Below are 57241 nucleotides of genomic sequence, written 5' to 3' on the forward strand. Positions count from 1 at the left end.
GCCATGGCGCTCAAGCTGCCCTCCATGGAGCTGGTGGACCCCTTCGGCGGTGTCCGGGACCTGCACGCCTCCGTGCTGGCCACGCCGGGAGCGCCGGAAGCATCCTTCTCCGACGACCCCTTGCGGATGATGCGCGCCGCACGGTTCGCCGCCCAACTGGGGGTCTCGGTCTCCGACGACGTCCGCGATGCCATGACGGGAATGGCGGACCGGATCAAGATCATTTCCGCGGAGCGCGTGCGGGACGAACTGGTCAAACTGGTGTGCGGGGCCCGGCCGCGGACGGGCATCGATCTCCTGGTGGAGACAGGATTGGCCGAGCATGTGCTGCCCGAGGTATCCGCCCTCCGCCTCGAATCCGACGAACACCACCGGCACAAGGACGTCTACCAGCACTCCCTGCAGGTCCTGGAACAGGCGGCCGAGCTTGAAACGGACGCGCAGGGCCCCGTACCCGGGCCGGACTTCGTGCTCCGCTTCGCTGCGTTGATGCACGACGTCGGAAAGCCGGCTACGCGCCGCTTCGAGCCGGGCGGCGCGGTGAGCTTCCGCCACCACGACATGGTGGGTGCCAAGCTCACCAGCAAGCGCATGAAGGCGTTGCGGTTCGATAATGACACCACCAAGGCCGTAGCTCGGCTGGTGGAGCTCCATATGCGCTTCTATGGGTACGGCGACGCCGGCTGGAGCGACTCCGCCGTCCGCCGCTACGTCACGGACGCCGGGCCGCTGCTGGAGCGGCTGCACCGGCTTACCCGTTCCGACGTCACCACCAGGAACCAGCGGAAGGCCGAACGCCTGGCCTTCGCCTACGACGACCTCGAGTCACGGATCGCAGCCCTGCGTGAACAGGAGTCCCTGGACGCGGTGCGTCCGGACCTGGACGGTGCCCGGATCATGGAGCTGCTGGGCCTCAAGCCGGGCCCCGTGGTGGGGCGGGCCTACAAGTTCCTTCTGAATGAACGGATGGAGCACGGTCCGCTGCCCACCGAGGAAGCGGAGGCGCGCCTGCTCCGCTGGTGGGCCGAACAGCCTGAATCAGCACCTGCAGGACCCGGGGCCGAAGCCTCTCCCGCCGTCGTCGAACCTTCACCCGTTGAGGAGTCCAAGTGACCAGTCCCGCCCTAGCCCCGCGCCCCCAGCTCTGGATCCTCCGCCACGGTGAGACTGAATGGTCCAAGAGCGGACAGTACACCGGCCTCACCGACCTCCCGCTGACCGTGGAAGGTGAGCAGCAGGCCGTGGAGGCCCGCAAGGTGCTGGACGGCGTCGATTTCGACCTGGTGCTCACTTCCCCGCTGCGGCGCGCACGGCGAACCGCCGAGTTGGCTGGATTCCCCGATGCCCGGCACGAGCCGCTGGCCGTGGAATGGAACTACGGCGACTACGAAGGCATCAGCTCCGACCTGATCCGCAAGGACAACCCCGATTACCTGATCTGGACGCACGGCGTGCCCAACGGCGAGACCCTGGACGAGGTGGCCGCGAGGGCGGACAAGATCATCGGCCGGATCCTGGAATCCGGGATGGATAACGTGCTGATCGTGGCGCATGGGCATTTCTCCCGGATACTGACTGCCCGCTGGCTGGAATTGCCTCCCACGGAGGGACGGCACTTTGTCCTGGGGACTGCCAAGGTCTGCACCCTGGGATGGGATAAGAAGACACCCGCTATTGTCCGCTGGGGCCTCTAAAACTTATTTTTCGGGAAGTTTTACTCTTTTCCGGTAAATTGCTGGCAATTCACGGAAGCCTGCGGTACCTTTATTCCTGACCCCACGGTGATCCGCCTGGGCTCCAGACCGCATCGCAATCCACGCAGCGGACAGCAGAAAAGGAGGTTGGGATAATGATGACTTTGACTGGCGAATGGAATGCCACCATCAATGCGTTCCCGGCCTTTGCTGATTCCGCGCGCGTTGCCCCGGTCAATGCCGGCATGGGTGGGCCTGTCGCCCTCCCGGGCCTGCTGCGGCGCCGATAACCGGCACCAGCCTTCTCCGCCGGGACTGCCGCTGCGGTATCCGCCGAGTTACTGCCGGCAACGGACTGCTGCGGCTCTCCGCTGATTCCCTGAAGCAGTTCCTGGCGTAGCCACGTGCCCTGCCTTCGAACGGTCCTTGCCCGGAGAACCTGGCATTCGGCTTTTGCAGTTCCGCATTAGCCTCTTTCGCCGCGGCCTGTCTGATTGTGCTGATGTGTGCAATTTTCCCTGATTCCTTTTGTGGAATTCCCGCACCCTTTTGCATGCTCTTTTATGCCCTAAAACGGTGCTTATTTGTGGTGCCCTTTTTCATTCCTGATTATCAAAGAAAGGAGGTGGCTCCCTTGATACGACGAATCCTGGGACTCCTGTCCCGGCCTCTGCAGCGCCGCAGTTCCCTGAACAGTGCCCTGCTGGAGCAGCACCGGAACGACGTGTTCGTGCTGATGCACCAGCAGTTGGGCGGACTGCGCTGACAGCCGGCCCCGAACCTGGGGGAAGGGGCCGGCTGTAAGCTCGATTCCATGCACGAGACCCAGCCGCGGGAGGATGCACGACGGCCCCGCATCGTGGTGCCCAGCCGCAGTGATTCCCTGCTGAGGAATTTCACCGAGGTGATCGGCGGCCCGCTGGGGACCAGGGCTGATCCCGGCGTGGTCACACCGGGTATTTTCACTGTGGAGCGGGTGCTCATTGGCCTCACGGTGCTGGCGGCCCTGCTGGGGATCCTGTTGAAGGGTTACTGCAGGGTCAACGGGTGGTCGACGCCCACACAGTTCTATGCCACCTGCTATTCGGACTTCCCGGAGCTGTTCAGGAACCGCGGCATGGCGGCGGGGCTCTTTCCCATCCTGGGCAGTGGGAGCCAGTTTGAATACCCGGTGCTCATCGGTTTGATCGCGGGGCTGACGGCATGGCTGGTGCCAGGTGGGGATATCAACGCCCAGGCTCTGGCCTACTTCGACATCAACGCAGTCCTGCTGGCGGCGGTTGCCATCCTCACCGTGCTGGTGACGGCCCGCATGCCCGGCCGGCGTCCCTGGGACGCCGCCATGGTGGCGGTGGCGCCGGGAATCGTGCTGGCCGGAACCATCAACTGGGACCTTTGGGCTGCGTGCCTGCTTGCGTTGGGGATGTACTTCTTTGCCCGGCAGCGCCTCGTTTCCGCCGGAGTGATGATTGGCCTGGCAACAGCCACCAAGGTGTATCCGCTCCTGGTGCTGGGGGCCATCCTGCTGCTTGCGGTCCGTACCGGAAGGTGGCGCCCGCTGCTGGTAACCGCCGGCAGTGCTGCTGCCACGTGGCTGGTGGTCAATCTGCCCTTCGCTGTCGCAAACCCCTCCGGCTGGGCCTATTTCTTCCAGTACAGCGCCGACCGGGGTGCCGGTTACAGCTCAGCCTGGTTCGCCTACAACCTTGTGGCTGACCGGCTGGGCTGGTCCGGGCTTGGTGCTGAAGGCGTCAGCGTTCTGTCCACGGGACTCTTTGTGCTGGCCTGCGCCGGGATTGCCGCTGTTGCCCTGACGGCACGCCGCCGCCCACGGCTTGCGCAACTCGCGTTCCTGGTTGTGGCTGCCTTCATCCTGACCAGCAAGGTCTATTCGCCGCAGTACGTCGTGTGGCTCATTCCGCTGCTGGCCCTGGCCCGGCCACGGTGGCGCGACTTCCTAATGTGGCAGGGCATCGAAGCCCTGCACTGGGCGGCGATCTGGATGTACCTTGGTCAGGTGACCAGCGCAGGTTCCTCCCAGCACAACCTGGACATGCCCTACTACGTCCTCGCCGTAGCTGCGCACATGGCCGCGGTGGGCTACCTCATGGCACGGGTCGTCTGGGATATCTACGACCCCGCGTACGACCCCATCCGCCGGCACCACCTTGATGATCCGCACGGCGGCCCTTTCGCGAATGCGCCGGACCGGTTCCGGTTGAAGCCATTCCGGCCCGGCGCCCCGCTCCTTCCTCCGAAAGCAAGGTCCCATGCCTGATGTCGCGGTAGTAGGCTCCGGTCCCAACGGACTTTCGGCAGCAGCGGTCATGGCGCGGGCCGGGCTCTCAGTGGAGGTCTTCGAGGCTGCAGCCAAAATCGGTGGTGGAACCCGGACCACGGAGCTGATGCAGCCGGAGCACTTCCATGACGTTTGCTCCGCGGTGCATCCAATGGCCATTGCGTCCCCTTTCTTCCGTGCCTTCGAGCTGCCCCGGCGGGTGGACCTCATCACTCCGGACATTTCCTTCGGTTCGCCGCTGGACGGCGGCCGCGCAGCGCTGGCCTACAAATCGCTGGACAGGACAGCGGTGGAACTGGGGCAGGACGGCCCCGCCTACCGGCGGCTCATGGAACCCCTGGTCCGGCATATCGACGATGTCATGGACTTCACCCAGAACCAGCTCCTCCGGATCCCCCGGAACCCCCTGGTCGCGGGGATCTATGGACTGCGGACCCTGGAACAGGGGACCGGGTTGTGGAACGCCAGATTCCGGGACGACCTTGCCCCGGCCCTCCTCAGCGGTGTGGCCGCGCACGCCATCTCCCATTTGCCCTCCCTCGCAGCCTCCGGAGCCGGACTCATGCTCGGCGCCCTGGGGCACGCCGGCGGATGGCCCATCCCCCGCGGCGGCTCGGCGTCAATCGCGGCAGCACTTGCCGATGACATCCGGGCCCACGGCGGTGTCATCCACACCGAAACCCCGATCGACCGGCTGGAACAGCTTCCCGCCACCCGCGCCACCCTCCTGGACGTGGCCCCCGCGGGGCTGCTCGGCATGGCAGGCAGCGCCCTTCCCGCCCACTACCGGCGGGCCCTGGAGCGCTTCCGCTACGGCAACGGCTCCTGCAAGGTGGACTTCATCCTGTCCGGGCCGGTGCCGTGGCAGGCCGCCGGGCTTTCCGACGCCGGCACGGTGCACGTGGGCGGCACGCGTGCAGAACTGGCCCGCTCGGAGAACGAGGTCAGTTCCGGACGCCATCCCGAACGGCCCTACGTGCTGGTGGCCCAGCCTTCCCGCTTCGACTCCAGCCGCGCCCCGGCGGGCCGGCACACGCTGTGGACCTACTGCCACGTGCCCTCCGGCTCAACACAGGACATGACCAGCCAGGTGGTGGCCCAACTCGAACGGTTCGCGCCCGGCTTCCGTGACCTGGTGGTGGAATCGCACGTCATCACCGCGGCGGAGTTGGCTGAGTACAACCGCAACTACATCGGGGGCGATTTCAGCGCCGGTGTGATGGACGTCCGCGGGCTTGTCCAGAAGCCGGTGGTGTCCCCCGTCCCGTGGCGGACCCCGCTGCTGGCTGTCTACCTCTGCTCGTCGTCCACACCTCCCGGCCCCGGGGTCACGGGAATGCCCGGGATGCACGCGGCAAAGTACGCCCTCAAGGACATCTTCAAACTGCCGGTCCCGGATCTGGGGCTTTCCTAGAGGTACCGGTGACGGCCGGTGCAGGCGCCGGGAATGGCATTTCCAGTGCCCGGGCCGGGGGATAATGGCGCGATGGGGAAATCAACAAAACTTTCGCTTGCCATAGCTGGACTCATCCTTGGTACCTCGCTGGTGGCCTGCGACGACGGAAAATCCGGGGCGGAAGCCGCGGCACAACAGCTTGCCGGCGCGGTTTCGGCGCTGGACGTAGGGTCTGTGGCTTTCGAAGGCAAGGATGCCGCCGCGGCCAACGACCAGCTGCACCAGGTCTTTGCCGGCCTGGACCCGCAAAAGCCCGAGGTCCAGCCCGGTGCCCTGACGCTGGAGGGAGACAAGGCGTCCGCGCCCTTGAACTACACCTGGAAATTCGGCGATGCCGAGTGGAAGTACACCATCGCGGCCAACTTCAAGAAGTCCGGTGACAAATGGCTCACCGTCTGGGACCCGGCCATCCTGGCGCCGGGCCTCGCGGACAGCGAGATTGTGACCAAGGGATCCCAGTCCCCCCAGCGCGCCGACATCCTTGGCGCCGGCGACGTCCCGCTGGTGACCTACCGTCCCGTGGTGAATGTGGGCATCGACAAGCCCCAGCTGGGCGCCGCAGATCCTGCCGATTCCGCCGGAAAGCTGGCAGCACTGGTAGGGGTGGACCCGGCCGCGTACGTGCAGCAGGTAAAGGCGGCCGGGGCGCAGGCCTTCGTTCCCGCGATCACGCTGCGTGAAGAAGGCCGGACCATTTCCGATGAGCAGATCCAGGCCATTCCCGGCGCCCGCGGCATTCCGGCATCAATCCCCCTGGCCCCGAGCAGGACGTTTGCCCGCGCAGTCCTTGGCTCGGTCGGCGAAGCCACCGCAGAACAGATCGACGCGTCGAAAGGTGCCCTGACCGCCGGCGACGTGACGGGCATCGGCGGGCTCCAGCAGCAGTATGATGAACAGCTTCGCGGATCAGACGCCGTCGTGATCCGCGCGCAGCGGGCAGACCTGACCCGGGAACAAATCCAGTCTGCGGGGACGGATCCCCGGCGGGTCCTTTTCCAGGTGGCGCCCAAGCCCGGGACGCCGTTGAAGACCACGCTCGATCCCCGTCTGCAGTCGCTGGCTGAAACCACCCTGGAAAAGGTGGGGCCGGCCTCGGCGATAGTGGCCCTCCGCCCCTCCACGGGCGCCGTTCTGGCAGCGGCCTCGGGGCCTGGCAGCAACGGTTACAACACCGCGATGCTGGGGCAGTACGCCCCGGGCTCCATTTTCAAGATGGTGGATTCCCTCGCCATGTTCCGCAACGGAATGACGCCGGATTCCACCGTACAGTGCACCCCAACGCTCGCTGTCGACGGACGGACCTTCAAGAACTCCGAAGGCTATCCCGAGACCTCCCTGGGCGCCGTCACGCTGCGGGACGCCTTTGCGCACTCCTGCAACACCGCCTTCATCTCGCAGCGCGACGCGGTTTCACAGGGCCAGCTTGAAGCGGCCGCCACGTCCATGGGTGTGGCCGTTGAGGCGCCCAAACTTGGTGCGGAGGCGTTCCTGGGGTCCGTTCCCGGCGAGGCCCAAGGCACGGAGCACGCAGCCTCCATGATCGGCCAGGGCAAGGTGCTGCTCTCTCCTTTGGCAGCAGCGATCATGGCCGGATCTGTCGCCAAGGGTGCTCCGGTCTCTGCCCAGCTTGTCCTGAATCCCGACGCCGGCGCTCCCGCCGCCGGGACAACGGCGGGATCCACTGCTCCAGCAGCCGAAGCGACGGCGACGGCCACGGCCGAGGCGCCCTCCACGGCGTCGGACAAGCCCATCACCGCAGCGGAGGCGGCCTTGCTGGCCGACATGATGCGCGCCGTGGTCACCTCCGGGCACGCAGGCTTCCTTTCCAGCGTCCCCGGTGCTCCGGTGGGAGCCAAGACCGGAACGGCCGAGTTCGGCACGGAGAACCCGCCCAAGACCCACGCCTGGATCGTGGCCGTCCACGGCGACCTCTCCGTGGCCGTCTTCGTCGAGGACGGCGGCCTGGGCGCCACCACCTCCGGCCCGCTCCTGAAGCAGTTCCTCACCGCCGCCGGCTAGGTACGGCATGGGAAGATTGACGGCGTGGCCCATATTGACGTTTCCGGCATTGACTACTTCCTCTCCGACGGCACCCAGCTCCTGAACGGGGTGACCTTCAAGGTTCCGGACGGGACCAAGACCGCCCTGATCGGTCCCAACGGGACAGGCAAGACAACCTTGTTCCGGATCATCGCGGGGGACCTGGTTCCGGACGAAGGGGTCATTGGCCGCTCCGGCAACATGGGCATCATGCGGCAGTTCGTGGGCCAGGTGCGGGACGGCTCCACCGTCCGGGACCTCCTGGTCTCTGCCGCTCCCCCGGCCCTGGCGGCCGCTGCCCGCGAGGTGGACGAGGCCGAACTGGCCATGCTGGAGCACGACGACGAACCCACCCAGATGCGGTACGCCCAGGCGATCGTGGACTGGGGCGATGCCGGCGGCTACGACGTCGAAACCGTCTGGGACGAGGTGTGCATGGCCGCGCTGGGGCTACCGTTTGACCGCGCGCAGCACCGCCCTGCGTCGACCCTTTCCGGCGGTGAGCAAAAGCGCCTGGTGCTGGAGGCACTTTTCGCCGGCCCGGATGACCTCCTGCTCCTGGACGAGCCGGACAACTACCTGGATGTCCCGGGCAAGCGCTGGCTCGAGGAAAAGCTGAATGAGTCGAAGAAGACGGTCTTCTTCATCAGCCACGACCGGGAACTGCTGAACAACGCTGCCGGCCGCATTGTCACCCTGGAGCCCGGAATCAACGGCGCTGCGGCCTGGATCCACGGTGGCGGCTTCGGCTCCTACGTGGAGGCCCGCGCGGACCGGAACGCGCGTTTCGAGGAGCTCCGCAAGCGCTGGGACGAGGAGCACATCAAGCTCAAGGAACTCGTCAACATGTACAAGAACAAGGCTGCCTTCCGCTCTGACATGGCCAATCGGTACCATGCGGCGCAGACCCGGCTGGCCAAGTTCCTGGAGGTGGGGCCGCCCGAGGCGCTCCCCATCGAGCAGAACGTCCAGATGCGGCTCAAGGGCGGCCGGACCGCCAAGCGGGCCATCGTGGCGGAAAGGCTGGAGCTGACCGGGCTGATGAAACCGTTCTCCACCGAAGTGTGGTTTGGTGACCGCGTGGGTGTGCTGGGCTCCAACGGCTCCGGCAAGTCGCACTTCCTGCGGCTGCTGGCCACCGGCGGCACCGACCCCGAACGCGAGCACCTGCCAGTCTCCGACGTGGAGATCGCCGAGGTGCCGCATGAGGGAACCGTGAAGCTTGGTGCCCGGATCCGGCCCGGATTCTTCGCCCAGACCCATGTCCGTCCGGACCTGTTGGGCAAGACGCTGCTGGAAATCCTGCACCGCGGGGATGAACACCGGTCCGGGCTGGGCCGTGAGGCGGCCGCCGGCGCGCTGGACGGCTACGGCCTGGCGGGGCAGTCGGAACAGAAGTATGAGTCCCTCTCCGGCGGCCAGCAGGCGCGGTTCCAAATTCTGCTCCTCCAGCTCAGCGGGGCCACACTGCTCCTGCTGGACGAGCCCACGGACAACCTGGACCTGCATTCGGCCGAGGCGCTGGAACGGGCCATCGACCATTTCGAAGGCACCGTCCTGGCGGTCACTCACGACCGCTGGTTTGCGCGGACATTCGACCGGTTCCTGGTGTTTGGCTCGGACGGGAAAGTTTACGAGTCTCCGGAACCGGTGTGGGACGAGCAGCGGGTAGAGCGCGCCCGCTAAACCCTCCATCTCCATGATCAATTGATCAAAAATTGATAGCATTTGATCATGAAGACGGATGAGCGGCACCGTGCCATAGCCGAGGTCCTCCGGCGGCAGTCAGAGGCAAGCGTGGAAGAGCTGATGCAAACGTGCGGCGCTTCCGGCGCGACCATCCGCCGCGACCTCGAAGTACTCGCCGGCCACGGCGTGCTGAGAAGGGTCCACGGCGGCGCCAGGAGCCTCATCGGGCAGGGGCAAAACCCTGGCTACGGCCAGCGCGAGCTGGAGGAGCAGGACGGCAAGAGCCGTGTCGCGGCTGCCGTCGCCGGCCTCCTGGCTGACGGCGAACACGTCTGGCTGGACAGCGGAAGCACAGCCACCGCGGTGGCCCGGGCCGTGGCCGGCAGGGAACTGACGCTGATGCCCATGTCCCTGCAGGCCCTTAACGCGGCGGCCGGGAGCGGTGGCGCCGATGGTTTACGCCCGGCACTGCTGTTGCCCGGGGGCAGCGTGGTGCCCGGTGAACTCTGCTTCCGCGGACCCCTGGCCGAGTCCAATATCAGGTCGCTTCGCTTTGACACCGCCGTGCTCACGCCCTGTTCCGTGGACGTCAAGGACGGACTCCTGGCCCACGACCTTGACGATGCTGCGGTCAAGACAGCCGGCCTGGAATCAGCAGCACGGGTGGTGGTGGCCGCCACGGCTGCAAAGTGGCAGGCGCATGCCAGGGTGCTCGTGGCCGCCCTGGACCGCGTGGACGTCATCGTGACAGACCGGACACTCAGCGCGCAGGACAAAGCCGAACTCGAAAAATACTCAGTGGAAGTAGTGAGCGTATGAGCACCAGCACCGGTACGGAACAGCAGGCAGGCCTGAAGGCTGCCGCTGTGGCAACGTTCGTGGTTTTCGGCATCAACGGGCTTGTTTTTGCCAGCTGGGCCGCCAGGATCCCTGCCGTCACCCAGACGCTGCAGATCACCTCCGGCCAAATGGGCACACTGCTGCTGTGCACAGCCGTGGGCTCCCTGCTCGCGCTGCCCACCGCCGGCCTGGTGGTGGGCAGGATAGGAACGGCCAACACGGTCCGCTTTGCCGGACTCCTGGCGGCGGCCGCGGGCGTGGGCATCGCCATGTCACTCCTGGCAACATCCATTCCCGGAACGGCCGTGTCACTGTTCTCCTTCGGCATTGGAATTGGCCTCTGGGATGTGGCGCAAAACATCGAAGGTGCTGACGTGGAGCACAAGCTCAGGCGCACCGTCATGCCCCAGTTCCACGCAGCCTTCAGTGGCGGCGCCTTCGTAGGCGCCCTGGTGGGAGCGGGGCTGTCAACCCTCGGCGTGGACCTGCCATTGCACCTCATGGTGATCGCATCCGTGGTGGTGCTGGTGGCGCTGACCGTGCCGCGCTACTTCCTCCCCCACATATCAACGGCCCCTGTGGACGGGGAGCCAAAACAAGCCAAGGGACCGTCCGCCTGGCGGGACAGCAGGACCCTGCTTATTGGTGTGGTGGTCCTCGGCGCCACGCTTACCGAAGGGGCCGGCAACGACTGGATCGCCAAGGCCTCGGTGGACGGGCTCGCAACCTCCGAATCCACCGGCGCCCTCATGTTCGCTTTGTTCGTCCTGGCCATGACAGCCATGCGGTTCCTCGGCGGCCGGGTCATCGACAAATATGGACGGGTAGCGGTACTGCGCGCCAGCATGGCCGCGGCGGCCGCAGGGTTGGGTCTCTTCGTGCTGGCAACCAACATCTGGCTGGCCGGGGTCGGTGCCGCACTGTGGGGAGTAGGTGCCGCCCTGGCCTTCCCCATGGGCATGTCCGCCGCGTCCGACGACCCGAAGCACTCAGCAGCGCGTGTCTCCGTAGTATCCACTTTGGGGTATATATCGTTCCTCGCGGGACCGCCCCTGCTCGGCTACCTCGGCGACCTGATCGGCATCCATACTTCGTTGCTGGCAATCATGGCACCCATCCTGTTGGCACTGCTCCTTGCGGGAGCTGCCAGGCCCCTGCCAGTTGAACCGGAGTCGGCTGAAGGGGAGTAGCCGTTGGGGTTAGGGTGATCACATGCAGAGCACCAGGCGCAGGGGCCGGACGTGGATCAGCCGCCTCGATAGATACCTTCTAGGGCATGTTTCCCGCTTGCCCGGAGGAAACCACGACGTCTTCTTCCGCCGCCTTTCCGCTTCAGCAAACCAGGGCAAGCTTTGGATAGGAACGGCAGCGGTCCTGGCGCTCTTCCCCGGCAAGACGCGGAGGGCGGCGGTGCATGGCCTGATCGCCCAGGGCGTGGCCTCCGCCGTCACCAACGTGGTCTTCAAGACACTGCTCCCCCGGACGCGTCCACTGCCCGAGCACCTGCCCGTCTTCCGCTTTGTGCACCCGCAACCCACGAGTTCCTCCATGCCGTCCGGACATTCGGCGTCAGCTGTGGCGTTCGCGGTGGGAGCCGGACTGGTGCGTCCGGCGCTGGGGGCCGCACTCGCGCCGGCAGCCCTAGGGGTGGCGTACTCGAGGGTCCACACCGGGGCGCACTGGCCTTCGGATGTCCTTTTCGGTTCGGCTCTGGGTGCTGGTGCTGCCCTGGTAACGCGCCACTGGTGGCCGGTCCGGCCACCCATTCCGCAGACCAGGCGTATGTGGACCACTGCCCCCGCCCTCCCGAACGGCGAGGGGCTCAGCATCGTGGTGAACACCCTCGGCGGCTCCTTTAAGGAGGAGACTGCATCAGCCCTCCAGGAAGTATTTCCAAAGGCGCATATAAATACTGTTCAGCCTGACGAGGACCTGGTGGAGCGCATCGCTGCCACTGCCGACTTTCCCGGGACCCGGGCCCTGGGTGTGTGGGGCGGGGACGGGACTGTGGGCGCGGCGGCTGCCGCCGCCGTCGAACGCAACATTCCCCTGCTGGTCCTGCCCGGCGGAACGCTCAACCACTTTGCGCGCGACGCGGGAACAGGAAGCCTGAAGGATGCGGTCGAGGCTGCGGGCAAGGGCGAGGCTGCCCTGGCGGACGTCGGCGTGGTCACTGTGGAACGCGGGCTGGCCGGAAACCCTGAGGTGTCGGAGCTGATCATGCTCAACACCTCCAGCGTGGGCCTCTACCCGAATTTTGTGCGCCGGCGGGAGCACCTGCAGCCGGCACTGGGGAAGCCGCTGGCCGGCGTCGTGGCCATGTTCCGGACGTTCGCGGCCGGCACCCCCATCACACTGACTGTGGACGGCGTCCGGCACAAAGTGTGGATCGCCTACCTGGGCCGGGGCCGCTTCTATCCGCGTGACCACGCTCCGTTGATCAGGCCCGTGATGGATGACGGGGTTCTGGACGTCCGCCTGATCACCGCTGATGAACGCTTTGCCCGGCTCCGCCTGCTCTGGTCCGTGCTGACGGGCACGGTGGCAAGCTCCGGGATCACGCACCTCCGGGAGGCAACGGAAGTGCGGATCGACGCCGGCGGCGCCCCCATGGCACTGGCTGTGGACGGAGAAGCGCTGGCGGGAGTCCGCAAAGTGGCCTATGGAGTACGTCCCCGGGCGCTGACCTACTACTCGCCCCGTCCGTAGCGGGGCCGGGGTGGAGAACTACCCTGATTCGCCCCTGAATCATCCCTGAGAAGCGGCGAAAAGCGGTGGCGGCCTCGGTACCGTGGGGAAGGTACCCGCACCCCACAACGTCTGCAGCCGTCCGCTGCCGTTCAAAGGATGATCCATGATCGAGGTAAACGGGCTGACCAAGGTCTACGGCGCCAAAACCGCCGTGGCCGGTGTCAGTTTCACCGTCCGGGCCGGGCAAGTCACCGGCTTCCTTGGCCCTAACGGGGCAGGAAAGTCCACCACCATGCGCATGATCATGGGGCTGGACCGGCCGACGTCGGGGTCTGCCACGGTGAACGGCCTGCCCTACGTCCAGCACAAGGCTCCCCTGCGGGAGGTGGGCGCCCTGCTTGATGCCAAGGCGGTACACACCAGCCGCAGCGCCTACAACCACCTGCTGGCCATGGCAGCCACCCACAGCATCCCCAAAGCCCGGGTGCACGAGGTAATCGAGATGACCGGACTGGAAGCGGTGGCGCGCAAGAAGGCCGGCGGGTTCTCGCTGGGCATGGGCCAGCGCCTTGGAATCGCGGCTGCCCTGCTGGGTGACCCGCAGACACTCATCCTCGACGAACCCGTTAACGGGCTGGACCCTGAGGGAGTGGTGTGGGTCCGCAACCTGGTTCGGTATCTAGCCGGGCAGGGGCGCACAGTGTTCCTCTCCAGCCACCTGATGAGCGAAATGGCTCAAACAGCCGACCACCTGATCGTCATTGGCCGCGGCCGGGTCATTGCTGACGCCCCGATCCAGGACATCATCACCGGTAAGGGCCAGTCCCGCGTCCGCGTCCGCACCGACCAGCCAGAGCGCCTCCACCAGCTGCTCACCGGACGGGGTGCTTCCATTGCCGTTCCGGAACGTGAACTGCTCGAGGTAACGGGCCTTGACCCGAAAACCATTGCGGCCGCGGCCCTGGAAAACCAGGTGATGGTGTATGAACTCACGCCGCTTGTTGCAAGCCTGGAGGAGGCGTATATGGAACTGACCAAGGAAGACGTCGAATACCACTCCCTGCCCGCTGCGGAGGTAAGCCACCCATGAGCTCCACGACCACTGAATCAATGCCCCCGCGCGAGCCGGCGCCCTCCGCTGCCGGGCACGCCGCCCGCAACGCCGGACGGTCCCTTCCCGGCCCCACCTTTGTCCGGGTCCTCAACTCTGAAGTTATTAAGTTCCGCAGCCTGCTCTCCACGCTGATCCTGCTCGCTTCCACCGCTGTGGTCATGGTTGGCTTCGGCGCCCTCTCAGCATGGGGGACGGGCCAGTTCGCCGATGCGGCCACCCGGGATCCGCAGGCCGCGGCCAGGATGGCGGCCCAGGGTGGAGACCTTGCCGTCAGCGTTCCCACGTCGGGCATCGCCTTTGCCCAGCTGATCCTGGGGTCCCTTGGCGTGCTCCTGATGAGCTCCGAGTTCACCACCGGCATGGCACGGTCCACCTTTGCTGCGGTGCCCCGACGCCTTCCCGCCTTCGCCGCCAAGCTGGTGGTGGTAATGGTGACGTCGTTCGCAGTCACTGCCGTCTCCACGTGGGTGGCGGGCCTGGCGGCGGTGCCGATCCTGGACAACTATGGGCTCAAGCTGGACGTGGGCAGTTCGCAGTCGGTGAAGCTCCTCCTGGTCAACAGCGTCTATGTGGCTGCCGTGGCTGCCATCGGTATGGCACTGGGCACGCTGATCAGGAATTCGGCCGGCGGCATCATGAGCCTGGTGGGCATTTTCTTCGTGGCACCCATTGCGTTCCAGCTGATTCCCGGGGACTTCTTCAAGGAGGCCCGCAAGTACCTGCCCGGCAATACCGTGGAGCCGCTGACAGCGGCCCAGCACGTTCCGGCTACCCTGGAGGCTTGGCAGGCAGGGCTGGTCCTGGGCGCCTGGGTGGTCATCCCGGTCCTGCTCGCAGCCGTCCTGCTGAAACGCCGGGACGTGTAGCCTCCCATCCTTCGCCACGCGCCCGCGCCGGGCGCGTGGTTTCGGGCACATTACAAATATGCCTGCAAGGCAACTTTTATTGCTCCTTGGTGTTTCCGCTTGGAGTGCTGTCCTGTTGGCGGGAATCAGATCTGTCGGACTGCACAAAGCAAGGCGCATAATGGCGGATCTAGGGTGAAACGACGATGTGGTGCATCACACGGTCCGCCGGGGTCCACCAAGGTACGTCGCTCAACCCATGATATTTCCCAACAGGACGGCGCTTCCATGCATGCTGACCAGCAACTTTCAAAGTCCCTGAAACCCAGGCACCTGTCCATGATCGCCATCGCCGGCGTCATTGGTGCAGGCCTTTTCGTCGGCTCGGGGGCGGCCATCCAGCAGGCCGGCCCGGGCATCCTCGTGGCGTACGCGGCCGCCGGCCTGGTGGTCATCCTGGTGATGCGCATGCTGGGTGAGATGGCCGCAGCCAACCCTGAGACAGGCTCCTTCTCCACCTACGCGGACAAGGCGCTGGGCCGCTGGGCAGGGTTCAGCATCGGCTGGCTCTACGCCTGGTTCTGGATCATCGTCCTGGGCATCGAGGCCACCGCAGGCGCTGCGATCATGCACCGTTGGGTGCCGGGCATCGACCAGTGGGTGTGGGCCCTTGTCCTCATGGTGCTGCTGACGCTCACCAACCTCGGTTCCGTGAAGTCCTACGGGGAGTTCGAGTTCTGGTTCGCGTCCATCAAGGTCGCGGCCATCGTCCTCTTCCTCATTTTTGGCGTCGCCGCCATCCTCGGCCTCATCCCCGGCGTCCCCGCACCCGGCCTGAGTAACCTGGTCAACAACGGTGGGTTCATGCCCAATGGCCCGGGAGCCGTCCTGGCCGGCATCCTCGTGGTGGTCTTCTCCTTCTTCGGCGCAGAGATCGCCACCATCGCGGCCGGTGAGTCCGAAAACCCCGTGGACGCCGTGAAGAAGGCCGTGAAATCCACCGTCTGGCGCATCCTGGTCTTCTACATCGGCTCCATCGCCATCGTGGTCACGCTGCTTCCGTGGAACTCCGCCTCCGTGGCCAAGAGCCCCTACGTTGCCGTCATCGAACTGTTCGGTATCCCCGGCGCCGGAACCATCATGGACGTCGTGGTCCTCACCTCCGTGCTGTCATGCCTGAACTCCGGCCTCTACACGGCCAGCCGCATGCTGTTCTCACTCTCCACCCGCGGTGACGCGCCCCGCGCCTGGACCCGCATCTCCCGCCGCGGTGTCCCCGCCGCCGCCGTGCTGGCCTCCACCGTGGTGGGCTTCGTGACGGTGGGCCTGAACTACATTGCCCCGGACACCGTTTTCCTCTTCCTGGTCAACACCTCCGGCGCCATTGCCCTGTTCGTGTGGCTGGTCATCTCGGCCTCGCAGCTGGTCCTCCGCCGTCGGATGGGTGCCGCAGCCAAGGACCTGCAGCTGAAGATGTGGCTGTTCCCCTACCTCACCTGGGCGGCGATCATCAGCATTGTGGCTCTGCTCATCGGCATGGTGATCGTGGAATCCACCCGTGAATCCCTGCTGCTTTCGCTGGCATTGGCCGCCGTAGTGGTGGCAGTGGGCGTGCTCCGCTACCGGCGGAAGGGCGCAGCAGCCGCCGGACAGCCCGCAGTAGCAGCCGAGGCAGCCCCGGCTCCCGCGGAGTAGGCGCGGCGCTAGACTCGGGACCATGCCTTTGCCTTCCTCTGCCGCAGACCACATCCAGGACCTTGGCGCGTATGTGAGCGCATCGCCGTCGAGCTTCCACGCTGCGCATGAGGGGAGCCGGCGGCTGGAGGAAGCCGGATTCGTCCGCCTGGATGAACGGCAGCCGTGGGAGGGTGGCGCCGGATCATTCTTCGTGATCCGCGATGGTGCCCTGATCGCGTGGGTGGTCCCGGACGGTGCGGGACCGGCCACGGGGTTCAACATCCTCGGCGCGCACACCGATTCGCCGTCGTTCAAACTCAAGCCCAAACCCACCACCGGCGCCCACGGCTGGCTGCAGGCCGGAGTGGAGATTTACGGTGGACCGCTGCTGAATTCCTGGCTGGACCGCGAGCTCCGGCTCGCGGGCCGGCTGGTGATGCTCGATGGCACGGAGCACCTCGCCGCCACCGGACCGCTGCTGCGCTTCCCGCAGCTGGCCATCCACCTGGACCGGGCGGTGAACGAGGGTCTCACCCTGGATAAGCAGCGGCACATGAACCCCGTCTGGGGCCTGGGGAACCCCACGGATTCGGACCTGCTGGGTGTGCTGGCAGCTTCGGTTGCCGGCACATCCGTCGATCCGGGGCAGATCGGCGGGTACGACGTCGTCATTGCGGACACGCAGGCACCGGCAGTTTTCGGGGGCAAGGGGGAGTTCTTCGCGTCCGGGCGGCTGGACAACCTTTCGGCCACGCACGCCGGCCTGGCGGCACTGATTGCCCATGCCGGCTCCGCCGGCACCGGCGGCCCCATTGCGGTGCTCGCTGCCTTCGACCACGAGGAAATCGGGTCCAACTCCCGCTCCGGTGCCTGCGGGCCCATCCTGGAAGACATCCTGGTGCGCATCTCCGCCGGCCTGGGTGCAACGGTGAGCCAGCGGCGGCAGGCCCTGGCGGCGTCGTTCTGCCTCTCTGCCGACGCCGGCCACGCAGTGCATCCCAATTACCCCGAGCGGCATGATCCCGCCAACCACCCCGTGCTGAACGGCGGCCCGCTGCTGAAGATCAATGCCAATCAGCGCTACGCCACGGATGCCTTCGGTGCGGCCTTCTGGGCGCGGCTCTGCGGCGAAACCGGGGTGCCGTACCAGGAGTTCGTCTCCAACAACGTGATGCCCTGCGGCTCCACGATCGGCCCGCTCACGGCCACCCGGCTCGGGATCCGCACCGTGGACGTGGGCGTGCCGCTGCTGTCCATGCACTCAGCCCGCGAGCTGTGCGGCGTGGAGGATCCCCTTCGCCTCGCAGCCGTCACGGAGCTGTTCTTCCGGACCGTGGCGTAGTTCTAACGAACCCTGCCAAAGTTAAATGACCCGTGGTCTATCTCATGGGCAGGAACGCCGACCCAGGTTTCTCCGTCAGGGACGTTGCTGAGGACCGCAGCGCCCATTCCGATCGTCGCATAGTCTCCCACTGATGTCCGGTCCCGAACGCTGGAATTCAACCCCAGGTAGGCGCCCTTGCCAACCCTGACTCCGCCGCCCAGCGAAACTCCAGCGGCGAACGTAGCAAAGTCGGATATGTCGTCGTCGTACGAAAACGTAACTGACGGCATGGCCACTACGTGGGAACCCAAGGTAACGGCGGCAGTGAGGGTAACGTTCCGCAGCAGGATGCTGCCCCGCCCCACCCGGCACCCTTCGGGGTACTGGACAGAGGGATCCACGGCCGTGGCGTACCGGGACTCGCTGATTCCCAGTGATGCCAGCCGTGCAACCACAGCTTCACGTTCCTTGCTGGCCATTATGCACACCAGCATGAAGGCGTGTGTGTAGTTGGAAGCTTCACCAATGCTGCCCAGGACAGGGGCGCCGTCCACCGTGACACCGGCCATCTCCCTGTCGTCGTCGAGCAAGCCGACGACGTCATACTGCCCGCTGCTGCGAACCATTGCGAGGACTTCGCGGGCGAGGCCTGTTGCTGCGACCAGTATCAGCTCGCTCACATGCCCACCGGAGATGCTGTGTTCCGGATGGCATTAATGACGCGATTGATGCTGGTGGCATCCAATTCGTGAAATACCGGCAGGACCAAGGTCCGGTCACTGAGCCGCTCAGTGTAGTGAAGGCGTGTGTTGCCAGTATCCCGCCACCTGTAGGCAGGCTGGCGATGGGCAGCGTAGGCTCCCCGCCGCGCAGTTACTCCGGCCTCTGCCAGTCTTTCCAGCAATAATTCACGCGTAGCCGGGAATGCTGGGAGGACCTCCATCCAAAGGGACTGGAAGTTCGTGGTGCCATAGGGAGGATCCGACACAAACCGCAAGCCGTCCAACCCTGACAGTGCGTCTGTATAGATGCCCGCGATCCTCCGCCGGCGTTCCACCATGGCTGGAAGTCGCCGCAACTGACAGAGCCCGATCGCTGCCTGCAGGTCTGTCATCTGGTAATCGAAACCTATTTCCAGGCACACCTCCCGGGGAGGGACGGGCCGATCCTTGTTCTCAAGCGCCAGGTTGCTGGCGTGCCCCCGCAAAGCCCGGGCACGGGCAGCCCAATCGGCCCGGCGGGTGGTGAGCATCCCGCCCTCGCCGGTGGTGAGTATGTGATCCGGATGGAATGACCACACAGTAACGTCGGATCCAATCCCCACGGGTTTTCCCCGGTAGAGCGACCCGGCCGCACAAGCAGCATCTTCAATCAGTGTGATTTCATGTCGGCTGCAAAGGTCCCGGATGGGGTCAAGATCTACAGGGACACCGGCTTGGTCCACTACGATCACCGCGCGGGTGTCCAGAGTAAGCGCAGCATGGACGGTTTCTGCTGTGACGTTTCCGGTGGCAGGGTCAACGTCGCAAAATACAGGCCGCGCCCCTACGTAGGTGACTGCGTTCGCCGTGCCCACGACCGAAAGTGACGGGACCACCACATCGTCACCCGGGCCTATGCCGGCCACCACCAGGGCGAGATGGAGGGCCGTCGTGCAACTTGAAGTTGCAACGGCAAAGCGGGCCCCTTGGGCGGCCGCGAAAGCTCCCTCGAACTCCCTGACTTTCCTACCTTGGGTAAGGCAACCGGAATGAACCACGTCAGTCAGGGCATCGGCTTCCTCTTGCCCAAGCCACGGCTTCACGACTTCTATCCTGGCAACTACTGACTCAGTAGCCACAAGACACCAACTTTCTTTGGAGGAGCAGGACGAAGATAATCGATGCCTTTACGTAGACCACAAGATGCTCTGGGACCAGTTCCCGGCGAGATCGCCGGGACGTTCCTGAAGCGGTGCCACAACTCCGGCTATCTGTCCATCAAGGCTCCTGCTCCGCGCAACGGCTTCCAGCAATGCCAGGACCCTCAGACCTGGAAGGTGAGGGGCATAGCCGTCCCTTTGGCGTTGGATACGGCTTGAAAACTCAGCCGCCAGGCGCTCCATGGTTTGTTGCTCAACGGTCAACAGGGTTCCGTCTTCGCCCAGCAATTGGAGAAGGTCTGGTTCCGGGAAAAACGGGGCGGTCAGTTTCTGCTGCGCAGGCGAGTTGGGATCATAGACGCGCAGTCGTTCCTTGTGCTGCTTGGCGTCCCATACCAGCGTGAGCCGGGTACCGGCTATCACGAGTTGGTGGCTTTTCGCCCGGCCGAGCCTATTGACATGAAGGTGGACGGGGGCGTCGTTGGGAAGCCTGAAGCAGATATGGCCCACACAGTCCCGTCCGGTCCCGAGGGGATCGCCGCCGAAGGCCGAGACGTCCAGGGGGGCCAGGCCTTCCGGCAGTATCTGGTCCAGGATGGAGAAGTCACTGGGCGCGAGATCCCAGAAGACATCCCGCTCCGTCTTCATCACGTTGGTTTCGGAGATGAGGGCTTCGACAAACAGGATTTCGCCCAGTGAACCACTATCCATTAACTTTTTGATTTTTTGAGTGGCAGGCTCAAAGGAATGGGGATGATCGGCCATCAGGACAAGGCCGCCCATTTTCGCTTCTGAGACCATCTCCTGGCCGTGTGCCAGGCTGTCTGCGAGGGGCTCCTCCACCAGGACATGCTTGCCAGCACGCAATGCGGTCATGGCGGTTCCATGGCGGGCGCCCAGCGGGGTGGCAATGGCGGCAGCATCCACGTCAACGCTGTCCAGCAGCTCATCTATCGTCTCGAAACAGGCGACGTCCCCAAGTTTCGCGGCAAGTCTGCCGGCGCGGTCACCGTCCGCATCGCATATGGCTGCCACTTCCCACCCGGGACAGGTGTGGAAGGCCCTCGCCAGAGCGGCACCCCGGGATCCGGCGCCTACTACGGCCATTCCCAACCGGCTTGCGGGCTGGTTGTCCAAGCCGAAATTGTGTGCCAGAGCATTCATCTCGTCCTCTTCCTGCTTGAGTTCTTAGTACGCGCCGGAAGGCTGAACAACGGCGCGGAACGTCCGCCACAGGATCAGCAGGTCCCCCGCGATTGACCAGTTTTCGACGTAGTACAGATCCAGCCGTACGGCTTCATCCCACGAAAGGTCCGAGCGGCCGTTGATTTGCCAGAGCCCCGTCAGGCCCGGCTTGATAAGGAGGCGCCGGTGAGTGTGCCGCTCATACGCACTGACCTCGCTGGCGAGGGGAGGGCGTGGCCCTACCAGGCTCATGTCGCCGACCAGCACGTTCCAAAGTTGCGGCAATTCATCCAGCGAAAACTTACGCATCCAACGTCCGCATTTGGTGACCCGCGGATCGTTGTGCATCTTGAAGAGCACGCCTGCGCCCTCATTGTTCTTGGTCAGGGTTGCCAGACGTTCCTCGGCATCGACCACCATGGACCGGAATTTGTACATTCCGAACGTCTTTCCGTCCTTTCCGATGCGCTCTTGGCGGAACAGGACCGGGCCGGCGCTGTCGTTCCTGACGATGAAGGCCAGGAGTAACAGAAGCGGTGACAAGACGAGGAGTGCGCTACCGGCAAGTGCCACGTCCACCACCCGCTTGAGGATGTGCCTTCCGCCTGAATACTGAGGGATATCAACGTGCATGAGCGGCAGCCCCTCGACAGGGCGCCAATGGATACGGGGCCCCGCCACGTTCGTCAGGGTGGCTGCCAGTACCATCTCCGCTGAACACTCCTCCAGCCTCCATCCCAGTTCCCGGATGAATCTGTTGCCGCCTGGGAGAGGTCCGGCGATAATCACAGCATCTGCCGTAGCAAGCCTTGCTGTCCGCGGAATATCATCAGTGGACGAAAGGACAGGGACTAGTTGGTTGTCCACCCTGAGCCTTGCACCCCGCCTGGAACCAGGAAGGCAAACTCCGAGGATTTCGTAGACAGGGCCCGACTTCTTCTCGATTTGATGGACCACATAGCGGACATCCTCGGGTTCGCCGACGACGATGGCCCGCGACAGGTGCCGTCCCTTTGCCTTTTCGGTCGCCAGTCGGCGTCGAAACACCCAACGGTTGGCTGTAAGTGCAACGATCCCTACTGGCATGGAAACCGTGGCCAGGGCGGCGCCACCTTGGATGGAGAAAATGACGGCGGCCAAAGCAAGAAAACCAAAGACGCGGAAAGTAGCCCCGGCTACGCGTTTGTATTCGTCAGCCCCGACTCCCAGAACCTTGGGATCCCTTGTCCGCTGAATTTCCAATGCGGCAATCCAAATCAATGCCACTGCTGCAGTGGCAACGGCTCCAGCTCTGGACCCGTCCCGGAACAACCCGCGGTTGGCCAGGTCAGAGCCCAGCATCACGGCGCCTGTCACCAATATGGAGTCAGTGATCCTCAAAAGATTGATGTGGGTTGCTATCCAGTCGGCAGACGCTTTCCGTCCCTTGGCTGGTACGGCCAGCAGGCCGGCAGGCTGTGCTGATCCTGCGGAAATACCGTCGGGAGAATAATCGCTTTGAAGGTTCCCGGCATAAAGGGGACGCCCAGCCCTCTTATAGGGCATCGGGTTCCGTTCCCGGGTAATAGGTACTTCAGCCATCGTGGCCCCTAACGGTATGTTCACCGGTGATGTGACTTTGACGCAAAACTAGCTGGGGAGAGCAGCATGCGCCGGGTTTTGGCAGGTTCCCTGTGGATCCTGCGACGGTATGTTGTGGGAAATGCGGGGACCTGCAGGGCGGCGCCCGGACCTACAGGACAGGCAGGACGTATGGCTCGGGCAGCGACTTGGCTTTCCCGGACGCAAGTGCAGTCAGTTGGGCCCGTGACTCGACGCCGAGTTTGCGATAGATGGCGGTAAGACGCACTTCCACAGTCCTTACTGAAACGAACAATGTGGCTGCAATTTCCTTGTTCCGCATACCCCTTGCAACCATGTTTGCCAGCACCCTTTCATGGTCGGCGAGCAGGAGTAGGGCAGGGTTGCCTTGTGGTCCTGGTGCCTCCACCCGTTCGTCGAGCAGGAGGGCATCAACCTGCTGCAGCCATGCATTGGCCCCGATTTCATCGAATATGACCTTCGCCCGCATCATTTCGTCCCGGGCATCCCGCAATCTGCCCAGGGCCTTGAGCCGTTCGGCGTAGCACAACATTGTCCTGGCGCGCTCCAGCAAAGACTCATGCCGGTTCCGGTTCTCGAGCGCCTGCGCAAATAGCTGGAGCGACTGTTCACCGTCCGCCAACATAGCGCGGCAGCGGGCAACTGCTGCCATTAACCAAGGGGAGCGGAGCCCCACGGAGCGGCTTTCCAGGCTTGCAAGAGCTTGGGTAGCTTCCCGGTGGCGTCCCAGCCGAACCAGGACCTCCACGAGATCCGCATCGCAGCGGAGCAGGGTGGGATTGTTGAACCGCACGCCAATCTCGGCAGCGCGGGAAAGCTGGGCAAGTGATTCTGCAAGGTCGCCCCGAAGCAATGCGAAGTGCCCCTGCCACGAGGCAAGCTGGGCAGTGACGGCGGCATGGCTCTCAACGCCGGCGTGGCGCTGCGCTTCTTTCGCGCAGGTCCGGGCCATTGGCTCATCACCCAGCGCGTGGGCCCGCCATGCCCGGAGGACATGGAGCATCCCCCGGTGGTAACTGGATCCCGGCTCGCGCAGTGCAAGTTCGTCGACCAGCTTGACGGCAGTCCGAACGTTTCCTGCCCTGATTTCGTTGTCTGCCGCGAGGAAGAGGGCTGTCTCGCGCCAATTGCAGTGCGCGTCTGTTGCGGATGACCGCACCCTCGCGAAGATTTCCTGCGCCTCACTGTGCCTTTCGGCGTAGCTGAGGGCGCGGCCACGAACCAGCAGGCCCGCGATGGTGTTGTCACCGTCAGGGTTGTTTCTGTGCCTAGCAGGCTCCGGCTCTCCGCCAATACTTTCGGCGAGCATCCTCGCACGCTGGGTGATCTCCAGGCATTCAGCGGAAGCAGAATCCTCGAACTCCCGTGCCTGGCACAGGATTTCCCTCGTGTCCGCGAGTTCCCACCGCTCCGCATAATAGACGGCGGCGGCGGCCAGCAGATTGGCTGCAAAGGAAGGATCATACTGGCCGAATTCCTTCACCAGACGCAAAACCATGGCAGACCGGATGGCTGAACCTTGGATGAAACCGATTTCGAAAGAAAGCCCAGTCAAACGCAGGATGAGGGCCGGATTTCGGGTTATCCGTTGTGCCCACTCCAGGTAGCGCTTGGCGTAGACAAACTCGCCACGGTTGAACAACAGCTCAGCCACAGTGGAAAGACGGGCAGCGGTTTCCGCCTCCCAGGGATTGATGCTTAATGCTCGCTCAACGTATTCGACAGCAAAGGGAACTTCTCCCGCCCTTATGAGGTCGACCGCATGGCGCAGCAAGCCGAAGGGTGTTTGCCGTTCCAGGGCCGTGAAACTGAGATGCCACCGTCGTGCGTAGGGATCTGTGGCTTCCGAGGCTTCCGCGAGTGCCCTGTGACTGGAGGTGCGAACCGCAGGTGTCATCGATCCGAAGATGTAGCCGCGAAGCAGTTGATCGCGTATACCTACACAGGACCCCGTCCGCTGCACCAGTCCGCGGCCCAACAGCTCTTCCACTGCGGCCCAGACGTTGGGGTTGACCCTCTCGATGGCGGATATATCGCTTCGAAACGACAGGGACAGGAGATCCAGGACGCTGCGGGCAGCTGCTGTAAGTCCTCCTACGGCGAAGGCGAATTCAGCTTCGAAGCTGCCTTTGCAGGGCAGGGGAACAGGGAGGGCAAACTTGCCCTCCGCCTGGCGCTCCAGCAACTGGTTGTAAAGTTCGACGGCGGCGAGCGGGTTTCCGCGGCTGGCACCGGCGACTGCGTGGGCAGCGGCGTTGGCACCCTGGCTGACCGGAAGGGCCTCGAGCATTTTCACGGTGTCGCTGTAGCTCAGGGGTTGAAGGGTAAGGACGGGCAGTCCCGAAAATGGGCTGTCGGGAATGTCCTCCCTCAGGCAGACAATAAGTGCAATATCCGTCCCTGCAAGGCGGCGGGCGAGGAAACCAATCACTGCCTGGCTGCTTGGGTCCAGTTGGTCTGCGTCGTCGATGACAACCACGGTCCTGGAAGAAGAGCGCTGGTGCAGGCCCCTGAGCAGCAGGGCGGATATCGCCGGCGCATCCAGGGTCCCGGGCGTATCGCGGAGGATTTGGTCTGCGATCCCGTTAAGGACAGGATCATCCATGGCATTCAGGAGCGCGGTCAGCCCCGACATTGGCCATGCGGACTCGAATGCGCTGGCTCCGAGAAAGACGGTCCGGTAGTCGGAAAGATGCGGGATTTCGGAAACCAGTGCAGTCTTGCCGATCCCGTGGAAGCCAATCACGGCAAGGGCAGCATCCTTCGGCCCCCTGATCACGGAGAGGAGCCTGTCCAACTCCCTGTTGCGTCCTGCCAGTGACATGGGTCCCCAATTCTCGAAGAAGGAGACCAGCATTCTTTCGGTTTTAGTAGTTACAGATCCTTATGCGCCGGCCCGCGATTATGCTAATAATCTTGAGGTCGGCATGCAGGGGGCTTATCGCCTCCAGCACGGTACCCAGCCGTAAATGAGAATATAGCGGGAAATCAGAAGGTGGCGCCATACAAAGTTCGCTTGGATTTCATCAAGATCGCCCCTTATTTTCATCAAGACGGGCGGCTTGCCCCCTAGCTACCTAATGGCCAGGACGAGCTCCCTCCCCTACCTAACGGCTGCCATCGCTGCACTGCCCCCATACTTACGTAGTCCGAGGCCCTTGAGTCCGTAAAAGCGAGTACTCACTACTCGTGATGCCCACTCTGGGGCGGCGTATGCTCTCCAAACGGCCACAAGCCACGGTTGTGTTGCCGGCATTGGCGGCCAAAGTGGGAGTATGCACTCCCTTGCCAGCACATACGGCTCGGTGTGAAACGGACGTTTTTAAAGGGGTAAGTGAATTGTCGATATCTCCCGGCCTTCCGGATTCGGACGCCCACTCCGATGGGTCCGGCAAATTCATGCCTACAGCGGCTGGACCCGCTCAGGTGGCCATCAATTCTGTTTTGACCTCCGTTTTTAACGTTTTGGAAAATACGGGCCATTCCTGGGTCTTGTTGCGTGGTGAGGATGACCTGGTGCGTCCGGCAGGGGATGTCGATATACTCGTTTCCCATAATTTGCTGCCCCAACTGGATCGGATTCTTGGGAATGCGGGATTCAAGCGGGTAATAGCGTATGGACATGGAACCCACCGCTTCTATTTTTGCTACATTCCAAATGAAGATCTTTGGATAAAGCTGGACATCGTTTCAGATATTGCTTTCGGGCAGTTCCAGGAGTTGCGGACAGGCCTTGCCGCCGGCTGCCTGCGGCGTCGGGTGGCCCACGGATCACTGTGGCTGCCGGAACTCCGCGACAAGGCATGGCTTCAGCTCCTGCACTTGGTGTTGGACAAGGGACATATTGCACCGGAGAGGGTGCCGACGGCGCGCGCGGCAGCTGCCGTAGCCACGGCTTCTGACCCATTGGCTGCTTTTCTGGACCGGAAATTCGGGAAAGGGAAAGCACAAAGCCTTCTGGATTTGGTGGGTTCCGGGAATCTTCAGGAGGTCCCCGCTGCGGCGGTGTCAATGTCAAGGAACTGGACGGCGAACGCACCGCGGCCCAGAACGGTTTCATTAATCAACAGAGCGCTTCGACGGGTCGGACCGCACCTCAAGGGGCGGGGACCTGTGGTCGGAGTGCTTGCGCCGGACGGAGCGGGCAAAACCACTTTGCTCGTCGAATTGCGGTCGCACTGTCCCCTGCCCTCGAGTTACGTCTACATGGGCCTTTGGGCGGGCAGCCGCCACGATCAGTGGATTCAGCGGATTCCAGGCGCTGTACTGACCAGGAAAGTATTCCGGATACTTCGCGGTGGCCTTACCGCCAGGTACGTCTCACTCCGCGGCCGGGTAGTTCTCATGGACAGGCTCGCTGAAGATACCCTACTGGCCAGCCCGCAGACTAAGAGCCGGCTGGGTGCCCTGACAGATGCACTTGCCCTCCGCCTTCAACCAACGCCCGACATTGTGCTGGTCCTTGATGCGCCTGGTGAACTGATGTTCAAACGAAAGGGAGAACATAGTCCGCAGGTTTTGGAGGGGTGGAGGGCCGCCTACCTGAAGTTGGCAGAGACCCTTCCATCGGCACGCGTACTCGATGCCAGCCAGCCAGCTGTTCAGGTCAGGCAGGAGGCATCACGGCTTCTGTGGCGCACAGTGGTGGGGGAGACAGCGGAACCTGTTGGGTCGACACCGCTTCCACTGCATTTGTGGACCTTGCTCGATTGGCGGTTCCTGCTTCCGGTGGCACCACCCGGAAGGGTGGGCTACGGAGGACACATTCGGCCAGAGGCCGCCGCGGCCATCAACCTGTTGGACCCAACCGCCGGCCGCATTGCCCTGGATGGAAGCCCTGGAGCAGGTGACTTCAACCTGGTTCTGCTCTCGGAGCCAAACCTCATGCTGCTTGAAAAAGGTATCCAGTCCCTCAGTGCCGATGGCTGGATCTGCCTGCAGGTAAGGCGGAACTTCACCTTGGGTCCAGGCCCTCATACCCTTGCCGGTTGGAAACGTGTCTTGGACCGGTCAGGCTTCCGCGATGTGGACGTCTATTGGCTCGTCCCAACACTCGAACATCCGGAGCGCGTTGTACCCACCGCTTCTGAAGCCGCCGTCAGGGACACTGTCGACCACTACTCAAGTGCACGCTTGGGAAAAGCCAAGGCACCCGTTGCGAGGTTGGCGCTGAGACTGGGCCTGTTCAATATCGCAGCCCCGGCAGGCATGGTAATCGGTCGACGGGTGGAAGACACCGGCCGTCAGGAGTCCGCGTGAGATATATCGACCAGATCCTCAACGACCACCGCCGCGAATTGGCTCTTGAGTCCTTTGGCGTTAAGGGCAGGTGGACTACCTTGCTGCTTACACCGCAGTTTGTCACGTCCCGCCATGTGGTGGCGCTGATCTTTGCCGACGGCGCGCAGAGCCCAAGCCTGGTGGTGAAGATCCCGCGCCAGCCCGGAGACAACGCAAGCGTGCGCAAGGAAGCAGACGTGTTGCTCCAGCTTAAATCGCTTGGTGTTGGGTCCGAACAGGGGGCACCAGAGGTCGTTGGCGTTCTGGATGTCAGCGGACAGACAGTGCTTATCGAGACGGCTGTGACGGGCGCCTTGTTGGAGCCCCACCTTGTCGTGGAGAATTTTGCCCGTGCACTTCGAGCGGGCGAGGACTTCGTGGCTGCCTTGCCCTGCACGAAGCAGGTTGCGGAAAATCCTGACTGGTACGAGCGGACGATTCGCCGTCCTTTGGACGATCTCGCTTCGCTGGTCCCTGGCGATAACGAACTGGTCGAGCTCGTAGACCGCACCCATCAGGTGCTCGCACCGTTGCGTGAGGAAAATCTTCCGGGCGTTGTTGAACACGGTGACCTTAGCTACCAGAATCTTTTCCTGCAGCGGAATGGGCGGTTGCAGGTGGTTGACTGGGAGCGCTCGCGGATTGACGGCTTACCGGCCCACGACCTGGTTTTCTACCTCCAATACATCGGTCAATCCCAGGAAAAAGCACTTTCGTCCCGCCAGCTTCAGCTCCGCGCCTTCGACAACGCCTTCAGCGCGGGCGGCTGGGCAATCGCCCCCGTGACGCAGCACCTCCGCCGGCGGGGCCTCAGCCCGGAACTGCTCCCGTATGTGGTCGTTGCGACCTGGGCGAGATCCACGGCCACTATGGCGTACAGGCTGAGCGACCAGGGTACAAGCTCCGCGGAAACTGGGCGGCTTCACACGGCGGTCACCTCCGACAGGGACTTTTGGCTATGGCGGCATTCCGTCACTGACTGGGCTTCGCAGGCCCTGTAGGCAGCCACGGGAAGGTTTTCCAGACATGACTAATGCTGCTGGTGGATTGGCGAGGGTCGGCTTCAGGGGGGCGATCTGGCAAGGTGTTGCGCTCGTCTCCGGCAAGGGGATCGTGCTCATCACAACAATCGTGCTTGCGCGTCTCCTGTCGCCCGAACAATACGGCCTGGTGGCCGCAGCCCTGGTCCTCATGGCCTACATTGAGACGGTTGCAGATGCCGGAGTGGCACAAGCTTTGGTGTATCTGCCTGCTTCGCCAGTAACAGCGCGGTCGGCGCTCCTGGTCTCGGTGGTGCTTGGTGCCGTGCTCGCCGGCTTGGCCATACTCGCAGCGCCCTGGATCGGAGAACTGTTCCAGCTGCCCGAGGTTGCACCCTTGGTGAGGGTGCTTGCCGTTTCACTGCTTGCCACAGCACTTGCGGCCGTCCCCGAGGCGCTGCTGAGGCGTGACCTGCAGTTCAAGAAGCTGGCAGCCGCACCGGTCCTCCGCGCGTTCACTGCGGGCGCGGTCAGCCTCATTCTTGCCTTCGCAGGTTACGGAGCCTTTTCCCTTGCTGCAGGAACAGCGTCAGGATCGGTCGCATATGCAATCGCCTGCTGGTTCCTGGTTCGTCACTCTGCTCCCTGGCAGATTTGGCGGGTGGCCAAGGATGCGATCAGGGCAACCATTAAGTTTGGATTTCCCGTAGCCGGCAGTAACTTGCTTGCACGACTCATCTTTGATGTGGACTACCTGATCATTGCGGCGGTACTCGGAGCCCAGGCACTCGGTTTCTACACGCTGGCCTTCAGGCTTCCCGAGGCGCTCATCATCAATGTCTTCTTCGTCCTTTCCACCGTCCTGTTTCCCCTGTACACACAGGTTCAAGGCCAGCCGGGACGGTTGCGGGATGGCTATCTACGCGGCGTTCGGATACAGGCCCTCTATGGAATGACGGCCGGTGTCGGGTTGGCGGTGCTGGCACCCGTGGTCGTACCGTTGGTTTTCGGATCCAAGTGGAGCGATTCGGTTATTCCGCTTGTCTTCCTCTCGCTCTATGCCGCGGCGCGCTCGCTTGGAGCCGGAGCTAACGACGTATACAAGGCGATAGGCCGGCCCGGGATTTCAATCACTTTTTCAAGTATTCGGCTGGCAGTGCTGGTGCCAGTCCTGCTGTTCGCCGCGCAATGGGGAATCATCGCCGTTGCGGTAGCCCAAATGGCGACGGCTGTCCTCTTCGCCTTCGGCATGCAGACCGTGGCAGCGAAAGTGCTGGGCATAGCGCCGAAAGCGCTGCTGCAGGCGATCTACCCTGCGCTGGCCTGCAGCATGATCGTGGCAATTGCCGGGCTGGGCATCTTCCTTCTCCCCTACCTCGGTGGCTTGCTGACTGCAGGACTGGTAGTGGCAGCCGCTGTCGGCGCGGTGTATCTCGCCCTGCGGTTTTGCTTCACCCCGCTGCACGACGAGCTGTTGGTCCTTTTTCGCCGGAAGAGCCATCAACCTGCGTGACCCAGGACTCAAGGTAACGGCACCGTCAAAGCCATCGAACCTGAAGCATGGAGTGACATGAGTGAATCAATAGAATCAGCTGCGGGAGATCCCGGGTTAATTCCGGCCTCTCTAATACTTGTGGCGCCGCGCGTGAATTCGGGAGGTGTCGGAGACTACGCGGAAGAGCTTATTGCTGCGGCAATCCCGTCCTTCGCTTCCTTCCGTGAGATCAGGACCGGCGGGCCCGGAGATGTCGGAATCATTGACTTGATCCGTTACCGGAGACAGCTGGCTGCGGAGATCAAGAGGGCGGTATTGGACGGACCGGTTGTTGTCCACTTCGAACTATCTGCAGCATCGCTCGCACCCTTCTGGCTGTTGGCAGGTTGCCCTCGACACGTGGTCATTACAGCCACGGTGCACGACCCTCCCTGGGCGGTTTGGTGGCCCTTCCGGTTCAAGTCCGTGGCAGCGCGAAAGTGGCTCCACCACGGCATCCACCTCCCGCTTCGACCGGTAAGTAAGCGGTTTGAGCGGAAAGCGTTGAGAAATACTGCTTTGTTTGCGCTTAGCGACGTCGGGGCGGGGGCCTTGCGGGAGGCTTTCCCTGCCTGCCCGGCAAAGACTGCGCGCCACTTCATACCTTCCAGGGCCACCCTTAAGCCAGCCTCTGACCGGCCGCTGGCTGTGGGGCTGTATGGCCATGCGGCCAAAGGCAAAGGGTTCGAGCGACTCATGGAACTGCGGGCGGCACTTCCGGCGGAAGTGGATGTAGTCGTGGCGGGGCGTGGAACGGAAAAGCTCCCATCCGTCCCTGGGGTCACCATTTGTGGCGCAGTTGAGGGCCCTGAGGAAGACGCCTTTTTTGAGTCCGTGCGGGCGATCCTTCTGCCGTATGACAAGACGAGCCGGTTTTACGGAAAAATGCTGCCCGCGTCCGGTGTTGTCTCCCGCGCCTTCGCATATGGCACCCCCGTACTGGGCTTCGACTCCGGAACACTGGGCGAAACATCCACAGCGGGCGGACTTGTTGCGGTTCCGAATTCCATTCAGGCGCTGGCTGGTGCGGCTTACCGGGTCATCACGGACCAGGCGGAACTTGAACACCTTGAAAGCGAGATTGGAGAACTTCAAAAGGAGCAGTCCGTCCGCCAGGCCGTCCTGCCCTTTGTCTCGTTTTGGCGGAACGCCGTGAATGCGGCGCAGCAACGGCGTTAGTCGCTGCGGGGAACTGTGCATAGGTGGATAGCCGTCGTCATCTCCTGTTCCGACTGCGGCTATCCACAAACTCCCACCGGGAACCTATGGGCCCTGCGGGGTCCGGCATAACGTGGAAAACAGGCAAGAAGCTACTTGCATAAGCCGCTGGAGAGGATCTGCGCGTGGAGGCCCTTTATCTTGGATTTGGTAGTGCCGCAGTCATACTTTTCCTGGTGGCAGTACTAACGCACCCCGAGCGCCGCTCCGCGCTTTCGTTTCTGCTCGGAGCGTCTGCCGGGTTGGTCGGGGTGCAGGTTTTCCGCATTCACGTTTTTACAGTCCTTGCGGTAATTTGGCTGTGCCTTCCGGGAGGTGCCAGCAACAGGAGTTCTGTAAAGTTCCTGGCCCCGCTCGGCTTTGCAGCGGCCTTGTTCGCCTCCACTGCGCTCCTCGGAGATCTTGTCAACAGCCCAACCCTGGCACTGCAGTTGCTTGGACTTGTTGGCTCCGCGGCGATTGTGATGGTGCGGTCAAGCCGGGAGGATGCCAAGGCGATGCTCTGGGGGCTGCTTGTAGTTTCAACTATTGGCAGCGCGGTAGGACTGTTGCAGGTCTTCAAGCTCGTGCCCAGCGACCTGTGGCATCTGCAAATCAGTGCCATTGGCCGTCCCACCGGCATTTACCCGGAACCCGACTGGCTGGGCATGTACGCCGGCGTCGGAGTAATCCTCAGTTGGCGGTTGGTCCTGCCAAGGGTGGCCAAGGTACTTTTCAGCCTGACCAACTTCATGGTGCTCGTATTGGCGATGGCCCGGGCGTCATGGGTGGCCCTGGTGGGGACGCTGCTTCTGGTCGTGTGCGCCGCAGTAATCTACCGGGGTACGCATGCAGCGGGCCCGAGGTTGAAGGGTCCCCGGAAAGGACGCCTGGCGGCCGTTGGTGCCGCCGTGCTGGCATCGCTTATCGCCCTCAGCGCGGTCCCGCAACTCCAGGAGGACCTGGTACGGCGGATCTCAACGATGATAGGAACCGTCCAGGAGGATGACATCTCGGGCCAGGCCCGGATCAGGCAGAACGACTCGCTGATGTCCCTGGCCGATACGGTACCGGTGTACGGACACGGCATCAGTGCAGCCGGCAGGGTAGGTGCCTGGGGGCAATTTGATGCGGTGGGAGAGGCGCAAAACAATGTTGCCAGTAACTGGATCTTGGGCATGTGGGTTGACGGAGCATGGTTCGCCGTACCACTGATCGCATTTCTGATCACACTCGCATTGATCCGGATCCGGACAATTCTCGGGCAGCTGCTGACTTTCTGCCTGATCAGCAGCCTCTTTTCGAACGCAGTCTTCTTCCCGATAACCTGGCTCCTGGTCGCCCTGGCCACCACAGCAGGCCAGCGCCGGCACGGCACAACCGCCGTAAGCCAGGAAACTGCCGACCAAGAAACTGCCGGTTCTCTGGCAGGAGGGTCCGGACCGGGTCCCCTCCGAGCAGCCGTGGTCCAGTGAGTTTCTGACCATCATTGCTGTTATCTGCGTGTAGCTGCTGCGTGATCCCTTTCGTCTTTCTAAAGAGGCATCCGGGTAAGACGATGGATGCTCCGGGATACCGCCGCTGGCTGGTCTCCCTGTTTGTTTTCATTGCGGTGTCTTCAGCGTCGATCGTCCTCATCGTGGCCGTGACGAAGTCGATTATCAGAATGGCGCACTGCCATGAAGCGCCTTGGAGACCCGGAATCAGGCGAGTCTGTAAGCGGTGATTCGTAGATAAGAGTTGAACCTACTCGTCCCTTCAGCTGATCCCTGCTTCGGCCAGGACAGCGGCGAAGGCTCAGGAGCGGTAGCAGGCGCCGTTGTCAGTGAGCACTCTTTGGATCTTCACGCAGTGGTCAGCGAACGCTGCGATGGCGTTGGTCATGAACGCCGACGCGGTCTCCTTGGTTTCGTCCTGCAGGATCTCGGGAGTACACAAATCGGGAATGCGTCATCCACGGCGTGGTGCAGGAATGTGCAGCCCCGGACTTGGCCGCGGTCCTTGGGCTGGCCTTCGGAGAGATTGCGGGCCGGGGAGTTCGCTTCACCTTGCCCCCGCCCGTGGACGCGGTGTCCGCCGCCGTTGGGGATGCGTCCGAGCTTCTTGATGTCTACGTGGATCATCTCGCCTGGCCAGGCGTACTCGTATCGGTGGTCGCGGTCCCGGCCGCGGATCCTGATCCCGGTGGCAGGGTCCGTGAATTGGAGCGGTGGGCTGAGGTAGCGGACCAGGATGCGGTGCACCGTGGAGACGTTCAGATGCAAGTGGTAGGCAATCCGCGCCGGACCCCATCGCCGGTCCACCCGAGCCCCAGCACGCGCCGCTCGGTGCGCACCCGGGTCCGGTGCGGGATAGCGGCGGGACCATCGTCCCGCTGTTGGCACGGAGGCAAAGAACCGCTCGGCGGCCCGGCGCAACGGCCAGCCATCAACCACGATGCACCGGGCCAGCTTCAGACTCCCCGCATGAGCCAAAGACGCGTTACGGTGGGATACGAGGACCTCCTGGCTTGTGTTCGCTCTTCGACAAGCACCACACAACACCCGGAGGTCCTGGAGGGACAGAACAGCTGGGCGTCTTGCTGCGCGAGGGTCGTTAGCGCATCACTCTCCAAGCAACAGCGGCAGTCGAGGAAAGCTGCTCCTAGGACAACGCACTTTTTCCAGGCATACAGACTGCTCCCCGAGAATCAGAACTGAGTTCACAGTCCGGCCCTCGGGGAACAGATTAACTTGCCCAGGCTTCTATTTCTCCCGCAAGACCCAGTTCCGGCACAGCTCAGCCCAGCCCCTGGAGGCATCTTCATGGAAGAGTTTACCGGCAAGGACTGCTTCAGTTCTGCCTTGGCGCAGGGCATGCTCAATCGCTTTGATCCAGCCATCGATTGATGTATCCCGCTGTTCGCCTGATTCCGTCACCAAGAGGCCGGACTGCGGCCCGTAGAGTTCCCGAAGGCTGGTGCCTGCTCGTCCAACAATAGGAACGGCCTGTTCCAGTGCGCGAATGGCGATGCCGCTCTGATAGAAGCGCTTGTAAGGGATGATGATCGCATCGCTGGTGGCAATGAGCTCATCAAGCTCGTTTTCGGACACGAAGCGCGCGTCCACAGTCCAGCCCTTGACGGGCGGCCAACCGCGGCCAACTATCTCAAGGTTGTATTTTGGCGTGAGCCTGGTGGCCAATTCCTCAAGCAGGGCGACATCCCTGTCCGCCTTGTATTGCCCAAGCACGCGGATATTTGGCCTTCCGCCGCTCCTGTTGCCTCTGGCACGCTCTTGTACAGCGTCGCCTACTGGAAGCATGGGATGTGGCAACAGGACCAGACCGGGTGCCAGGCCGAGATGGCCCATGGCCTCTGCCGCCTCCTGGCTGTGAACCAGGGTGCCCGGCCGCCTTCTGAGGTGTCTTACAAGCCGGGCAACCCTGGGGCTGCTGCCAACGGACCGGACCAGCGGACGGGGATCATGGTAAACGATGATCCCCGAGCTGCCGCAGGCGATTTTGACAGTAAAAAAATCCAGGAAACCGAGAACAGGCCACGTCAAGAGGACTCCGCTGGATGCATGGCTCCGGCGAGCGAGGCGTCCGGCCGAGAGGAGAGCCTCCGCATAGTCAATAAGCCACCGAATTCGGCCCTTTCCTGATTGCGACGGTTCTGCCACAGAAATCAGCTCTGTCTCTGCACCGGCTTCCTGCAGATGGCCGCACAGGGCGGCGGTGTAGTGTTCAAGCGCAACGCCAAGTGGGTTAACGACGACGATTCGCGCGCCGCTGTTAGCGAAGGGTAGCCCGGAGATTGCTGGCGCCGTCGTTGTCATCCCTGTGCCTCCCCTGCTCTTTAGCCGTTTTCTCTCCACCTATGGCCTCCTGCATGGCTTGTTCATAGCGCATGCACACATCAGTCCAGTCGTACTGTGAAGCGGCCCGTGCCCTGTTGGCCGCCCTGGCCTTCGCCCGCTCGTCGTCATCCTTCAGCATGCGTTCAAGTGCCCTCTTGATGGCCAGTGGTTCCGGAGGCACAAGATACTCATCCGACCCCAGGACCTCCGCGTTGTAGGGTGTGTTGCGCGCGACCACGGGCGCCCCGCATGCCATTGCCTGAACCAAGGCAGGATTTGTGCCCCCAACGCTGTGGCCGTGGAAGTAAGCGCCGGCATGCTGCCACAGGGACAGGAGCTTCTTGTCGTCGCTAAGATGGCCGAGCCAGTCCACATTAGTATGCTTACTCAGCCGGCGGGCGGCATCATCCAAGTCTCCGCCGTATCCCGTGGATCCAACGATCACCACTTTGTGCTGCTCGGCAAGAAGCTCCGCCGCCTCGAAGAATTCAGTTACGGTGTTTTCGGGAACGAACCGCGCAACCATGAGCACGTAACCGTCATGCTCATAGCCCGGCACCACCTCGCTGTCAGTGGGTATCCGTCCGCCATAGGGGATGAAGACACTATCCCGGCCGAACTCCTCCCTCCACCGGCGCTGGATTTCCAGCGAGTCACTGACGAGGAGGGTGCCGTATCGGGCCGTCATTCGCGCGCCAAGCTTGAAGACGAATTTGGCGATCCCATTCCACTTGGCACGTTCCCATTCAATGCCGTCAACGTTCACAACACTTGGTATGCCGCGGAGCCTAAGCAGCGGGAGGAAGAAACCATTCGCAACGTTCATCACCAGGGCAACCTGCGGCTTGTGCAGCAGCGAGTGGAGAACCGAGGACAACCCAAAGGAGAGGGTGCTAAGGGACTTACTCTCAAGCCCCCAGGTTCTCGTTGTCCGCACCCGTGGGTCGCGTGCCGCGTCGTCGTCCTTGGTTTGACCGGCCCGGCAATACACATTTACATCCCAGCCGTTTTCCACGAGGAATGGAGCCAGGTGACGGACGGCAGTCTCAAAACCACCGTAATAGCTTGGGTAACCACGTGTCCCGATGACAACCACAGACTTGGACATTCGTTCTCCTCTGAGAGCGTGAAACCAGCGCCCACAGGCCGCGGGCAGGCGTTTGACGGCAGGATGGTAAAGGTGAAGGGTGGAGCATCGTCTACGACAGCGGGACGCTTCTCCGTACCTTTTCATCACCGGCCAACGGCGCAGCAGTGGGCCGCCGGGTTGACCTGGCTTCCTGTGTTTTGGACGGTTCACGGGGAGTCGGAACACGTGCGGGCTCAGGTTCCGGGGTGTAGTACGAATACCCGTCAAACTCCTTTGCCGGGAGACCGTTGATGAGGGTTCCCAGAACGCTTGCATTGACCTTCCGAAGGTTTCCAAGAGCTTTCCGCAGCTGGTCGGTGGTTGTACGGCCGGCCCTGACAACCACAATGGCGCCGTGCGCGATCCGGGTAAGCAGTACGGCGTCCGTTACCGGCAGCAACGGCGGGGCATCGATGATGACGGTGGCCCGTTCCGCCAACGAATCGATGAGGTGCTTCATCGCGCGGGAGCTGAGCAGTTCGCTGGGGTTTGGTGGAATACGGCCGGCCCCCAAAATCGACAGGTTTGGCAAGTCGCCGCGCTGCTGAAGGACCTCATCCAGTTCAGCTTTTCCAGTCAGGATGTCGGTAACTCCGACGCCTGGGACCACATCGAAAATCTTGGCAAGGCTCGGGTGCCTCAGGTCTCCATCGACGACTACGACCTTTTCCCCTGCTGCCGCCATTGTTGCAGCCAAATTGGCGGCAACCGTAGACTTCCCTTCCCCGCTTACGGAGCTTGATACGACGATAATCCGCGGCGGGTTATCAACGTCAATGAAGGCCAGGTTGGTGCGAAGTTCACGAAGTGATTCAGCGAATGCGGGACTTTGACCGGCTCCACCCGGCTTCGTTGACGCTCCTGCCGCACCGTTAGGATCTCCCTTGACCTTGGCTTCTACGGGAAGGGCTGCGATCACGGGCAGGGAGGAGAGGCGCTCGACGTCTTCGGCAGTACGCAGCCGGCGGTCCAGGTGATTCCGGAGGAGTGCGGAGGAATAAGCCAGGAGAAGGCCTCCCGCCAGACCAAAGATCGTGGCCAAGGCCAGGCCTGGCGAAACAGGCTGGGTGGGAACAGTGGCCGCGTCGAGCGGAATCAGGGAAAGTCGGGGGACGGCGGGCGCAGCCGGCTGCCCGGTAGCAGCGGCGGCCTCCCTGTCCCGGACTTGCTTGGCCAGTTCAGCAACCCATGCGTCCGCAACCTTCTGGGCTGTTACCGGATCATCAGACTCTGCTTTGACGTAGATTTCAGCAGACTCAAGCGGAACGGTAACCGCGACGTCCTTCAGCAGGTCATCGCTCGTCTGGGTCAACCCCAAAGAGGCACGCACATTGTCGGCCACCAGACGGGATTCGGCCAGGGACTTGTAGTTCTTGGCCCGTGCCTTGGCCAACGTGTCACCCTGCAGCAGGGTGCTCACGTTGTCGGTTCCCACTGCAAGTACCACCGCAGAGGCCTCAGCGGCGTAGACGCGGGGTTGGAGTGCGCTCCACGTCATAACTGCAAGCGTGACGCCGAGGGTCACGGCCGTGATCGACCTCCAGTACGTGCGGGCTACCCGTACGTAGTCCCTCAATCCCATTCCGGCAGCCTTTTCATCGCTGCCGCCAATCTCCTGATTACTCAAGACTTCGATCCCTTCTGTGGGTTGAAGCGCCGGATAGGCAGCTTCTGCGAAGAAGCCCGGAACGTCCGGGTCTCTCCTGCGTGCGACCACTTCTGCTGCCATGGATTCCCCTTTTCCGGCGGTTGCCTGTGTCGTTGCTTGACGAAATGGCGTGAAGCAACGCTATGGCGCCTGTGGCTGCCGTGGTCCTTGTGGCCAAAGCGGCTGCGGACCCCGGGGGCGAAAATTGTGGATACTGCGGGTACCTGCAGGGTTTGCCTGGTGGCGCCAGGCAAACCCTCTATGCCGGCGCGGGCTAAGTTGCCGGTTTCAGTGCAGCCTGCCAGGCTCCAGCGGCTTTACTGGCCGAGAATGTCCACGTGCTGGCGCCGCTGGCTCCGGCAGATGGCTGCAGCCTGTCGGCCTCCTCGGCAATTTGGCCGCCCGCCGCTTCCCAGCGTTCGGCCCATCCTGTGGGGGGAGTGATCGCCGGCGTAGAACTGTCGTAGCCCACTCCGCCAATGAGCATGGCGCCGTTGCTGGCGGTGGTGATGCTTGGCGCTGTAATGCTGGTTCCGGCGGCTACCTGGGTGGCCGCGTTCGTGTCCAGTGGAGTGGTGGTGCTAACTCCCCGATAAGTGGTGATTCCCCCGCCCCACTTCACGGCTGGGTTAGTGGCCCATGAGTACGACGCGCCGTCAGCAGATCCCACTACGTGGTAGTAAACGAACACTTGGGCCCCTGTCCAGACCCGCAATCCGTTTACGATAGGTGTCCAGCCGGTGGGGACCGAGCTGATCGAGGGGTTCAGGTCTGCCGTAAACGACGCCACCAGGACATCGCCGGCCGCTGTGCCCGAGGGTTTGGTCAGCGTGATGGTGGCTGCTGTGCCGGAGTAGTTGCTGGACGTCCCCACCACGGTGATACTTCCCGTGGGCGTGGGCGTGGGCGTGGGCGTGGGCGTGGGCGTGGGCGTCGGGCTGGGTGACGGGGCTGATCCCAGAGGGCGGTCCGAGTACCAGTACCGCTTTGTGGCATTGTTGCTCGCCAGGACCACCACACCGGTTGTGGCGTCGACGCTTTGCTTGGTCGTAGTGACGTCATTCATGTTGGCGGAGGCCCCGTCCTGGATAACCGGTGTTCCTCGGCCGCTGCCGAAGACTGGGTTGTCCATGGAGGCTGTTTTCTCGTAAATACTCCCCGGAATGCCTGAATAAGCACAGCCCGATACTGAGGTGGAAGGTCCGGTATAGAAGGCCCTGACCAGGTTGTTCGCAGTGTCCAGCAGGATCTGGGGACGCGTGACGCAGTCGGCAATAGTGGCAATGGTGGATCGGGTGAAGGAACCCGTCCCCGGCCGGAATACCAGCAGCTGCAACTCCGGCAGCGTGGTGTCGGTTGACGTGTCGTTCAGGCTCGTTTTCACGGCTGCGTAAACACGCCCGGCTGAGTCGGCCATGAGCGTTTTCAGGTTCAGGTGGTCATCGGCCTGACCTTTGCCTTGAACAGCGGGCTGGAAGTTCCAGGAAGATGCGGCAGTGGGCGATGTCCCGTCCGTGCGGGTGGCCCAGTAGACGGCATTCGAAATGTGGTCGCTCCACATCACGCCGATCTTGTTGCTCCCATAGGCAACGACGGCCGAGATGTCGTCCGGTGCCGGGGTTGGATCCGCTACTGGAAGGACAAAAGGCGTGCCCCAACTCGTTCCTCCGGGAGCGGACGAGTTAACGTAGACGCTGTTGGTGTAACCGGCGGTGGAGCTACCGGAAACCTGGGTCCAAGTAGCCCAGATGGCACCCGTGGTGTCCTTGGCAATCGTCATCGACTCGCTGCTGTTATTGGTGATGGTGGTGGGGAATCCGCTGTCGAGGGTGTACTTGCCGGCGGAGTAGCTGTACCTGTACAACTTGGCCGGTTGTCCGGACACGGATGGCTGCGTGCTTGAGTCCCCCGAGACCGTCACCACATGGGAAGCGATGTACAACTTGTTTCCATCCCACAGTGTGTCCGCCAGGGTATTTCCCCGGCCGTCGTTGAGGATCCCGGTGTCTACCCATGTTTTGGATGGCCGGTCCAGTCGGAAGATGTGCCAGCCGCTTCCTGTGGCCCACATATCTGCCCACCAGGTGCCGTCGTTCCACCACAGCTTGCTTTGCGGCTTGTCAGCCGTGGGTGGGTTGCTCACTCCTGAATAGCTGATGCTTTGGTAGCCATAATTCTCGGCCGCGCGGGCACTGTCGATTCCAGCGATAAGCGTCAATAACAAGGCGACTGCCAGGATCAGGGAGGAAGCAACGGAGGCGGGCGTTTTTGCTCTGGACATTTGGTCGGTTCCTTAGGGCACAGGTTCATGAACTCTTCCCTTGGCACCCCAGCCGTGCCGGACATTCGCGGGCGAACGTCGAGATTAGGGACAAAGTAGTCCGCGCCTTCCGGATGGGGCAATAGGGTCTTTGCTGCCCGCATTTGATAGGGAGTTGCGGGGATTTATCGTCGCCGCGGAGGTCCGGGGGGCGACCGGAAGCCTTCACATTCCTGGTCCCAGGTTTTCCACATAGCTGGCCCGACTGCTGCCGGGTCCCGCACCACGCGGCTAGCCTTGGGTCAAGCGCGAATCGCCTATCGGGTCCAAATGCACTAGGATATTGAAGTCTGTGCTGCGTCCTGCCTCCGTTCCGGCGGCAAGGCATTGCACGGAATCGCAAATGAACCTCCTGTTACGGAAATGCCGTAACCGCTTAGCCCAAAGGAGGTGGGTTCACATATGCGTCCTTACGAATTGATGGTAATCATCGACCCCGAGGTCGAAGAGCGTACCGTTGAGCCGTCGCTTCAGAAGTTCCTGAACGTCATCACCAACGATGGTGGAACCATCGAAAAGGTTGACATCTGGGGCCGTCGCCGTCTGGCTTACGACATCAAGAAGAAGTCCGAAGGTATCTACGCCGTGGTGAACTTCACCGCCAAGCCGGAGACCGCCAAGGAACTTGACCGCCAGCTGTCTCTTAACGAGACCATCATGCGCACCAAGATCACCCGCCCCGAAGAGCAGAAGGTTGTTGCTGAGTAATTCAGCACCGTCTTCATTCTTTACCCCGCAGGAAACGCACTCTTCACCCAGGATCGAACAAGGAGGCAGTAGATGGCAGGCGAGACCACCATTACGGTCATCGGTAACCTCACCAATGACCCGGAATTGCGGTTCACACCGTCAGGTTCGGCAGTAGCGAACTTCACCATCGCTTCCACCCCCCGCACCTTTGATCGCCAGTCCAACGAGTGGAAGGACGGGGAAACCCTGTTCCTCCGCGCTGCCGTATGGCGTGAAGCAGCCGAGAACGTCGCCGAATCCCTGACCAAGGGCATGCGCGTGATTGTGACCGGCCGCCTGAAGAGCCGTTCCTACGAAACAAAAGAAGGCGAAAAGCGCACCGTTATCGAGCTTGAGGTCGATGAAATCGGCCCCAGCCTGCGCTACGCCAATGCCAAGGTCAACCGCACCCAGCGCTCCGGCGGACAGGGTGGCGGCGGCTTCGGCGGCGGCAACAGCGGCGGTGGCTTCGGAGGCGGCAACTCTGGTGGAAACCAGGGTGGCAACTCCGGTGGAGGCTGGGGCGGCGGCAACCAGCAGGCTGCACAGGACGATCCCTGGGCTACGCCGGGTGTATCCAACGCAGGCGGCTGGGGCAACGGCCCCGATTCCGAACCTCCCTTCTAAAACCCAAATATCGGCCCGGCGCCGGGACTGCAGGGGTGCGCCACGCACCCAAGGCACTGCCGCCGTCGGACCACCACCATCCCGTGGATCAACATCCACGGGCTCCCTAGAATAGGAGCTCCACGATGGCTAAGGCTGAACTCCGTAAGCCCAAACCAAAGTCCAACCCCTTGAAGGCCGCTGACATCACTGTCATCGACTACAAGGACGTAGCATTGCTGCGCAAGTTCATCTCCGACCGCGGCAAGATCCGCGCCCGTCGCGTCACTGGCGTCACGGTGCAGGAACAGCGCAAGATCGCCCAGGCAATCAAGAACGCCCGCGAAGTTGCTCTGCTGCCTTACTCCGGCGCTGGCCGCGGCTAAGGAAGGGATTAACTAACATGGCAAAGCTCATTCTGACCCACGAAGTCACCGGTCTCGGTGCTGCCGGCGATGTTGTCGAGGTCAAGGACGGTTACGCACGTAACTACCTGCTGCCCCGCAACTTCGCCCTGACCTGGTCGAAGGGTGGCGAGAAGCAGGTTGAGTCCATCAAGGCTGCCCGCGCCGCCCGCGAGCACGCTTCCCTGGAAGATGCTCAGAAGCAGGCCGCTGCACTGTCCGCCAAGCCGGTCAAGCTGGTCGTCAAGGCCGGCGAGTCCGGCCGCCTGTTCGGCACCGTCAAGCAGGGCGACGTCGCCGACGCTGTTGAGGCCGCTGGCCTTGGCAAGATCGACAAGCGCAAGGTTGAACTGCCCGCACACATCAAGTCGGTTGGTTCCTACCAGGCCAACGTCCGCCTCCACGCTGACGTTGCCGCTGTGATCGAACTGGACGTGGTGGCAGGAAAGTAATTTCCCCACTCCACGTTACGACCCCCGTCGCCGGACTCCGGCGGCGGGGGTCTTTCGTTTGTGCGGTGGTAGCCTGCTCCGGTGAACCCGAACCCCCGCCACCGCCCCTTCCACCAAGTGGATGTCTTCGCCGGCCTGGCCTACCGTGGCAACCCGCTCGCCGTCGTGCTGGACGCCCAAGGCCTGGACGCGGCAACCATGCAGCACTTCGCCAACTGGACCAACCTCTCGGAAACCACCTTCCTGCTGCCTCCCCGGGATTCCCGCGCCGACTACCGGGTCAGGATTTTTACCGGGACCGAGGAGTTCCCGTTTGCGGGCCACCCGACGCTGGGCTCTGCCCATACGTGGCTGGAAAGCGGAGGGGTGCCAAAGTCCGACGGCTGCGTGGTGCAGGAATGCGCTGCGGGGCTGGTCCGGATCAAGCGCGACGGCGGGAGGCTGGCTTTCGCGGCGCCGCCCCTGACGCGATCCGGCCCCGTGGAGGAGCCCGTCCGCCGGCAGCTGGCAGCGGCGCTGCGGGTGGCCCCAGGCGACATCCTTGACGCGTGCTGGCTGGTGAACGGGCCGGAATGGATCGGTGTCCTGCTGGAGTCTGCCGGGCAGGTGCTGGCCCTGGAGCCGGACCACGCAGCCATGGGCGACCTTAAAATCGGCGTCATAGGGCCACACGCTCCCGGCGCCGGCGCCGACTTTGAGGTGCGCACGTTCCTGCCCGGTGATGCGATGGCGGAGGACCCCGTCACCGGCAGCTTCAATGCCGGTGCAGCCCAGTGGCTGATGGGAACCGGCAGGGCGCCGGAGCAGTATGTGGCCTCGCAGGGGACCGTGCTGGGCCGCGCCGGGCGCATCCACGTGAGCGCTGAGGACGGGGACATCTGGGTGGGTGGCGAATCGACCACGTGCATCCAGGGAACCGTTCTGCTCTGATCAGGGTCGCGGCAGGGCCTCCGGGAATACTCCGCCGCCTGCGGCAGTTCAACGGTATAGATGCAAACGCATGTATGATGGATTTGAACGAGCACCAGGAGAATGCCATGGAAACCCGCCGCATCACCGTCCTCTCCGCAGGACTTGGCGTACCCTCATCGAGCCGGCTGCTGGCCGACCAGCTTTCGGCGGCCGCCACGAGGCAGCTTGAGGCAGGCGGCTACCAGGTGGCGGTGGACGTCGTCGAGCTCCGCGACCTGGCCGTGGACATCGCCAACAACTTCGTCACCGGCTACGCCGCTCCGAGGCTGGCGGACGTCATCGCGGGGGTGGAGGCATCGGACGGAATCATAGCCGTGACCCCGGTCTTCAGCGCCTCCTACAGTGGTCTCTTCAAGTCCTTCATCGACGTCCTGGATCCCAAGTCGCTGGACGGCAAGGCAGTCCTGCTGGGCGCCACCGGCGGAACGGACCGGCACCAGATGGTGCTGGACTACGCTCTGCGGCCTCTGTTCAGCTACCTTCGGACGCGCATTGCGGCCACCGGCGTCTTCGCCGGGCCCCAGGACTGGGGAACCGCCGAGGAAGGCGGGGCATCCCTCGCGGACCGGATCGAACGTGCCGCCGGCGAGTTCACCCGCCTGCTGGAGGGGCTTCAGCCGGGCCGGAAGTCCGCCCCGCTGGAATCCCTCCCATTCGAGCAGTTGCTGGCCGGTATTTCCGGATCCCGCTAGTCGTCCAGCAGCGCGATGAATTCCCGCGCCTGCTTCAGCGAGATATCGGAGTGCCGCGTCAGCGCCGTGGCCGCCGCCTCGGTGTCGCCGCTCCGGGCCAGCGTGCGGATCCTCCCGTAGATCTCGTCATTGAGCATGTTGCTGCTGACTTCCCGGGTCACGTCGCCTTTGCTGGCGATCGCCCGGTAGCGGTACGGAAACCGCTGCGGCTCGTCGTCGTCCTCCTCGATGATCTGTGCGGGCTCCTTGCTCAGGTAGGGCTGTGGGTGCGCCGCCAACGCGCCCACCGCGTCGCGTGAAGCCCGCAGCCCCTCACCGGTGACCTCGTAGTACAGCTTGATGGCGGCCATGGCCTGGCCTTGCGCGATCAGGGCATAGATCCGCCGGTGCTGCTCCTCCGTCAGGCGCCCGGCAGCTGTCCGGGCCAGTTCCTGGGGTGTGGCGGCGGGCTGGGACGGGGCCGTACCGTGCGCGGCTTTGCGCCTGCGGGCGGCGCTGTATGCCACCAGGACCGCCGCAACCACCGCAAGCAGGATTAGGACGGGGACCACAAGGGATTCCATTTTCATGAGCCGTTCTTTGTACTTCCTGCTGCTGGTTGTGCTGCTGGGCGTTCTGGCTCGGGTGGGTGGCCGCCGCCAGGCGGGCCCGGGCGGCGGTGGCAGCCTGGACCTGGGCTGCGTAGTGGCGTGCCGAGCGCTCGGCAAGCTCGCGCTGGTATTTGTCGGCTTCCGACGTTCCCGCATCACGCGGCCGTAACGCGGTGGCAATGCCCCAGATGAGCGCCACTAAAGCTATCGCCGGCAACAGCACCAGCAGGAGATCGCCCATATGTAGAGCTTAATCCAGATTGGGTTTATCCACAGCAATATTCAACTGTGCGCATACAGGGCCGGGCGCTCGGCAGTCAAACTTCCGGCATGGAATATGAGGAGCACCACGAGCCCGCGGAGAGGCACGCTCCGGGGACCCTGCAACCCTCCTGCCGCTGCATATCCCCGTCAGCGCCTGTGGATGAAATTCCTTGGAGGAAATATTTACTCCACAAGCTGGCAATCCTGTTTCCGCAGGTCAGACGCGGAAAGCGGGCTAAAAAAATTTGGTATCCACAGAGTTCCCCACAGGCTGTGCACAAGCTATGCCGCATACTGCACAGGTTATCCACAGGGCGTGCGCCTTGCCGGCTTTGCGGGTGGCGCCGTGGGGGCTAGCGTAGCGGGGTACCTGTTCTCCACAGTCGAAACAGGGCCCCCAGTTCGGTTTTCGGGGCTCTTCGCGCCGCCTCCCACGTCTCTCTGTGGAAAAGCTGTGGATATTGGGGATAACTCCGGCCCGGAGCTGGTTTCCGGACCCCGGAGCTTGATTGTCAGGGCCTGCGGGTAGACCTGGATGGGTGGCGGATCCGGTTGTCGGAGGCCGTGAACAGGATGGATCTCCGGGCCGAACGCCCGGAACAAATGGAGGACGGCAGCTTTGTCAATCGCGCATCTGGACCCTGTTGAGGCAACCCGTGGATCGGACGCGAGCCGGAAGCCGCCACAGGACATCGCCGCCGAACAATCGGTCCTGGGCGGCATGATGCTCTCCAAGGACGCCATCGCGGATGTTGTTGAAATCCTCCGCGGCCAGGACTTCTACCGCCCGGCGCACGAGACCATCTATGAGGCCATCATCGACCTCTACGGCCGCGGGGAGCCTGCGGACGCCGTTACGGTGTCCGATGAACTGACCAAGCGTGCCGAGATCAACAGGATCGGCGGCCCGGCCTACCTGCACGAGCTCATCCAGACCGTGCCCACTGCAGCCAACGCCGGCTACTACGCCGAGATCGTGGCCGAACGTGCGGTGCTTCGCCGCCTGGTGAACGCCGGCACCAAGATCGTCCAGCTGGGCTACGGCTCCGACGGCGAGGTGGAGGACTTGGTCAACCAGGCCCAGGCGGAGGTTTACGCCGTGGCTGAACGCCGCACCGCCGAGGACTACGTGGTGTTGAAGGACGTCATGGAGTCCACGGTGGACGAAATAGAGGCGTCCGGCCACCGCGGGGAGGGCATGACCGGTGTCCCTACCGGGTTCTACGAACTCGATGAGCTGACCCACGGGCTCCACCCCGGACAGATGATCGTCATCGCTGCGCGCCCCGCCGTTGGTAAGTCAACGTTCGCCCTGGACTTCGCCCGGTCCGCGGCCATCAAGAACAACCTCTCCACGGTCATGTTCTCCCTGGAAATGGGCCGGAACGAGATCGCCATGCGCCTCCTGTCCGCCGAAGCCACCATTGGGCTCCAGGACCTCCGCAAGGGAACCATCAAGGACGAGCAGTGGTCCAAGATTGCCACCACCATGGGCAGGATGAACGATGCCCCGCTGTTCATCGATGACAGCCCGAACATGTCCCTGATGGAAATCCGGGCCAAGTGCCGCCGGCTCAAGCAGCAGCATGACCTCAAGCTGGTTATCCTCGACTACCTGCAGCTCATGAGCTCGGGCAAGAAGGTGGAGTCCCGCCAGCAGGAAGTCTCCGAGTTCTCGCGTGCGCTGAAGCTCCTCGCCAAGGAACTCCAGGTTCCCGTGATCGCCCTGTCCCAGCTGAACCGTGGATCGGAACAGCGCCAGGACAAGCGCCCCATGGTGTCGGACCTCCGTGAGTCCGGTTCCATCGAGCAGGATGCCGACATGGTCATCCTGCTCCACCGCGAAGACGTATATGACAAGGAATCGCCCCGCGCCGGGGAGGCGGACATCCTGGTGGCCAAGCACCGTAACGGCCCCACCAAGGACATTGTGGTGGCATTCCAGGGCCACTACTCCCGCTTTGCCAATATGGCGGGCGACGCCGGCGGCGGTGGCGGCTTCTAGGAGCCTTCGCTCCCGGAGCGGGACGGGGCGCTGCCGGCAGGTCCCGCTGGGGCGAGAAGGTGGTTCGGCAGGCGGTTCCCCGGTGCCGTGCCCCGGATTTCGAGGAGTTCGCGGGCATGGGCGTGGAGCCGCTTGTCTTCCTCGCTGACCGGCACCCATGCCGGGACGGGCACCGAGTTCCCGTCGTCGTCGCGCGCCACCATCACGGTGAGGCAATAGGTGGTGAGGTTCAACTCCCGGCCCTTGGGATCGCCGGAACGGACGTGGACCGCGATGTGCATGCCTTTGGTCCCCGTGTACACCAGCCGTGCCTCCACCTCCACAACGTGGCCAATCAGCAGGGGCCGGTAGAAGCGCACGCCGCCGGAGAAGACCGCCACGGTGTCCCGGCCACAGTAGCGGGAGGCGCAGACGTACGCGGCTTCGTCGATCCACTTCATGACGATGCCGCCGTGGACCTTGCCGCCCCAGTTCACGTCGGTCGGGGCGGCCATGAACCGCAGCGTCACGCGTTCGGCCGTGCCCGCGTCCGTATATTCCTGCCGGTTCATAGCTTCCACAATCTGCTCACGGACCTTGATCCGGGCCAGCGCGTGGTCCCGTTGCTCGATCTCGGCAGGGCTGGATGGTTCAAACTGCTGCACCGGGATGGGCTTGCCGTCCGCCCCGACCGCCACGAAGATCACCATGCACTGGCTGCGCATCGTGGCCGGGCCGCCTTTCGGATCCCCGGAAGAGACCACGGTGTGGATGTGCATGGAGGACCGGCCGGTATAGACGATGGTCGCTTCCACCTCCACCATGTCCCCGCTGTTGACGGGATCGGCGAAGTGGATGTTTCCCACATAGGCGGTTACGCAGTAGGACTTGGCCCACCCCACCGCTGCGGCGTAGGCGGCCTTGTCCACCCACTCGAGCACCGTGCCGGCATCCACCGAGCCGCTGTGCCCAACGTCGGTGGGAGCGGCGAGGAAGCGGAGGGTTACGGAGTTGGGACGGCCGGTCTCAGTCATGCTGCGATCCTACTGGCGGCCCCGGTTACCGGCCGGTTGGCGCTGCAACAAAGCCAGGGCGCAGCTTAAAAGTCCGACGGCGGCAGGGCACCGTGGGTGCCTTGCCGCCGTCGTTCGGGTCATGCGGGAGCTGCTAGGCGAGGACCGCCAGGCGGGACTCCGGGCGGCGGCCGAAGAGGGCGCGGTCCAGGGAGAGCCGGCCGGCTCCGGTGAGGGCCAGGGCGAAGGATGCCGCGGCCAGCAGCAGCACGAGTTCGTAGCCTCCGTTTGCCGCGAACACGCCGGCAGGCGCGTGCACCAGGAACAGGGCGCCCAGCATGTCCAGGACGAGGAGGGCGGCCACCACGCGGGTGAGGATCCCCAGGATCAGGGCAATACCGCCGGCAAGTTCCAGGACCGCAATGGCAGGGGCCATGACGTCGGCGGCCGGAACGCCCATCTTGGCGAAGGAAGCCTGGGTGCCGGCGATGGTCCATTCATTGAACTTCTGCCAGCCGTGGGCTGCGAAGAGGAAGCCAAGGATGATGCGGAGGGCGGCAAGGGCGGTCGTGGTCAGTGCTTGCTTGTTCATGCCTTCCACTGTTCCCCATATATAGTTGAAGTGTCAACTAAGTTGCCCTGATTGTGGGGTTTGTCATGCCGGACGCGTTCCGGCCGGCAGGCGCGGTTAAGCTGGCAACGTGCCCCAACAACCTGCCCTTGCCGCCGCGGCCGGCACCCGCGCCCCTGCCCGCGAGATTCTCCGCCTCGCAGTCCCTGCGTTCGGGGCGCTGGTGGCTGAACCCCTTTTCCTGCTGGCTGACTCCGCCATCGTGGGGCATCTCGGCGTCGCCCAGCTCGCGGGGGTGGGGCTGGCATCAGCCGTGCTGCAGACCGCCGTCGGACTGATGGTCTTCCTGGCCTACTCCACGACGCCCGCCGTGGCGCGTGCCATCGGCGAAGGGCAGCTGGGCAAGGCGCTGGCGGCAGGGCGCGACGGCGTGTGGCTGGCAGCCCTCCTCGGCGTGCTGTTGGCGGTGGCCGGGTTCGCCGCGGCCGAACCGCTCATCGACCTGCTGGGCGCGGAAGGCAGTGCCCGTACGTTTGCCATCGACTATTTCCGCTGGTCCATGCCGGGCCTGGTGGCGATGCTGCTGATCTTCGCCGGCACCGGTGTGCTGCGCGGGCTGCAGGACACCCGGACTCCGCTGGTGGTGGCGACGGCCGGATTCGGTGTGAACATTGTGCTGAACTTGTGGCTGGTATATGGCCTGGGCTTGTCCGTGGCCGGCTCGGCGATCGGCACCAGCGTCGCCCAATGGGCCATGGCTGCGGTCTATGTGGTGATGGTGCGCCGGAACGCCGTACGCCACGGCGTAAGCCTGCTGCCCAGCTGGCGGGGGATCCGCAGCATGACCCGCGTCGGATCCTGGCTCATGCTGCGCACGCTCAGCCTGCGGGCAGCCATCCTGGCCACGGTGCTGGTGGTGACGGCCCAGGGTGAGGTCAACCTCGCCGCCCACCAGCTGGCCATGACCATTTTTTCCTTCCTGGCGTTCGCCCTGGATGCCCTGGCCATCGCCGCGCAGGCGCTCATCGGGAAGGAGTTGGGCGCTTCGAATGCCGGCAGGGCCAGGCTCCTGACCGGCACCATGATCAGATGGGGCGCGGGGTTCGGCGTGGTGACGGGCCTGCTGCTGGCCGTGGTTGCCCCTTGGGCGGGGGCCCTGTTCACCCCGGATCCCCAGGTGCAGTCGGCGCTCACGGTCGCCCTCTGGGTCCTGGCTGCCGGGCAGCCCATCGCCGGCTACGTCTTCGTCCTGGACGGGGTGCTGATCGGCGCGGGGGACGCCCGGTACCTCGCCCTTGCCGGGCTGGTGAACATCGCCGTCTACGTGCCGCTGCTGGCCTGGGTGGCAATCTCCGGTGCCACCGGCGCCGCAGGGCTGGGCTGGCTGTGGGCCGCTTTTGGCGTGGGATACATGGCCGCGCGGGCACTCACGCTGGGCGTGCGCGCCCGATCCGACCGCTGGATGGTCCTGGGGTCCGCCTGAACAGCTTTGCTGTGCCCGGGCGCAGTGCCCGGTTCGACCTTCCGGCAGCCCCCACTAAACTGGACCGGTGACGCAACCATCCACCCCTGCCGGCGCTGCCGCGGGAACTGCCCCCCGTAACGACCTCTGGAAGCCGGTCCTGCTGCGCTCGGCTGCTGCCCTGGCATTCGGTGCCGTGACGGTGTTTTGGACTTCGCCTTCCGTGGAGGTCATGGGCTGGGCCGGCGGCCTCTATCTCCTGGCCACCGGCGTGGTTTCCCTCCGCGCCATCCCCGCGGCAGGGATCGCGCAGAAGTCGGCGCCGGGGAAAATGTTGTCCTTCGCCGGGGCCTCCTCCGCCGGCGCAGGCGTGGTGGTGCTCCTGCTGCACAGCGACCTGGTGTTCGGGGTGATTGCCGCCCTGGGCCTCGGTGTGGCCGGTGTCCTCGAGCTTGCCTGCGGCTTGCGGCACAGGGGCCGTCACGTCCTGGCGCGCGACTGGATAGCGTCCGGGATCATCGGGATTGGAACAGCGGTGCTGCTGCCGTTCTTCATCAACCTCGGCGCCCATGCTCTGCTGGGCGTGGCCGGTGGAGGGGCGATCATTTCCGGTGTCCTGTGGGTGTTGTCCGGCCTGACGCTGCGGCACGATGCCCGGGGCGGCGCAGGAAAGCCGTAAACTAGGAGGAGCGCCCTTCTACTTTCTGTAGAAAATCGGGTGCGAAACTGCAATTCGTACACCAGGCCGGCCGTGCGCCGCCTGCAGGGAGGAACCACCGTGGCTGACCAGCATCAAGGAAAACCGCGCAAGCTGCGGACCTCGGTGAAGGGGCCGCTGATGTTTTCGGCCTTCTGGGCCGTCGTCGCCTTCGTTGCAGTGCTGATCTTCGCCTCCGGGGGAAGTGCCCGGGCGCCCCGCTTCGACCTCGCCTTCACGGCGGCCGGCATCGCCTTTATCGTGACCCTGGTGATCGCGGCCATGCTCTCGATGAGCTACAAGGAGAACGCCGAACACCTGGGCAAGGGTTCGGGCGTGAACCTGAGCTCGGCGCCCAAGGCATCCCCCCACGGAGGGTCCGGCCACGGCTTCGGTGCTCCGGGCAGCCAGAACCCGCCGGCATCCGGTGACGGCGCCGACGGCACGCCCCAGCGCTAGGGCCAAAGCGGCGCACAGCGGAACGCGGGCCGCGCCGGCCTGCTAGTTCGCGGCCGCCTGCCTGGCCCGGTAGGCCGCAACGTGGGCCCGGTTGGCGCAGTTCCCCGTGTCGCAATACCGCTTTGACCGGTTGCGGCTCAGATCCAGCACGGCGGCATCGCAGTCCTCGGATTCGCAGGTGCGCAGCCGCTCCATCTCTTTGCCGCGAATCACGTCTGCCAGCGCCATGGCCGCCTCGGTACTCATCCGGTCCGCCAGGGGAGCCTCCGGTGCCGTTGCATGCAGATGCCAGTCCCAGCCGTCGTGTTTCATCAGCTGCGGCAGTGCGTTTGCGTCCCGCAGGAGCCGGTTGACGGTGTCAACGGCGGCATCCTCATCCGCTGTCCATACCGCCGCCAGTTCACGGCGCAGCTGCCGCACACTCTCCAGTTCCGCGGCATCCCCGGCCCGCCCCCCGGAAAACCCCTCGGCGGCCAGGAAGGCATCCAGGTCCGCAACCGAGGACAGCCCCTCCCTGCCATTCGCGGCGGTATTGATGAGGTTTACCACCGTCCGCAGCGCCACCTCAGTGTCAGGGGCGAAAACCATGTTGACTCCTTACAGCACCCGGGCGTAATGTCATGAGCATTACCCCACTTTACTCCTGACAGGAGGCGACGGTGCCTGCCGCCAAAAACCATATCCCCACCACGGAGCTGCCCGCCGGGCGCCCCGGCTTCCTGGCATCCGGGCTGGGGATTGCGCTCTTCTCTTCTGCGGTCTTCGGCCTGTCCGGATCTTTTGCCAAGTCATTGCTGGAGACCGGCTGGTCGCCGGGAGCTGCCGTCACCGCCCGCCTGACGGGCGCTGCCCTGATCCTTGCGCTGCCGGCCGCTTTCGCGCTCAGGGGCAGGTGGCACCAGCTGAGGGACAATTGGCTCACCATCGTGCTGTTCGGGCTCATTGGCGTGGCGGCCTGCCAGTTGTTCTACTTCAACGCCGTGGCACGGCTGTCCGTGGGCGTGGCCCTGCTGCTGGAGTACTTGGCCCCGGTGATCATCGTCCTGTGGCTCTGGGCTGCGAGCCGCCGGCGCCCCCGGCTGCTGACCTCCGGCGGGACGCTGCTGTCCCTGGCCGGGCTGGTGCTGGTCCTTGACCTCACGGGAGCCGTCAAGGTGGATCTGGTGGGGGTTCTTTGGGGGATGGCGGCCGCCGTGTGCCTGGCCATCTACTTCTTCATCACCGCCAAGGAAAACGACACCCTGCCTCCTATCGTGCTGGCGTCAGGGGGACTGATGACGGGCGCTGCCGTGATGTGGCTCGCCGCGGCGACCGGCCTGCTGCCCATGGCCTTCAGCACCGCGGACACCACCCTTGGACCCTGGGCCACCCCGTGGTGGGTCTCGCTTGCCGGGCTGGTGGTGCTGGCCACGGTACTCGCCTACACGTCGGGCATCATGGCAGCCCGCGCCCTCGGTTCCAAAGTGGCATCCTTCGTCTCGCTCACCGAGGTCCTGTTTGCCGTCCTGTGGGCGTGGCTGCTGCTTGGGGAACTTCCCGGCGCCATCCAGCTCCTCGGGGGAGTCCTGATTGTCGGCGGTGTGATCCTGGTGCGGCTTGACGAGCTTCGCGCCTCCGCAGGCGAAGCGGGGATGAATGTCCAGGCGTCGCCGCTGGAGCACGCGAACGACGTCGAGCCCGTCCCTTAAGCACGCGCGCGCCGTCGTCGTGGGCAAACACAAAAGGGCAGGGACACCTGGTGGTGTCCCTGCCCCCGCCTGTTGGCGGTAAAGCCTAGTGGGAGGCCTGGCTCTGCTCTTCGGCGTTGCGCTTGGCCTGTGAGCCGGCTTCCTTCAGTGCCTCGGCAACCTTGGTCAGCATGGCGGTGTGGGTACCGGACCACTCGTTGCGGAACTTGGTGGCGTCCGGACCTTCCCAGTTGGTGCTGCTCAGAACCTTCGTGAGAGTGGACTTCTGCGTCTCGATCTCGGACGCACCTGCCTGAAGCTTGCTGCCGAGCTGGCGAAGCTGCTCAACGTCTGCACCCCAAATAGCCATCAGTTTCTCCTTGTTAGGTGTGGATCCGAACCAGATCGGCATCCCCAGCGGCCCCCCGGCTCATCCGGAAGATCCATTGCCTAAAACCTATCCCGGCCCCCAAACAGTGTCGATGGGCAGCCCTGCCCATGCCGGGCTCCCCATGGACGCCGGGTGAAGACCATGAAAAAAGGGTCGATCCCAGGCGTTGGAAGAGCCTAGCATGGCGTTATGTGCCGGAATATCCGAACCCTCCATAACTTCGAGCCACATGCCACGTCCGAGGAAGTGCACGCGGCCGCGCTGCAGTACGTCCGCAAGATCAGCGGCAGCACCAAGCCGTCCAAGGTAAACCAGGAGGCCTTTGACGACGCCGTGCATGAGATCGCGCACATCACGCAGCACCTGCTGGATGCGCTGGTAACGCAGGCGCCGCCCAAGGACCGGGACGCGGAAGCGGCCAAGGCCAAGGCGCGTACCGCGGTGCGGTACGGCGCGGCCTAAGCCCCTGCTGCTGATTGCCCAGGCTGCGGCTGCCTGCCGGGGCTGCGGTTACTTGCCGAAGCTCCGCAGCCGCAGCGAGTTGGTCACCACCAGGACCGAGCTGGCGGCCATGGCGGCGCCGGCAATCATCGGATTGAGCAGCCCCAGGGCGGCCACCGGGATGCCCACCGCGTTGTAGAAGAACGCCCAGAACAAGTTGGTCTTGATGGTGCCCAGGGTCTTCCGGGACAGCTCAATGGCCTGCGCCACCTGGGCGAGGTCGTTGCCCATCACTGTCAGGTCCGCGGCTTCGATGGCCACATCCGTGCCCGACCCCATCGCAATTCCCAAGTCGGCCTGCGCCAGCGCCGCAGCGTCATTGACGCCGTCCCCGGCCATGGCCACCGTGGCACCGCCGGCCTGGAGCTTCCGGACTGCCTCGACCTTTCCTTCCGGCAGGACGCCGGCGTAGACGTCGTCCGGAGCGATGCCGACGGCGGCAGCCACCTGGGCGGCCACGGCGGCGTTGTCACCGGTCAGCAGGATGGGCCGCAGGCCCAGTTCCTTCAACCGGTCGACGGCGGCCGCGGACCCCGCCTTGACGGTGTCCCTGAGGCTGATGATTCCGGCGGCTTTCCCGTCCACGGCGACGCAGATCGCCGTTGCGCCGCCCGCTTCCGCCGATCCGAGCGTGGCCCGCTGGCCGGCGTCCAGGACGATCCCGTTCTGCTCCAGCCAGCCGCGCCGCCCGGCCATCACGGCCCTGCCCTCAACGGTTCCCGACACTCCGCCGCCCGGCGCGGAACTGAACCCCTGCACGGAAGGCAACGTGCCGGCGTCGTCCGTGGCACCCGTGGACGGGGCCGCGGCAGCTGCGGCAGCGATGGCGCGGGCCACCGGGTGCTCGGAGGCTGCCTCAACGGCTCCGGCGAGCCGGAGGACGTCCCCTTCCAGGAAGCCAGGGAACGCTGCCGTGGCATCCACGGCCAGGACGCCGGTGGTGACCGTGCCTGTCTTGTCCAGCAGGATGGTGTCCACGGTGCGGGTGTCTTCAAGGACCTGCGGGCCCTTGATCAGGATGCCCAGTTGCGCGCCGCGGCCGGTGCCCGTCAGCAGGCCCACGGGCGTGGCCAGGCCGAGTGCGCAGGGGCAGGCAATGACGAGCACGGCGACGGCGGCCGTAAACGCCTGCCGAAGGTGGTCGCCGTCAGCGGCCGGGCCGGCGAGGAGGAGCCAGAGCGCGAACGTCACGACCGCCAGGGCCAGGACCACCGGCACGAAGACCGCACTGATCCGGTCCGCGAGCCGTGCAATCGGTGCCTTGCCGGTCTGGGCCTGCGACACCAGCCGCGCCATCTGGGCAAGGGTGGTTTCGGCACCAACCCGGGTAGCGCGGACCAGCAGGCGGCCGGACGTGTTGATGGTGGCGCCGGTGACGCGGCTGTCCGGCCCCACCTCCACGGGGACTGATTCACCCGTCACCAGTGAGGCGTCAACGGCCGAGGCGCCGTCCACCACCACGCCGTCGGTGGCGATCTTCTCTCCAGGGCGGACCACCAGGACGTCGCCCACCTGCAGCAGGTCGGCGGGGATCTTCTCTTCGTTGCCGTTGCGCAGGACTGTGGCATCCTTGGCGCCCAGGTTCAACAGGGCCTGGAGGGCGTCGCCGGCCTTCTGCTTGGCGTTGGCCTCCAGGTACCGGCCCAGGAGCAGGAAAGTGGTGACAACGGACGCCACCTCGAAGTACAGGCCGCCGGACATGCCCTCCATGCCAGGGTGCTCAGTCATGCGCGGATCCGCCAGCAGCTCCCAGGCCGAGAACAGGTACGCTGACGCCACCCCGAGGGACACCAGGGTGTCCATGGTGGAAGCGAAGTGCCGCGCGTTGATGGCCGCCGCGCGGTGGAAGGGCCACGCAGCCCACGTGACCACCGGCAGCGCCAGCACCGCCGCCACCCAGCCCCAGTTGGCGAACTGGAACGCCGGGACCATGCTGACCAGGAACACCGGGACGGTCAGGACCGCCGCAAGGATGAGGCGCGGGCGCAGCAGGGACGCGGGGATTGGGGCGGGTTCAGCCGCGGCCCCGGCTTCCGGGCCCGTAGGGCGCTGCTGGCGCACATGTGCCTTGTAGCCGGCCGCGTTAACCGTATCCACCAGCTGTTCGTCGGTGACGCCGTCCGGGACCGTGACGTAGGCCGACTCGAGTGGCAGGTTGACCGTTGCAGCCACGCCGTCGAGCTTGCCAAGCTTCTTTTCCACGCGGTTGACGCAGGACGCGCAGGTCATCCCTTCGATGTCGAGTTCGACGACGCGGGTGCCCGGCGGGTGGAGCAGTTCCTGGTGGCTCATTGTCAGCTTTCCGGTAGTGGAAGGGTTTCTAGGCTTCGTTGGCAACCACCAGGTAGCCGGCTTCGGCTACGGCTTCGCCGATTTCCGCGGGGGACAGTTCCTTGGCTGAAGTGACGGTAACGGTGGAAATGCCGCCGGCGTTCAGGTCCACGCTCACTGCTTCAACGCCTTCAAGGGCTTCGAGTTCTTCGCTGACTGCCGACACGCAGTGTCCGCAGGTCATGCCCGAGACGCTGATGGTTGTGGTGGTGGGGGAGGTGGTGCTCATGGCTTGCTCCTTCATGTGGTGCCGGCGGTGGCCGGGTTGGTGTGGGGGTTGTGTCAGCGAAGCAGTCGGCCGATGGCGTCGGCAGCTTCCTTTACCTTGGCATCGATGGCTTCTGCGCGTGCGTCGGGGTCCGGCTCGGAGGCCGCCCCCACCACGCAGTGGCCGATGTGTTCCTCGACCAGCCCAAGGCTCACGGCGTGCAGGGCCTTGGTGACGGCGGCAACCTGGGTGAGGATGTCGATGCAGTACTTGTCCTCATCCACCATCCGGGCAATGCCCCGCACCTGGCCCTCAATGCGCTTCAGGCGCCGCAGGTACGCGTCCTTGTTTCCCGTGTACCCGTGCTGCGGGGCAGCGCCATCCTCCCCGGCCGGCTGTTCGGCGGCCGCAACCGCTTCTTCGGTAGCGTTCATGGAGCCAACATATACCCCTTGGGGGTATCAGCGCAAGTACCCCCTAGGGGTATCTGCAGGGAGGCGGGGCACGCGCGTCTCCTGGTCCGTCAGGGCACAAAAAAGCTCCGGAGTGCGTTATTGGGGGATACGCACTCCGGAGCAGCTTTTGGGCAATTCCGGCTTCCACCTGGGTGGATCGGCCTTGCTTGAATCAGCTTACTGGCTGGTACGGGGCTGCGCCAGCACCGCGAATAACTACTTTCGCTTTACTTTAATCACGTCCGGAACGGAGGCATTCTGCCCCGGCTGCGCCGGTCATAGCCGGTCCTCATGGGCCGGCATCCGGTAGGGAACCAACAGCACCGGCCGGCTTTGATGGTGGCTGAGCCAAGACCCAACGGACCCGCCCAAAGCCTCGGAGAGGCGATGGGACAATCCACGTTCCGAGGTTCCCACGATGATCATGGGGGCATCCACTTCCGCGGCCAGCTGCCCCAGTGCACGGGCCGCGTCTCCCGTAAGGGTGCGGAAGGACCACTCTGGGGGGCTGCCGCCGGGCAGCTTGTCCACGGTGGCCTGGACCTCTGC

The 57241-nt window shown here is 64.0% G+C and carries 52 protein-coding genes (2 of these 52 only partly in view); 33 read left to right on the plus strand and 19 right to left on the minus strand.

The genetic code is table 11. The features are described 5' to 3' along the window. From ACWRN3_RS12430 to ACWRN3_RS12500, 15 genes are all read left to right on the plus strand, one after another. Positions 1-1113: the 3' portion of a CCA tRNA nucleotidyltransferase gene (locus ACWRN3_RS12430; RefSeq protein ID WP_476740800.1), read on the plus strand. The gene continues 396 nt to the left of window position 1, outside the view; 1113 of the gene's 1509 nt are visible here — the last part of the coding sequence; its start codon lies beyond the left edge, outside the window; its stop codon occupies positions 1111-1113. Beyond that, entirely contained in the window at positions 1110-1694 is a 585-nt protein-coding gene (locus ACWRN3_RS12435; protein WP_159629414.1) for a histidine phosphatase family protein, read from the plus strand. Before ACWRN3_RS12430 ends, ACWRN3_RS12435 begins: the two co-directional genes overlap by 4 nt. A gap of 155 nt (positions 1695-1849) precedes the next feature. Then, positions 1850-1984 (plus strand): hypothetical protein, encoded by a 135-nt coding sequence (locus tag ACWRN3_RS12440; protein WP_476740801.1) that lies wholly within the window; start codon positions 1850-1852, stop codon positions 1982-1984. 344 nt (positions 1985-2328) lie between these two features. Beyond that, positions 2329-2460, plus strand: coding sequence for a hypothetical protein (locus ACWRN3_RS12445; RefSeq protein ID WP_476740802.1), 132 nt, complete (start codon positions 2329-2331; stop codon positions 2458-2460). 48 nt (positions 2461-2508) lie between these two features. Continuing rightward, positions 2509-3972 (plus strand): glycosyltransferase family 87 protein, encoded by a 1464-nt coding sequence (locus tag ACWRN3_RS12450; protein ID WP_476740803.1) that lies wholly within the window; start codon positions 2509-2511, stop codon positions 3970-3972. Further along, entirely contained in the window at positions 3965-5407 is a 1443-nt protein-coding gene (locus ACWRN3_RS12455) for a phytoene desaturase family protein (RefSeq protein ID WP_476740804.1), read from the plus strand. Before ACWRN3_RS12450 ends, ACWRN3_RS12455 begins: the two co-directional genes overlap by 8 nt. 72 nt (positions 5408-5479) lie before the next feature. Beyond that, positions 5480-7468, plus strand: a complete 1989-nt coding sequence (locus ACWRN3_RS12460) for a penicillin-binding transpeptidase domain-containing protein (RefSeq protein ID WP_476740805.1) — start codon at positions 5480-5482, stop codon at positions 7466-7468. 24 nt (positions 7469-7492) lie between these two features. Further along, entirely contained in the window at positions 7493-9175 is a 1683-nt protein-coding gene (locus ACWRN3_RS12465) for an ABC-F family ATP-binding cassette domain-containing protein (protein ID WP_476740806.1), read from the plus strand. Between the two features lie 48 nt (positions 9176-9223). Next, on the plus strand, positions 9224-9997 hold the full coding sequence (locus ACWRN3_RS12470; protein WP_476740807.1) for a DeoR/GlpR family DNA-binding transcription regulator: 774 nt from the start codon (positions 9224-9226) through the stop codon (positions 9995-9997). After that, on the plus strand, positions 9994-11208 hold the full coding sequence (locus tag ACWRN3_RS12475) for an MFS transporter (RefSeq protein ID WP_476740808.1): 1215 nt from the start codon (positions 9994-9996) through the stop codon (positions 11206-11208). The genes ACWRN3_RS12470 and ACWRN3_RS12475 overlap by 4 nt, the downstream gene beginning before the upstream one ends. A 22-nt stretch (positions 11209-11230) precedes the next feature. Continuing rightward, positions 11231-12727: a phosphatase PAP2 family protein gene (locus tag ACWRN3_RS12480; protein ID WP_476740809.1), complete on the plus strand. Its 1497-nt coding sequence runs from the start codon at positions 11231-11233 to the stop codon at positions 12725-12727. 145 nt (positions 12728-12872) lie between these two features. Next, positions 12873-13799: an ABC transporter ATP-binding protein gene (locus tag ACWRN3_RS12485; protein ID WP_476740810.1), complete on the plus strand. Its 927-nt coding sequence runs from the start codon at positions 12873-12875 to the stop codon at positions 13797-13799. Beyond that, the gene (locus ACWRN3_RS12490; protein WP_476740811.1) at positions 13796-14689 is read left to right on the plus strand and encodes an ABC transporter permease; all 894 of its coding nucleotides are present in this window, start codon (positions 13796-13798) and stop codon (positions 14687-14689) included. Before ACWRN3_RS12485 ends, ACWRN3_RS12490 begins: the two co-directional genes overlap by 4 nt. Positions 14690-14956: 267 nt before the next feature. After that, entirely contained in the window at positions 14957-16363 is a 1407-nt protein-coding gene (locus ACWRN3_RS12495) for an amino acid permease (RefSeq protein ID WP_476740812.1), read from the plus strand. A gap of 22 nt (positions 16364-16385) precedes the next feature. After that, positions 16386-17687, plus strand: a complete 1302-nt coding sequence (locus ACWRN3_RS12500) for a M18 family aminopeptidase (protein ID WP_476740813.1) — start codon at positions 16386-16388, stop codon at positions 17685-17687. 2 nt (positions 17688-17689) lie between these two features. On the opposite strand, the gene ACWRN3_RS12505 is transcribed toward ACWRN3_RS12500, so the two are convergent. The 5 genes from ACWRN3_RS12505 to ACWRN3_RS12525 form a co-directional block, all read right to left on the minus strand. Next, positions 17690-18349, minus strand: a complete 660-nt coding sequence (locus ACWRN3_RS12505; RefSeq protein ID WP_476740814.1) for a NeuD/PglB/VioB family sugar acetyltransferase — start codon at positions 18347-18349, stop codon at positions 17690-17692. Then, positions 18346-19473 carry a DegT/DnrJ/EryC1/StrS family aminotransferase gene (locus tag ACWRN3_RS12510; RefSeq protein WP_476740815.1) on the minus strand — a complete coding sequence of 376 codons (1128 nt, stop codon included), beginning with the start codon at positions 19471-19473 and terminating at the stop codon, positions 18346-18348. The genes ACWRN3_RS12505 and ACWRN3_RS12510 overlap by 4 nt, the downstream gene beginning before the upstream one ends. Before the next feature lie 84 nt (positions 19474-19557). Then, on the minus strand, positions 19558-20694 hold the full coding sequence (locus ACWRN3_RS12515; protein ID WP_476740816.1) for a Gfo/Idh/MocA family protein: 1137 nt from the start codon (positions 20692-20694) through the stop codon (positions 19558-19560). Between the two features lie 24 nt (positions 20695-20718). Next, positions 20719-22296 carry a sugar transferase gene (locus tag ACWRN3_RS12520; protein ID WP_476740817.1) on the minus strand — a complete coding sequence of 526 codons (1578 nt, stop codon included), beginning with the start codon at positions 22294-22296 and terminating at the stop codon, positions 20719-20721. A gap of 151 nt (positions 22297-22447) precedes the next feature. Continuing rightward, on the minus strand, positions 22448-25141 hold the full coding sequence (locus tag ACWRN3_RS12525; protein WP_476740818.1) for a helix-turn-helix transcriptional regulator: 2694 nt from the start codon (positions 25139-25141) through the stop codon (positions 22448-22450). Between the two features lie 602 nt (positions 25142-25743). On the opposite strand from ACWRN3_RS12525, the gene ACWRN3_RS12530 reads away from it, so the two are divergent. The 5 genes from ACWRN3_RS12530 to ACWRN3_RS12550 all read left to right on the plus strand — a co-directional run bounded on the left by ACWRN3_RS12530 (position 25744) and on the right by ACWRN3_RS12550 (position 32783). Next, entirely contained in the window at positions 25744-27576 is a 1833-nt protein-coding gene (locus tag ACWRN3_RS12530) for a nucleoside/nucleotide kinase family protein (protein WP_476740819.1), read from the plus strand. Then, entirely contained in the window at positions 27573-28598 is a 1026-nt protein-coding gene (locus ACWRN3_RS12535) for an aminoglycoside phosphotransferase family protein (RefSeq protein WP_476740820.1), read from the plus strand. Before ACWRN3_RS12530 ends, ACWRN3_RS12535 begins: the two co-directional genes overlap by 4 nt. A gap of 25 nt (positions 28599-28623) precedes the next feature. Beyond that, positions 28624-30090 carry a lipopolysaccharide biosynthesis protein gene (locus ACWRN3_RS12540; protein WP_476740821.1) on the plus strand — a complete coding sequence of 489 codons (1467 nt, stop codon included), beginning with the start codon at positions 28624-28626 and terminating at the stop codon, positions 30088-30090. Between the two features lie 57 nt (positions 30091-30147). Further along, positions 30148-31290, plus strand: coding sequence for a glycosyltransferase (locus ACWRN3_RS12545; protein WP_476740822.1), 1143 nt, complete (start codon positions 30148-30150; stop codon positions 31288-31290). 503 nt (positions 31291-31793) lie between these two features. After that, the gene (locus tag ACWRN3_RS12550; RefSeq protein WP_476740823.1) at positions 31794-32783 is read left to right on the plus strand and encodes a hypothetical protein; all 990 of its coding nucleotides are present in this window, start codon (positions 31794-31796) and stop codon (positions 32781-32783) included. Between the two features lie 322 nt (positions 32784-33105). Here the strand turns inward: ACWRN3_RS12550 and ACWRN3_RS12555 are convergent, their stop codons facing one another. The 5 genes from ACWRN3_RS12555 to ACWRN3_RS12575 form a co-directional block, all read right to left on the minus strand. After that, positions 33106-33246, minus strand: coding sequence for a hypothetical protein (locus ACWRN3_RS12555; RefSeq protein ID WP_476740824.1), 141 nt, complete (start codon positions 33244-33246; stop codon positions 33106-33108). An 806-nt stretch (positions 33247-34052) separates the two neighbouring features. Further along, the gene (locus ACWRN3_RS12560; protein WP_476740825.1) at positions 34053-34658 is read right to left on the minus strand and encodes a hypothetical protein; all 606 of its coding nucleotides are present in this window, start codon (positions 34656-34658) and stop codon (positions 34053-34055) included. Between the two features lie 424 nt (positions 34659-35082). Continuing rightward, positions 35083-36255, minus strand: a complete 1173-nt coding sequence (locus ACWRN3_RS12565; protein WP_476740826.1) for a glycosyltransferase — start codon at positions 36253-36255, stop codon at positions 35083-35085. 91 nt (positions 36256-36346) lie between these two features. Next, a complete protein-coding gene (locus ACWRN3_RS12570; protein WP_476740827.1) occupies positions 36347-38005 on the minus strand; it encodes a tyrosine-protein kinase domain-containing protein in 1659 nt (552 codons plus the stop codon). 193 nt (positions 38006-38198) lie between these two features. Further along, complete coding sequence (locus ACWRN3_RS12575) at positions 38199-40205, minus strand: hypothetical protein (protein ID WP_476740828.1); 2007 nt, start codon at positions 40203-40205, stop codon at positions 38199-38201. A gap of 441 nt (positions 40206-40646) precedes the next feature. Between ACWRN3_RS12575 and rpsF the strand changes: the two genes are divergently transcribed. The 6 genes from rpsF to ACWRN3_RS12605 all read left to right on the plus strand — a co-directional run bounded on the left by rpsF (position 40647) and on the right by ACWRN3_RS12605 (position 44099). Further along, positions 40647-40952, plus strand: a complete 306-nt coding sequence (gene rpsF, locus ACWRN3_RS12580) for a 30S ribosomal protein S6 (protein WP_015939036.1) — start codon at positions 40647-40649, stop codon at positions 40950-40952. Positions 40953-41024: 72 nt separating this feature from the next. Continuing rightward, complete coding sequence (locus tag ACWRN3_RS12585) at positions 41025-41600, plus strand: single-stranded DNA-binding protein (RefSeq protein WP_141158852.1); 576 nt, start codon at positions 41025-41027, stop codon at positions 41598-41600. Between the two features lie 125 nt (positions 41601-41725). Next, a complete protein-coding gene (rpsR, locus tag ACWRN3_RS12590; RefSeq protein WP_003800144.1) occupies positions 41726-41965 on the plus strand; it encodes a 30S ribosomal protein S18 in 240 nt (79 codons plus the stop codon). Positions 41966-41982: 17 nt separating this feature from the next. After that, positions 41983-42435 carry a 50S ribosomal protein L9 gene (gene rplI / locus ACWRN3_RS12595; RefSeq protein ID WP_018769834.1) on the plus strand — a complete coding sequence of 151 codons (453 nt, stop codon included), beginning with the start codon at positions 41983-41985 and terminating at the stop codon, positions 42433-42435. Between the two features lie 81 nt (positions 42436-42516). Beyond that, on the plus strand, positions 42517-43365 hold the full coding sequence (locus ACWRN3_RS12600; RefSeq protein WP_324643586.1) for a PhzF family phenazine biosynthesis protein: 849 nt from the start codon (positions 42517-42519) through the stop codon (positions 43363-43365). Between the two features lie 107 nt (positions 43366-43472). After that, positions 43473-44099 carry an FMN reductase gene (locus tag ACWRN3_RS12605; protein WP_324645332.1) on the plus strand — a complete coding sequence of 209 codons (627 nt, stop codon included), beginning with the start codon at positions 43473-43475 and terminating at the stop codon, positions 44097-44099. Here ACWRN3_RS12605 and ACWRN3_RS12610 read toward each other — a convergent pair. Continuing rightward, on the minus strand, positions 44096-44662 hold the full coding sequence (locus ACWRN3_RS12610) for a hypothetical protein (protein ID WP_476740907.1): 567 nt from the start codon (positions 44660-44662) through the stop codon (positions 44096-44098). The genes ACWRN3_RS12605 and ACWRN3_RS12610 overlap by 4 nt on opposite strands. Positions 44663-44666: 4 nt before the next feature. Between ACWRN3_RS12610 and ACWRN3_RS12615 the strand changes: the two genes are divergently transcribed. Next, positions 44667-44858 carry a hypothetical protein gene (locus ACWRN3_RS12615; RefSeq protein ID WP_476740829.1) on the plus strand — a complete coding sequence of 64 codons (192 nt, stop codon included), beginning with the start codon at positions 44667-44669 and terminating at the stop codon, positions 44856-44858. Between the two features lie 714 nt (positions 44859-45572). Beyond that, a complete protein-coding gene (gene dnaB / locus ACWRN3_RS12620; protein ID WP_159629496.1) occupies positions 45573-46958 on the plus strand; it encodes a replicative DNA helicase in 1386 nt (461 codons plus the stop codon). Here the strand turns inward: dnaB and ACWRN3_RS12625 are convergent. Continuing rightward, positions 46955-47971, minus strand: a complete 1017-nt coding sequence (locus tag ACWRN3_RS12625; RefSeq protein ID WP_324643583.1) for an acyl-CoA thioesterase — start codon at positions 47969-47971, stop codon at positions 46955-46957. The two genes, dnaB and ACWRN3_RS12625, sit on opposite strands and share 4 nt — an antisense overlap. A 133-nt stretch (positions 47972-48104) precedes the next feature. Beyond that, positions 48105-48542 (minus strand): DoxX family protein, encoded by a 438-nt coding sequence (locus ACWRN3_RS12630; protein WP_224023859.1) that lies wholly within the window; start codon positions 48540-48542, stop codon positions 48105-48107. Positions 48543-48651: 109 nt separating this feature from the next. Between ACWRN3_RS12630 and ACWRN3_RS12635 the strand changes: the two genes are divergently transcribed. The 3 genes from ACWRN3_RS12635 (at position 48652) to ACWRN3_RS12645 (ending at position 51139) form a co-directional block, all read left to right on the plus strand. Continuing rightward, positions 48652-50004, plus strand: a complete 1353-nt coding sequence (locus ACWRN3_RS12635; RefSeq protein WP_476740830.1) for an MATE family efflux transporter — start codon at positions 48652-48654, stop codon at positions 50002-50004. A gap of 67 nt (positions 50005-50071) precedes the next feature. Beyond that, positions 50072-50662 carry a hypothetical protein gene (locus ACWRN3_RS12640; protein ID WP_324643580.1) on the plus strand — a complete coding sequence of 197 codons (591 nt, stop codon included), beginning with the start codon at positions 50072-50074 and terminating at the stop codon, positions 50660-50662. A gap of 99 nt (positions 50663-50761) precedes the next feature. Then, positions 50762-51139, plus strand: coding sequence for a hypothetical protein (locus tag ACWRN3_RS12645; RefSeq protein ID WP_224023856.1), 378 nt, complete (start codon positions 50762-50764; stop codon positions 51137-51139). A 42-nt stretch (positions 51140-51181) separates the two neighbouring features. Here the strand turns inward: ACWRN3_RS12645 and ACWRN3_RS12650 are convergent, their stop codons facing one another. Beyond that, complete coding sequence (locus tag ACWRN3_RS12650; protein ID WP_476740831.1) at positions 51182-51727, minus strand: CGNR zinc finger domain-containing protein; 546 nt, start codon at positions 51725-51727, stop codon at positions 51182-51184. A 71-nt stretch (positions 51728-51798) separates the two neighbouring features. On the opposite strand from ACWRN3_RS12650, the gene ACWRN3_RS12655 reads away from it, so the two are divergent. After that, on the plus strand, positions 51799-52827 hold the full coding sequence (locus ACWRN3_RS12655; RefSeq protein ID WP_476740832.1) for an EamA family transporter: 1029 nt from the start codon (positions 51799-51801) through the stop codon (positions 52825-52827). Between the two features lie 85 nt (positions 52828-52912). Here the strand turns inward: ACWRN3_RS12655 and ACWRN3_RS12660 are convergent, their stop codons facing one another. After that, entirely contained in the window at positions 52913-53176 is a 264-nt protein-coding gene (locus ACWRN3_RS12660; protein ID WP_110545130.1) for a WXG100 family type VII secretion target, read from the minus strand. 210 nt (positions 53177-53386) lie between these two features. Here ACWRN3_RS12660 and ACWRN3_RS12665 point away from each other — a divergent pair, with 210 nt between their 5' ends. Further along, the gene (locus ACWRN3_RS12665) at positions 53387-53659 is read left to right on the plus strand and encodes a DUF2277 domain-containing protein (RefSeq protein WP_324643576.1); all 273 of its coding nucleotides are present in this window, start codon (positions 53387-53389) and stop codon (positions 53657-53659) included. Between the two features lie 48 nt (positions 53660-53707). Here ACWRN3_RS12665 and ACWRN3_RS12670 read toward each other — a convergent pair whose 3' ends face one another. From ACWRN3_RS12670 to ACWRN3_RS12685, 4 genes are all read right to left on the minus strand, one after another. Beyond that, a complete protein-coding gene (locus tag ACWRN3_RS12670) occupies positions 53708-55990 on the minus strand; it encodes a heavy metal translocating P-type ATPase (protein ID WP_255173772.1) in 2283 nt (760 codons plus the stop codon). 28 nt (positions 55991-56018) lie between these two features. Further along, positions 56019-56258 carry a heavy-metal-associated domain-containing protein gene (locus tag ACWRN3_RS12675; protein ID WP_255173771.1) on the minus strand — a complete coding sequence of 80 codons (240 nt, stop codon included), beginning with the start codon at positions 56256-56258 and terminating at the stop codon, positions 56019-56021. A 53-nt stretch (positions 56259-56311) separates the two neighbouring features. Then, a complete protein-coding gene (locus ACWRN3_RS12680; RefSeq protein WP_255173770.1) occupies positions 56312-56671 on the minus strand; it encodes a metal-sensitive transcriptional regulator in 360 nt (119 codons plus the stop codon). 297 nt (positions 56672-56968) lie between these two features. Next, positions 56969-57241 carry the 3' portion of a universal stress protein gene (locus tag ACWRN3_RS12685; protein ID WP_476740833.1) on the minus strand. Its footprint extends 237 nt past the window's final position, so the window shows 273 of its 510 coding nt (coding positions 238-510); the start codon falls outside the window, past its right edge; its stop codon occupies positions 56969-56971.

This window comes from Pseudarthrobacter sp. rb (assembly GCF_056389225.1).

Bases quoted from the DNA above. Each gene is read 5' to 3' on its own strand.
- ACWRN3_RS12440 (WP_476740801.1), top strand. From the start codon at position 1,850: ATGATGACTTTGACTGGCGAATGGAATGCCACCATCAATGCGTTCCCG.
- ACWRN3_RS12450 (WP_476740803.1), top strand. From the start codon at position 2,509: ATGCACGAGACCCAGCCGCGGGAGGATGCACGACGGCCCCGCATCGTG.
- ACWRN3_RS12455 (WP_476740804.1), top strand. From the start codon at position 3,965: ATGCCTGATGTCGCGGTAGTAGGCTCCGGTCCCAACGGACTTTCGGCA.
- ACWRN3_RS12460 (WP_476740805.1), top strand. From the start codon at position 5,480: ATGGGGAAATCAACAAAACTTTCGCTTGCCATAGCTGGACTCATCCTT.
- ACWRN3_RS12470 (WP_476740807.1), top strand. From the start codon at position 9,224: ATGAAGACGGATGAGCGGCACCGTGCCATAGCCGAGGTCCTCCGGCGG.
- ACWRN3_RS12475 (WP_476740808.1), top strand. From the start codon at position 9,994: ATGAGCACCAGCACCGGTACGGAACAGCAGGCAGGCCTGAAGGCTGCC.
- ACWRN3_RS12480 (WP_476740809.1), top strand. From the start codon at position 11,231: ATGCAGAGCACCAGGCGCAGGGGCCGGACGTGGATCAGCCGCCTCGAT.
- ACWRN3_RS12485 (WP_476740810.1), top strand. From the start codon at position 12,873: ATGATCGAGGTAAACGGGCTGACCAAGGTCTACGGCGCCAAAACCGCC.
- ACWRN3_RS12490 (WP_476740811.1), top strand. From the start codon at position 13,796: ATGAGCTCCACGACCACTGAATCAATGCCCCCGCGCGAGCCGGCGCCC.
- ACWRN3_RS12495 (WP_476740812.1), top strand. From the start codon at position 14,957: ATGCATGCTGACCAGCAACTTTCAAAGTCCCTGAAACCCAGGCACCTG.
- ACWRN3_RS12500 (WP_476740813.1), top strand. From the start codon at position 16,386: ATGCCTTTGCCTTCCTCTGCCGCAGACCACATCCAGGACCTTGGCGCG.
- ACWRN3_RS12515 (WP_476740816.1), bottom strand. From the start codon at position 20,694: ATGAATGCTCTGGCACACAATTTCGGCTTGGACAACCAGCCCGCAAGC.
- ACWRN3_RS12520 (WP_476740817.1), bottom strand. From the start codon at position 22,296: ATGGCTGAAGTACCTATTACCCGGGAACGGAACCCGATGCCCTATAAG.
- ACWRN3_RS12525 (WP_476740818.1), bottom strand. From the start codon at position 25,141: ATGTCACTGGCAGGACGCAACAGGGAGTTGGACAGGCTCCTCTCCGTG.
- ACWRN3_RS12540 (WP_476740821.1), top strand. From the start codon at position 28,624: ATGACTAATGCTGCTGGTGGATTGGCGAGGGTCGGCTTCAGGGGGGCG.
- ACWRN3_RS12545 (WP_476740822.1), top strand. From the start codon at position 30,148: ATGAGTGAATCAATAGAATCAGCTGCGGGAGATCCCGGGTTAATTCCG.
- ACWRN3_RS12550 (WP_476740823.1), top strand. From the start codon at position 31,794: ATGGTGCGGTCAAGCCGGGAGGATGCCAAGGCGATGCTCTGGGGGCTG.
- ACWRN3_RS12560 (WP_476740825.1), bottom strand. From the start codon at position 34,658: ATGGGCCATCTCGGCCTGGCACCCGGTCTGGTCCTGTTGCCACATCCC.
- ACWRN3_RS12565 (WP_476740826.1), bottom strand. From the start codon at position 36,255: ATGTCCAAGTCTGTGGTTGTCATCGGGACACGTGGTTACCCAAGCTAT.
- ACWRN3_RS12570 (WP_476740827.1), bottom strand. From the start codon at position 38,005: ATGGCAGCAGAAGTGGTCGCACGCAGGAGAGACCCGGACGTTCCGGGC.
- ACWRN3_RS12575 (WP_476740828.1), bottom strand. From the start codon at position 40,205: ATGTCCAGAGCAAAAACGCCCGCCTCCGTTGCTTCCTCCCTGATCCTG.
- rpsF (WP_015939036.1), top strand. From the start codon at position 40,647: ATGCGTCCTTACGAATTGATGGTAATCATCGACCCCGAGGTCGAAGAG.
- ACWRN3_RS12585 (WP_141158852.1), top strand. From the start codon at position 41,025: ATGGCAGGCGAGACCACCATTACGGTCATCGGTAACCTCACCAATGAC.
- rpsR (WP_003800144.1), top strand. From the start codon at position 41,726: ATGGCTAAGGCTGAACTCCGTAAGCCCAAACCAAAGTCCAACCCCTTG.
- rplI (WP_018769834.1), top strand. From the start codon at position 41,983: ATGGCAAAGCTCATTCTGACCCACGAAGTCACCGGTCTCGGTGCTGCC.
- ACWRN3_RS12605 (WP_324645332.1), top strand. From the start codon at position 43,473: ATGGAAACCCGCCGCATCACCGTCCTCTCCGCAGGACTTGGCGTACCC.
- ACWRN3_RS12610 (WP_476740907.1), bottom strand. From the start codon at position 44,662: ATGGAATCCCTTGTGGTCCCCGTCCTAATCCTGCTTGCGGTGGTTGCG.
- ACWRN3_RS12615 (WP_476740829.1), top strand. From the start codon at position 44,667: ATGAGCCGTTCTTTGTACTTCCTGCTGCTGGTTGTGCTGCTGGGCGTT.
- ACWRN3_RS12625 (WP_324643583.1), bottom strand. From the start codon at position 47,971: ATGACTGAGACCGGCCGTCCCAACTCCGTAACCCTCCGCTTCCTCGCC.
- ACWRN3_RS12630 (WP_224023859.1), bottom strand. From the start codon at position 48,542: ATGAACAAGCAAGCACTGACCACGACCGCCCTTGCCGCCCTCCGCATC.
- ACWRN3_RS12650 (WP_476740831.1), bottom strand. From the start codon at position 51,727: ATGGTTTTCGCCCCTGACACTGAGGTGGCGCTGCGGACGGTGGTAAAC.
- ACWRN3_RS12660 (WP_110545130.1), bottom strand. From the start codon at position 53,176: ATGGCTATTTGGGGTGCAGACGTTGAGCAGCTTCGCCAGCTCGGCAGC.
- ACWRN3_RS12665 (WP_324643576.1), top strand. From the start codon at position 53,387: ATGTGCCGGAATATCCGAACCCTCCATAACTTCGAGCCACATGCCACG.
- ACWRN3_RS12670 (WP_255173772.1), bottom strand. From the start codon at position 55,990: ATGAGCCACCAGGAACTGCTCCACCCGCCGGGCACCCGCGTCGTCGAA.
- ACWRN3_RS12675 (WP_255173771.1), bottom strand. From the start codon at position 56,258: ATGAGCACCACCTCCCCCACCACCACAACCATCAGCGTCTCGGGCATG.
- ACWRN3_RS12680 (WP_255173770.1), bottom strand. From the start codon at position 56,671: ATGAACGCTACCGAAGAAGCGGTTGCGGCCGCCGAACAGCCGGCCGGG.